General features: G+C 65.9%; 44 protein-coding genes, 1 tRNA gene, 1 other RNA gene and 3 pseudogenes (2 of these 49 only partly in view). 27 read left to right on the top strand and 22 right to left on the bottom strand.

What is annotated here, in order from left to right:
• Both F8O09_RS09850 and F8O09_RS09845 read left to right on the top strand, forming a co-directional pair.
• Positions 1 to 672, top strand: a pseudogene (locus F8O09_RS09850) (ABC transporter ATP-binding protein) (it extends 80 nt beyond the left edge of the window).
• A complete protein-coding gene (locus tag F8O09_RS09845; RefSeq protein ID WP_225732987.1) occupies positions 669 to 2,051 on the top strand; it encodes a permease in 1,383 nt (460 codons plus the stop codon). Before F8O09_RS09850 ends, F8O09_RS09845 begins: the two are co-directional and overlap by 4 nt.
• A gap of 49 nt (positions 2,052 to 2,100) precedes the next feature.
• On the opposite strand, the gene F8O09_RS09840 is transcribed toward F8O09_RS09845, so the two are convergent.
• Positions 2,101 to 2,182: transfer RNA gene (locus F8O09_RS09840), tRNA-Leu, on the bottom strand.
• A gap of 208 nt (positions 2,183 to 2,390) precedes the next feature.
• Here F8O09_RS09840 and F8O09_RS09835 point away from each other — a divergent pair.
• The 6 genes from F8O09_RS09835 to ssrA all read left to right on the top strand — a co-directional run bounded on the left by F8O09_RS09835 (position 2,391) and on the right by ssrA (position 8,461).
• Positions 2,391 to 3,746: a DUF2252 domain-containing protein gene (locus F8O09_RS09835; RefSeq protein WP_192497650.1), complete on the top strand. Its 1,356-nt coding sequence runs from the start codon at positions 2,391 to 2,393 to the stop codon at positions 3,744 to 3,746.
• A gap of 76 nt (positions 3,747 to 3,822) precedes the next feature.
• The gene (gene prfB, locus F8O09_RS09830; RefSeq protein ID WP_158032040.1) at positions 3,823 to 4,938 is read left to right on the top strand and encodes a peptide chain release factor 2; all 1,116 of its coding nucleotides are present in this window, start codon (positions 3,823 to 3,825) and stop codon (positions 4,936 to 4,938) included.
• Positions 4,935 to 6,311 carry a cell division ATP-binding protein FtsE gene (ftsE, locus tag F8O09_RS09825; protein ID WP_225732986.1) on the top strand — a complete coding sequence of 459 codons (1,377 nt, stop codon included), beginning with the start codon at positions 4,935 to 4,937 and terminating at the stop codon, positions 6,309 to 6,311. Before prfB ends, ftsE begins: the two co-directional genes overlap by 4 nt.
• Positions 6,308 to 7,222, top strand: a complete 915-nt coding sequence (gene ftsX / locus F8O09_RS09820; RefSeq protein WP_225732985.1) for a permease-like cell division protein FtsX — start codon at positions 6,308 to 6,310, stop codon at positions 7,220 to 7,222. Before ftsE ends, ftsX begins: the two co-directional genes overlap by 4 nt.
• A 4-nt stretch (positions 7,223 to 7,226) precedes the next feature.
• Positions 7,227 to 7,709: an SsrA-binding protein SmpB gene (smpB, locus tag F8O09_RS09815; protein ID WP_158032039.1), complete on the top strand. Its 483-nt coding sequence runs from the start codon at positions 7,227 to 7,229 to the stop codon at positions 7,707 to 7,709.
• A gap of 380 nt (positions 7,710 to 8,089) precedes the next feature.
• Positions 8,090 to 8,461, top strand: a transfer-messenger RNA (tmRNA) gene (ssrA, locus tag F8O09_RS09810).
• Between the two features lie 742 nt (positions 8,462 to 9,203).
• On the opposite strand, the gene F8O09_RS09805 is transcribed toward ssrA, so the two are convergent.
• The 5 genes from F8O09_RS09805 to F8O09_RS09785 form a co-directional block, all read right to left on the bottom strand.
• A complete protein-coding gene (locus F8O09_RS09805) occupies positions 9,204 to 10,013 on the bottom strand; it encodes a potassium channel family protein (protein WP_158055163.1) in 810 nt (269 codons plus the stop codon).
• A 106-nt stretch (positions 10,014 to 10,119) separates the two neighbouring features.
• Entirely contained in the window at positions 10,120 to 10,521 is a 402-nt protein-coding gene (locus F8O09_RS09800) for an SHOCT domain-containing protein (protein WP_158055162.1), read from the bottom strand.
• 109 nt (positions 10,522 to 10,630) lie between these two features.
• Positions 10,631 to 11,275, bottom strand: coding sequence for a DedA family protein (locus F8O09_RS09795; protein ID WP_158055161.1), 645 nt, complete (start codon positions 11,273 to 11,275; stop codon positions 10,631 to 10,633).
• Between the two features lie 171 nt (positions 11,276 to 11,446).
• Positions 11,447 to 12,148 (bottom strand): iron transporter, encoded by a 702-nt coding sequence (locus F8O09_RS09790; RefSeq protein WP_192497649.1) that lies wholly within the window; start codon positions 12,146 to 12,148, stop codon positions 11,447 to 11,449.
• A 157-nt stretch (positions 12,149 to 12,305) separates the two neighbouring features.
• On the bottom strand, positions 12,306 to 13,649 hold the full coding sequence (locus F8O09_RS09785) for an FTR1 family iron permease (RefSeq protein ID WP_158055159.1): 1,344 nt from the start codon (positions 13,647 to 13,649) through the stop codon (positions 12,306 to 12,308).
• Between the two features lie 362 nt (positions 13,650 to 14,011).
• Between F8O09_RS09785 and F8O09_RS09780 the strand changes: the two genes are divergently transcribed.
• The 3 genes and pseudogenes from F8O09_RS09780 to F8O09_RS09770 all read left to right on the top strand — a co-directional run.
• Positions 14,012 to 14,416, top strand: a complete 405-nt coding sequence (locus tag F8O09_RS09780) for a fluoride efflux transporter FluC (RefSeq protein WP_158055158.1) — start codon at positions 14,012 to 14,014, stop codon at positions 14,414 to 14,416.
• A complete protein-coding gene (locus tag F8O09_RS09775; RefSeq protein WP_158055157.1) occupies positions 14,413 to 14,838 on the top strand; it encodes a fluoride efflux transporter FluC in 426 nt (141 codons plus the stop codon). The genes F8O09_RS09780 and F8O09_RS09775 overlap by 4 nt, the downstream gene beginning before the upstream one ends.
• A gap of 114 nt (positions 14,839 to 14,952) precedes the next feature.
• Positions 14,953 to 17,142, top strand: a pseudogene (locus F8O09_RS09770) (heavy metal translocating P-type ATPase); the annotation flags it as partial.
• 21 nt (positions 17,143 to 17,163) lie between these two features.
• On the opposite strand, the gene F8O09_RS10575 reads toward F8O09_RS09770, so the two are convergent.
• Positions 17,164 to 17,892, bottom strand: a complete 729-nt coding sequence (locus F8O09_RS10575) for a VIT family protein (protein WP_225732984.1) — start codon at positions 17,890 to 17,892, stop codon at positions 17,164 to 17,166.
• A gap of 205 nt (positions 17,893 to 18,097) precedes the next feature.
• Between F8O09_RS10575 and F8O09_RS09765 the strand changes: the two genes are divergently transcribed.
• From F8O09_RS09765 to F8O09_RS09715, 11 genes are all read left to right on the top strand, one after another.
• Positions 18,098 to 18,493: an ArsR/SmtB family transcription factor gene (locus F8O09_RS09765; protein ID WP_158055156.1), complete on the top strand. Its 396-nt coding sequence runs from the start codon at positions 18,098 to 18,100 to the stop codon at positions 18,491 to 18,493.
• The gene (locus F8O09_RS09760; protein ID WP_158032027.1) at positions 18,493 to 19,419 is read left to right on the top strand and encodes a cation diffusion facilitator family transporter; all 927 of its coding nucleotides are present in this window, start codon (positions 18,493 to 18,495) and stop codon (positions 19,417 to 19,419) included. Before F8O09_RS09765 ends, F8O09_RS09760 begins: the two co-directional genes overlap by 1 nt.
• 543 nt (positions 19,420 to 19,962) lie before the next feature.
• Entirely contained in the window at positions 19,963 to 20,934 is a 972-nt protein-coding gene (locus tag F8O09_RS09755) for an ATP-binding cassette domain-containing protein (RefSeq protein WP_158055155.1), read from the top strand.
• Positions 20,931 to 23,138 carry a YhgE/Pip domain-containing protein gene (locus F8O09_RS09750; protein ID WP_158055154.1) on the top strand — a complete coding sequence of 736 codons (2,208 nt, stop codon included), beginning with the start codon at positions 20,931 to 20,933 and terminating at the stop codon, positions 23,136 to 23,138. Before F8O09_RS09755 ends, F8O09_RS09750 begins: the two co-directional genes overlap by 4 nt.
• Positions 23,138 to 23,791 carry a TetR/AcrR family transcriptional regulator gene (locus tag F8O09_RS09745; protein ID WP_158055153.1) on the top strand — a complete coding sequence of 218 codons (654 nt, stop codon included), beginning with the start codon at positions 23,138 to 23,140 and terminating at the stop codon, positions 23,789 to 23,791. The genes F8O09_RS09750 and F8O09_RS09745 overlap by 1 nt, the downstream gene beginning before the upstream one ends.
• Before the next feature lie 10 nt (positions 23,792 to 23,801).
• On the top strand, positions 23,802 to 26,315 hold the full coding sequence (locus F8O09_RS09740) for an ATP-dependent helicase (protein WP_225732983.1): 2,514 nt from the start codon (positions 23,802 to 23,804) through the stop codon (positions 26,313 to 26,315).
• A gap of 37 nt (positions 26,316 to 26,352) precedes the next feature.
• Entirely contained in the window at positions 26,353 to 27,588 is a 1,236-nt protein-coding gene (locus F8O09_RS09735) for a DUF6350 family protein (protein WP_158055151.1), read from the top strand.
• Between the two features lie 9 nt (positions 27,589 to 27,597).
• Positions 27,598 to 28,227, top strand: coding sequence for a phosphoribosylglycinamide formyltransferase (purN, locus tag F8O09_RS09730; protein ID WP_158055150.1), 630 nt, complete (start codon positions 27,598 to 27,600; stop codon positions 28,225 to 28,227).
• Between the two features lie 13 nt (positions 28,228 to 28,240).
• Positions 28,241 to 29,833, top strand: coding sequence for a bifunctional phosphoribosylaminoimidazolecarboxamide formyltransferase/IMP cyclohydrolase (gene purH, locus F8O09_RS09725; protein ID WP_158055149.1), 1,593 nt, complete (start codon positions 28,241 to 28,243; stop codon positions 29,831 to 29,833).
• Between the two features lie 129 nt (positions 29,834 to 29,962).
• Positions 29,963 to 31,771, top strand: a complete 1,809-nt coding sequence (locus F8O09_RS09720; RefSeq protein WP_158055148.1) for an ABC transporter ATP-binding protein — start codon at positions 29,963 to 29,965, stop codon at positions 31,769 to 31,771.
• Entirely contained in the window at positions 31,768 to 33,615 is a 1,848-nt protein-coding gene (locus F8O09_RS09715; protein ID WP_158055147.1) for an ABC transporter ATP-binding protein, read from the top strand. The genes F8O09_RS09720 and F8O09_RS09715 overlap by 4 nt, the downstream gene beginning before the upstream one ends.
• Here the strand turns inward: F8O09_RS09715 and F8O09_RS09710 are convergent.
• Positions 33,584 to 34,882 (bottom strand): MFS transporter, encoded by a 1,299-nt coding sequence (locus F8O09_RS09710; protein ID WP_225732982.1) that lies wholly within the window; start codon positions 34,880 to 34,882, stop codon positions 33,584 to 33,586. The two genes, F8O09_RS09715 and F8O09_RS09710, sit on opposite strands and share 32 nt — an antisense overlap.
• 145 nt (positions 34,883 to 35,027) lie before the next feature.
• On the opposite strand from F8O09_RS09710, the gene F8O09_RS09705 reads away from it, so the two are divergent.
• Positions 35,028 to 35,549 (top strand): hypothetical protein, encoded by a 522-nt coding sequence (locus tag F8O09_RS09705; protein WP_158032017.1) that lies wholly within the window; start codon positions 35,028 to 35,030, stop codon positions 35,547 to 35,549.
• 30 nt (positions 35,550 to 35,579) lie between these two features.
• On the opposite strand, the gene purU is transcribed toward F8O09_RS09705, so the two are convergent.
• Positions 35,580 to 36,452 (bottom strand): formyltetrahydrofolate deformylase, encoded by an 873-nt coding sequence (purU, locus tag F8O09_RS09700; RefSeq protein WP_158055146.1) that lies wholly within the window; start codon positions 36,450 to 36,452, stop codon positions 35,580 to 35,582.
• A 284-nt stretch (positions 36,453 to 36,736) separates the two neighbouring features.
• Here purU and glyA point away from each other — a divergent pair, with 284 nt between their 5' ends.
• Complete coding sequence (gene glyA / locus F8O09_RS09695; RefSeq protein WP_158032015.1) at positions 36,737 to 38,017, top strand: serine hydroxymethyltransferase; 1,281 nt, start codon at positions 36,737 to 36,739, stop codon at positions 38,015 to 38,017.
• Between the two features lie 4 nt (positions 38,018 to 38,021).
• A complete protein-coding gene (locus tag F8O09_RS09690; RefSeq protein ID WP_158032014.1) occupies positions 38,022 to 38,906 on the top strand; it encodes a bifunctional methylenetetrahydrofolate dehydrogenase/methenyltetrahydrofolate cyclohydrolase in 885 nt (294 codons plus the stop codon).
• 136 nt (positions 38,907 to 39,042) lie between these two features.
• Here F8O09_RS09690 and F8O09_RS09685 read toward each other — a convergent pair whose 3' ends face one another.
• From F8O09_RS09685 to sdhC, 11 genes and pseudogenes are all read right to left on the bottom strand, one after another.
• On the bottom strand, positions 39,043 to 41,031 hold the full coding sequence (locus tag F8O09_RS09685) for an ABC transporter ATP-binding protein (protein ID WP_158055145.1): 1,989 nt from the start codon (positions 41,029 to 41,031) through the stop codon (positions 39,043 to 39,045).
• A 194-nt stretch (positions 41,032 to 41,225) separates the two neighbouring features.
• Complete coding sequence (locus F8O09_RS09680; RefSeq protein ID WP_158032012.1) at positions 41,226 to 42,671, bottom strand: MFS transporter; 1,446 nt, start codon at positions 42,669 to 42,671, stop codon at positions 41,226 to 41,228.
• Positions 42,672 to 42,895: 224 nt separating this feature from the next.
• Positions 42,896 to 43,486, bottom strand: a pseudogene (ribA, locus tag F8O09_RS09675) (GTP cyclohydrolase II); the annotation flags it as partial.
• A 10-nt stretch (positions 43,487 to 43,496) separates the two neighbouring features.
• Positions 43,497 to 44,585 (bottom strand): bifunctional diaminohydroxyphosphoribosylaminopyrimidine deaminase/5-amino-6-(5-phosphoribosylamino)uracil reductase RibD, encoded by a 1,089-nt coding sequence (gene ribD, locus F8O09_RS09670; RefSeq protein WP_225732981.1) that lies wholly within the window; start codon positions 44,583 to 44,585, stop codon positions 43,497 to 43,499.
• A 177-nt stretch (positions 44,586 to 44,762) separates the two neighbouring features.
• A complete protein-coding gene (gene trpS, locus F8O09_RS09665) occupies positions 44,763 to 45,764 on the bottom strand; it encodes a tryptophan--tRNA ligase (RefSeq protein ID WP_158055143.1) in 1,002 nt (333 codons plus the stop codon).
• A gap of 57 nt (positions 45,765 to 45,821) precedes the next feature.
• The gene (locus F8O09_RS09660; RefSeq protein WP_158055142.1) at positions 45,822 to 46,808 is read right to left on the bottom strand and encodes an exodeoxyribonuclease III; all 987 of its coding nucleotides are present in this window, start codon (positions 46,806 to 46,808) and stop codon (positions 45,822 to 45,824) included.
• Positions 46,809 to 46,883: 75 nt separating this feature from the next.
• The gene (locus tag F8O09_RS09655; RefSeq protein WP_158032007.1) at positions 46,884 to 47,924 is read right to left on the bottom strand and encodes a YihY/virulence factor BrkB family protein; all 1,041 of its coding nucleotides are present in this window, start codon (positions 47,922 to 47,924) and stop codon (positions 46,884 to 46,886) included.
• 509 nt (positions 47,925 to 48,433) lie between these two features.
• Positions 48,434 to 49,264 (bottom strand): succinate dehydrogenase iron-sulfur subunit, encoded by an 831-nt coding sequence (locus tag F8O09_RS09650; protein WP_158032006.1) that lies wholly within the window; start codon positions 49,262 to 49,264, stop codon positions 48,434 to 48,436.
• 2 nt (positions 49,265 to 49,266) lie between these two features.
• Positions 49,267 to 51,069 carry a succinate dehydrogenase flavoprotein subunit gene (gene sdhA / locus F8O09_RS09645; RefSeq protein ID WP_158032005.1) on the bottom strand — a complete coding sequence of 601 codons (1,803 nt, stop codon included), beginning with the start codon at positions 51,067 to 51,069 and terminating at the stop codon, positions 49,267 to 49,269.
• Between the two features lie 39 nt (positions 51,070 to 51,108).
• Entirely contained in the window at positions 51,109 to 51,543 is a 435-nt protein-coding gene (locus tag F8O09_RS09640) for a succinate dehydrogenase hydrophobic membrane anchor subunit (RefSeq protein ID WP_158032004.1), read from the bottom strand.
• Between the two features lie 17 nt (positions 51,544 to 51,560).
• The gene (gene sdhC / locus F8O09_RS09635) at positions 51,561 to 51,938 is read right to left on the bottom strand and encodes a succinate dehydrogenase, cytochrome b556 subunit (protein WP_225732980.1); all 378 of its coding nucleotides are present in this window, start codon (positions 51,936 to 51,938) and stop codon (positions 51,561 to 51,563) included.
• A gap of 212 nt (positions 51,939 to 52,150) precedes the next feature.
• Here sdhC and F8O09_RS09630 point away from each other — a divergent pair, with 212 nt between their 5' ends.
• Positions 52,151 to 53,275 (top strand): mannose-1-phosphate guanylyltransferase, encoded by a 1,125-nt coding sequence (locus tag F8O09_RS09630; RefSeq protein WP_158055141.1) that lies wholly within the window; start codon positions 52,151 to 52,153, stop codon positions 53,273 to 53,275.
• Between the two features lie 46 nt (positions 53,276 to 53,321).
• A complete protein-coding gene (locus tag F8O09_RS09625; protein ID WP_158055140.1) occupies positions 53,322 to 54,473 on the top strand; it encodes an adenosine deaminase in 1,152 nt (383 codons plus the stop codon).
• A 6-nt stretch (positions 54,474 to 54,479) separates the two neighbouring features.
• Here the strand turns inward: F8O09_RS09625 and hrpB are convergent, their stop codons facing one another.
• Both hrpB and F8O09_RS09615 read right to left on the bottom strand, forming a co-directional pair.
• On the bottom strand, positions 54,480 to 57,200 hold the full coding sequence (gene hrpB, locus F8O09_RS09620; protein ID WP_158055139.1) for an ATP-dependent helicase HrpB: 2,721 nt from the start codon (positions 57,198 to 57,200) through the stop codon (positions 54,480 to 54,482).
• Positions 57,197 to 57,671: the end of a phospho-sugar mutase gene (locus tag F8O09_RS09615; RefSeq protein ID WP_158055138.1), read on the bottom strand. 1,301 nt of this gene lie beyond the right edge of the window; only the last 475 of its 1,776 coding nucleotides appear in the window; the start codon falls outside the window, past its right edge; it ends in the stop codon at positions 57,197 to 57,199. The genes hrpB and F8O09_RS09615 overlap by 4 nt, the downstream gene beginning before the upstream one ends.

The following is a 57,671-nucleotide window of genomic DNA, read 5'->3' as shown; positions in this document are numbered from 1 at the left end:
GCACCCGGAGACACAGACCCCAGCACTCAACGGTGTGTCTCTGGTCGTGCGGCCAGGGGAGTCTCTGGCGATCATGGGGGCCTCGGGGTCGGGCAAGACGACTCTGCTGCATGTGCTCGCCGGCATTCTGACGCCGGACAGCGGGCAGGTGCTGCTGCATCTGCCGCAGACCGACGCATTGATCGAGGTCAGCGGACTGAACGGGCGAGACCGCACGCGGCTGCGACGCGAGCGCTTCGGCTTCGTCTTTCAGCAGGGGCTGCTGCTGCCCGAGCTCACTGCGGTCGAGAACGTGGCGATGCCGCTGATGCTTGACGGGGTCGGTCGACGCGAGGCTGAGTCGCTCGCAGCCCAGTGGCTCGTCTACCTAGGCCTCGCCGGCATGGAGCAGCGGCGCATCGGGCAGCTCAGCGGCGGCCAGGCCCAGCGCGTCGCCATCGCCCGTGCACAGGTCACCGGTGCCGCCGTGATCTTCGCGGACGAGCCGACCGGCGCGCTCGACTCAGAGACCTCGGCCGAGGTGCTCGCCGCATTGCTCGACTCGACAGTGGCACAGTGGCACAGGGGCGCACGCTCGTCATGGTGACGCACGATGCCGCTGTTGCGAGCAGATGCTCGCGCACCGTGCACATGCGCGACGGTCGGCTGGTCAGCGAGCAGGTGGCGTCATGAGCGGGACGGACGTCGTACCGGCTTCGGCCTCTCTGCTGTCTGCGCGCCGTCGTCGCGCCCGACTCTTCACCATCTGCTGGGTGCTGTGCCGGCCTGCTCGCAGCGACTGGGCCTCGCTGCTGCTTCCGGCGGTCGCGTTCGCAGTGACCACGGCGCTGGGGCTGACCGTGCTGGGCGGCACGCTGATGTTCTGGAACTGGCAGACCGAGATCGCGCCGGTGTATCAGATGCTCAGTCTGCTGGCCGTGGTGCTGCTCGCCGTGCCGCTGGTGAGCCTGGGCGCTGCGGCCGCACGACTCTCGGCTCGGCGACGCGACGAGCGGCTCTCATCGCTGCGACTGATCGGGGCGCCTGGCTCGACCGTCACGCTGCTGACCGTGCTGGAGTCGACGGTGATCGCCATGGTGGGCGCACTGGCGGGCTGCGTGCTCTCGACGGCGTGGCTGCCTCTGGTGGGGCTGCTGCGCTTCGGCGGTGCGCCCATTGGGGCCGCCTCGCTGTGGGTCGGGCCCGGACGGCTGGTGATGGCAGTCGGCGTGGTGGGCGCGATCGCGGCGATCAGCGCCGTGGTCGGCCTGCGTCGAGTGATCATCTCACCGCTTGGCGTGCGGATGCGACAGACCGCTCCGAGAATGCGCACCCGCCGGCTGGTGATCAGTCTGATCGTGCTGGCCGCCGCCGCGCTGGCCGCAAAGCTGGCCGGTGCGGCGACAAGCGTCGCGATCGTCGTCGCCGTGGCGCTCGGCTCGTTGATGATCGGGCTCATGATCCTCAACCTGCTCGGCCCATGGGTGCTGTCGGCCACCGCTCGACGCGGTGTGCGGCGCGCCACGACGGCCGACCGGCTGATCGCGGCGCGAGACACCCTGGAGTCTCCGGCGGCGGCCTGGCGGCAGGTCGGTGGTCTTGCGTCGATCACGTTCGTGGCGGTCATCGCCGGGGCAGGGCTGGCGATGGCAGGTGCTGCCAGCGGCGATGCCGGTGCAGAGGATGCCATGCTCATCACCGACATGCGCACCGGCGTGCTGCTGACGCTCGCGATCGCCTTCATGATGGTGGCCTGCTCGGTCGGTGTAAACCAGGCTGCTGCCGTGCTGGACCGCCGTGACCTGTACCAGGCGATGTCTGCGATGGGCATGGATCAGTCGACGATGGAGGCTGCCCGCCACCGCGCGGTGTTCTCTCCGCTGACGACCGTGGTGGTCGTCTCAGCCCTCTGTGCTGTCGTGGTCGCGGGGCCGATCGTCGGCGTCGGCCTGTTCCTGCAGCCTTTGGCGGTGCTCACCGTCGCACTGACCTTCGGGCTTGGGTTTGCGATCGTGTGGCTCGCGCTCGCGGCCACCCGGCCGCTGCTGCGGCAGGTGCTCGTTCGCGAATAGAGGTGCGTCAGCTGCGCCAGAGTGTGCCAGCGGGCTCTGATGTCATGAGTGCGGAAGGCGGGACTTGAACCCGCACGCTCGAAAGCACAGGAACCTAAATCCTGCGTGTCTGCCAATTTCACCACTCCCGCGTGGCAGCGGGTGTGGTGAAGCAGAGAACTGAGCCGCCACTCCCGCGATGCAGCGGTTTCGGGCCGCTGAGACGAGGTGATTCTAGCAAAGCATCGTGGCCGCTGCCGCTGGGAGCACCGGACGTCTGGAGGTATTGACTGCCTGGTCAGCGTACTATCGAGAGCAGGTCAGCCTGCCGCCGATCGGCCGGCAGAGATGGGGTCACAGATGGTGTCGCGCAGAATCTACGCAGATCGAACCGAGCAGTCGTTCGAGAGCGCCGAGGAACGTCGAGCTCAGGGCAAGGCGTATCGAAAAGAACTGCCGATCGAAGAGCTGGGGCGGTACGTTCGCAGCGATCGAGACCCCGTCGCCATTCTGAAGAAGCAGGACGAAACGCGACTGCCCGATCTGGTGCCGCTTCGACATGAGCGCATGTCGGCATCCCCGTTCACCTTCTATCGCGGTTCGGCGCGTCTGATGGCCTTCGACCTGGCCCAGCAGCCGAACACCGGTCAGCAGGTGGTGGCCTGCGGTGATGCGCACATCAGCAACTTCGGCTTCTTCGCGTCGCCCGAGCGACGTCTCGTCTTCGATCTCAACGACTTCGACGAGGCCGCGCCAGGCCCGTGGGAGTGGGATGTGCGGCGCATGGTGGCGAGCGTGGTGCTCGGCGCGAAGGATGCCAACTACAGCGACGAAGACGTGCAGCATCTTGCCCAGCAGACTGCGCATGCCTATCGCATCGCCATTCGCGGTCTCTCTCAGCAGTCGGCGCTGGAGCGCTACTACCAGTCGATCGACGAACAGCTGATCGTCGACCGTCTCGATGCCTCGTCGCTGCCTGCCTTTCAGAAGGTGGCTGCGAAGGCACGGCGGCGCACCTCGGTGCAGGCTGTGACCAAGATGACCGAGCTCGACGAGAACGGTCGACTGCAGTTTCGAGAGGATGCGCCGGTGCTCACGCACCTCATCGATGCGCCTGCCCGCGATCTGCGCAAGCTCTATCGGGAGTATCTCGCCTCGGCCTCTCCCGACATCCGACTGCTGCTCGAGAAGTATCGACTCATCGACGGGGCCAGGCGCGTGGTCGGCGTCGGCAGCGTTGGCACTCGCTGCTACGTCGTGCTGCTGCAGGACGCCGTGGGCCAGCCGCTCGTGCTGCAGATCAAAGAGGCGGTCACCTCGGTCGTCACGGAGTTCAACAAGCCGAACGCGTCGACTCCCGACACGCTGCAGCGCCGAGAGCACAACGGCAAGCGCGTCGTCGACCATCAGCGCATCCTGCAGGCGGTGTCCGATCCGTTCCTCGGCTGGGGATCGGCAGGCGGGCATGACTTCTATATTCGTCAGTTCCGCGACATGAAAGGGTCGATCGACCTGTCGAAGCTCAACGCCCGCGGATTCGAAGAGTACGTCACAGGCTGTGGTCTGCTGCTGGCCCGCGCGCACTCGCAGAGCCCGGCCCTGCACTGGATCGCCGGATACCTGACGAAGGGCGCCAAATTTGACAAAGCGATGACTCGATGGTCGATGGCGTACGCCGAGCAGGTGGACGAGGACTACAAGCGGTTCGTGGCCTGAGCATTGCCTGAGCAAGCCGCTCGCAGAGGGGATCAATCGCACAGGAGTGAGTCGACCCCGGTAGAGTAGTGGGGATATGGCTGACCTCGAAATCTCTGAACGCATTGACGCACTCCGTTCCACGTACGGCGACATTCGCCAGGTGGTCGACCCCGAATCGCTGTCCCAGCGCATCGAGGAACTCAATGAGCAGGCTGCTGCGCCTGGGCTCTGGGACGACTCCGAACGCGCCCAGAAGGTGACGAGTCAGCTGTCGCACGCGAAGTCGCAGCTGCACAAAGTCGAGTCGGTCGGCCAGCGCATCGACGATCTGGAGGTCTTGGTCGAGCTCGCCAACGAAGAGAACGACGAGGCTTCGAAGCGCGAGGCGGAGCATGAGCTCGAGCAGCTGCAGAAGTCGGTCGACGACCTCGAGGTGCAGACGCTGCTGAACGGCGAGTACGACGAGCGTGGTGCCGTCGTGACGATTCGCGCCGGTGCCGGGGGTGTGGATGCGGCAGACTTCGCCGAGATGCTGCTGCGGCAGTACACGCGGTGGGCTGAGCATCACGGCCTCAAGCCCACGATTCTCGACACGTCGTATGCCGAAGAGGCGGGCATTAAGTCGGCCACCTTCGAGATCGACGATCCATACCTGTTCGGCAAGCTCTCAGTCGAAGCCGGTACGCACCGGCTGGTGCGTATGAGCCCGTTCAACTCGGCGGGCAAGAGGCAGACCTCGTTCGCCGCCGTCGAGGTGGTGCCTCTCGTCGCACCGACCGAGCACATCGACATTCCCGACGCCGACATCCGCGTCGACGTCTTCCGTTCGTCCGGTCCAGGCGGTCAATCGGTCAACACGACCGACTCGGCTGTGCGCATCACGCACCTGCCCACCGGCATCGTGGTGAGCTGTCAGAACGAGAAGAGCCAGATTCAGAACCGCGCTGCCGCGCTGCGTGTGCTGCAGTCGCGCCTGCTCGAGATCCGTCGACAGGAAGAAGAGGCCACGAAGAAGGGCCTCGCCGGTGACATCAAGGCCAGCTGGGGCGACCAGATGCGCTCCTATGTGCTGGCTCCGTACCAGATGGTCAAAGACCTGCGAACCGGCTATGAGGTGAACAACCCCGACGACGTCTTCGACGGCGATCTCGACGGGTTCATCTCGGCTGGTATCCGCTGGCGCAAGGGAAGTGCACGGCAAGACTCATGATGATCAGTTTCGAGAACGTCTCCAAACGGTACAAGAAAGCCGACCGACCGGCTCTCGAAGACATCACCCTCGACATCGACAAGGGCGATTTCGTCTTCATCGTGGGTGCGAGCGGTTCGGGCAAGTCGACGATGATTCGACTCATTCTGAAAGAGGAGAAAGTCAGCGCCGGCGACATTCACGTGCTCGGCTACGATCTGCGTGCGATCTCGTCGCGGCGAATCCCGTTCTACCGCCGCAACCTCGGCGTCGTCTTCCAGGACTTCCGTCTGCTGCCGAGCAAGACGGCCTACGAGAACATCTCGTTCGCGCTGGAGGTGACCGGCAAATCGGCCGGCTACATCCAAGAGGCCGTGCCAGACGTGCTGCGTCTGGTCGGGCTCGACGACAAAGGCAATGCCATGCCGCACGAGCTCTCCGGTGGCGAGCAGCAGCGTGTCGCGATCGCTCGCGCAGTGGTGACCAAGCCTGCGATTCTGCTGGCGGACGAGCCGACCGGCAACCTCGACCCCGACACCAGCGCAGGCATCATGAGCGTGCTCGAACGCATCAACGCCGGCGGAACGACCGTGCTGATGGCCACCCACGACACGACGATCGTCAACCGCATGCGCCGCCGCGTCATCCAGCTTGAGAACGGGCACCTTGTGCGCGACGAGCGGGACGCAGGCTACCTCGAAGAGAGCCCGGTCGTGGCTGCGGCCCAGGCGTCTGCTGCGGCTCGGGCCGCACATCCAGAGACACCTGCCGCCGAACCGCAGCGCCGACAGCCGGCAGCGCCGACGTTCACCGCCGCATCGCTGCAGAGCGAGACGAAGCCCGCCGCCCGCGGCCAGCAGCCGGCCGACGGAGGCGCCGAAGCATCCTCAGAGCGTGCCCCGCAGCCGCCGAAGACTCAGACGAGCAGCCCGGTGCCCGCCCAGTCGCGCAACCCGGTCGAAGAGGTGCGGCAGTTCACGACCGAACGCATCGTCATCGAGACCGAACCCGTACTCGACGGGTCGGCACCCCCGCAGCAGGTCGACCACCTGCCGCCGCGCGTGCGGATGCCTCATCAGCCCACGTCGAACGGCACGACGGCGACTCCGCAGACGGATCGGCCGGCCACGCAGCCGCCGACCGCGCCACGAGCTGCAGAGCCAGCACAGCCTGAGACCGGGCGCCTCGAGCTCGACGCCGAGGAGGACATCCAGGTGATCGCCTACGAATCGCAGCCGCTGACCGAGCGTCTGGGGCTTGTGGGCGGCAGCCAGCCCGCACCGGCACCTGTCGAGCGTGGGGCGCAGCAGGCGAACGATGCGCGATCAGCAGACGGGCGCGTCGGTGACCAGCCCCGTGGCGCGCAGGGTGATGAGAGCGAGGAGCGTCGGTGAACTTCCGTCGAATTCTGGCTGAGACGCGAACCGGACTCAGCCGCAACATGTCGATGGTCGTCTCGATCATCCTCGTCACCTTCATCTCGCTGACCTTCGTCGGCGCGGCCGTGGTGCTGCAGCAGCAGATCAACTCGATGAAGACGTTTTGGTACGACAAGGCTCAGGTGGCGATCTACCTGTGCTCTGACACCTCGTCGGTCGATCGCTGCCCGCAGGGTGCAGTGACCGACGACCAGAAGCAGGCCATCGAGCAGAAGCTCGACTCGCCGCTGTTCTCGGAGTACGTCGACCGACACTACTTCGAAGACCAGCACCAGGCCTATGAGAACTTCAAGCAGCAGTTCTCGGACAACCAGGCGCTGAGCTTCGTCACCGAAGATCAGCTGTGGAGCACGTATTGGGTCAACCTGAAAGATCCCACCCAGTCGCAGGTGATCATCGACGCATTCACGCAGGAGCCCGGCGTCGACCAGGTGCAGGATCAGAAGGCCTATCTCGACCAGATCTTCTCGGTGCTGAACGTCGGGTCGCTGACTGCGCTCGTGATCGCCGGCCTGATGCTCGTCGCCGCCATTCTGCTGATCACCACAACGATTCGTCTGTCGGCGTTCTCGAGACGAAGAGAACTCGGCATCATGCGACTGGTGGGCGCCTCGAACTTCTTCATACAGACGCCGTTCGTGCTCGAAGGTGTGGTCTCTGCTCTGATCGGCTCGGTGCTCGCCAGCGGCGCGCTGGCGGCCATTGTGAAGTTCTTCGTGCAGGGGTATCTCGCCAACGCGATGCCGTACACGGCGTTCGTATCGCTGCACACCATCTGGCCGGTGTTCCCGATCGTCATCGGGGTCGGCGTGGTGCTCGCCGCACTTGCCTCGGGCTTCGCGATCAGACGCTATCTGCGAGTGTGACCTGATGCCGAGAGATCAGGGCGAGCAGCTCATCGCCAGTAACAAGAAGGCCCGGCACGACTACACGATTCTCGACACCTATGAGGCGGGGATGGTACTGACGGGCAGCGAGGTGAAGTCGCTTCGCGAGGGGCGCGCGACCCTCGCTGACGGCTACGCGTACATCGATCGCGGCGAGATGTGGATCGACAACGTGCACATTCCGCAGTATCTGAACGGCACCTGGACGAATCATGCGCCCAAACGCAAACGAAAGCTGCTGCTGCATCGTCAGGAGATCATCCGCATCGGGCGCGGGCTTGACTCGGCTGGCACGACGCTGGTGCCGCTCAAGCTCTACTTCAAAGACGGTCGGGTCAAGGTCGAGATCGCTCTCGCGAAGGGCAAGCGAGAGTACGACAAACGCCAGACGCTGCGCGAGCGCCAGGACCAGATGGATGCCAAGCGTGCGATGGCGAGGATCAACCGGCGGAACGATCCCCGCTGAGCCGCGTGTTGTCGGTGTCCTTCGCGTGAGCTCGGTGCTCTCGCGTGAGCTTGACGGTGAGTGAAAAAGTCACCTCAACTGCTTGATTGTCTGCCTTAGGTGAGGGTAGCCTTATTCGTGGTAGTGACGAAGTCTTCGAGCAGATCGCCTCACGCTTTGATCTGGCTCGGTGGCCAACTCTCATGATCGGCGCGGTTCTTCAGATGCGCTGCCGATCTCACAATTGAATACTGGACGCACGTGAGGCCCCGCGAGAGCGGGGCCTCGCCATTTAACGGCGGTGCTGACGGTAGGGAATGCAACGGCCGATCTGGCGTTGTAAGATGATGAGTCCACCGTTCGGAAGCGATTTCGCACGGCGGCCAGTTGAAAACTGAAGAGGGGCCGATCGGTTTCGACACTGTCTTGATGATTGTGAGAAGCGGGCCGAGAAGGCGTGGATGATCTCGTAAACCAAGTCACGCAACCCAATAGGTGCCAACAACAAACGCACCGATTTCGCCCTCGCTGCGTAAAGCGAGCTAGAAATCCGTTCAACTGAGCATGCCTTCGCCTCAGACCTGAACGTCATTTAGAAGGCTTGCCGCCGCACCAAGTGGGAGGGTGCGTCGGGACTTTTCAGACCCACTGGGCTCGTCAGCCAGGCGTCTGTCACGACGGCTGGGGCCAAGTAGAACGCTAGACAGACTACGCCCGTAGAAGTCGCATGAAATGAGCAGTGGACCCGGGTTCGATTCCCGGCGGCTCCACTATGAAACACTGAACAGTAGCCTCTGCTGTCGACACGACCAGTCGTGTTGACGCGGAGGCTGCTGCCGTTTCCGGGCGTCACCTACACGCGGCGCGCTCTCAGTCGAGCAAGTATCATGACCGAAGCGCGCTGTCCACATAGGCCAGCCCGGAGTCGCACAAGCGCCCGACAATCGATCGCATCCCCAAGGAGCTGCTCTCGACATCCGCGTGAGCGCCTTGGCAGCCTCTGGGCAGGGCACATCACCACGGAGCGGAGTGCTGCCGTTGATGAGAGGGCCAGTGAAGAGACCACCGCTTAAGAGACAGACGCTGCTGCGAGCCGCCGTCGGCGCTGCCCTTCTGCTGGCGACTGGAGCGGGAGCCGCTGGGTGCGGTGACACCGTCGGTTGCGACGACAACGAACCTAATAGCGTCCCGGCGGCGACGGTCAGCGTGGCACCAGCTGTGGTGTCACCGTGGAAGACTCGTGGAGGCCACGGCCACGGGCACGGGCACGATCAAGGCCGAGATCATGACACCCACACCGAGGGGTGGTGGCCCCCATTCGGCGGGCGCTCCCATAGCCACCCATGTCACACAGCCACACCTGACGGGGGAAGCGATCGCACGCCCTGACCGGGCGCGTCGATCGTGTGCCCCGCTGTTCGAGCAAGATTGAGGTCACACAGCGCTCGTCGACGCACAACGTCTGTCGCTGCCAGACACAGCCGTGCAGCGGCCTCGAGCGCGGCGAACTCCGAATCACGTCTGGTCGGAGGATGCGGGCGCGACCGCGGAGTCCGTCGACGCATCTGTTTGCGAGGCAGGCTGATGCGGAGTCGCGTGGCCTTTCTGCGCCGCGAGCAGCCGATCGATCTTGCGTTCGAGTTCGCGAAACTGTGCTCGGGTCGCGGCCTGGTTGTCTTCGTCGACCTGGTGGATGCGTTCGACGATCCACGATGCGAGCGTGCCGGTCACGGTGCTGATCAGCGTGATACCGCCGGCCATAAGCGCGACGGCTACCAGTCGGCCGGTGAGTGTCGCCGTGGTGAGATCGCCGTAGCCAACGGTGGTGATGGTGACGATGCTCCACCAGATCGCGTCGCCGTAGGTCTCGATGCTTGACCCCGGCTGGCCGCGTTCGGCATCGAGAATGGCGAGCGAACCGACCAGCACGAGTAGGCCGACGGTGCCGATCACATAGACGAGGATCTTGCCTCGCAGCGCGGCGCCAGCGGTGCGCTGCAGCACGCGCAGCAGGGTGATCAGACGCAGCAGCCTGAGGGGACGGGCCATCGGCAGCAGCACCATTGCCAGATCCAGCAGGTGTGTGTAGAACCAGCGCCAACGGGGGTGCGCGAGCAGAATCGAGACCACGTAGTCGACCAAGAAGATCGCCCAGGTGACGTTCATCGTCCATTCGGTGACGGTGCGCAGACGACCGTCGGGGTCGCCGATCACCTGCCAGGCGTATGCGAAGAGGAAGATCAGCGCGGCGATGGCCAACGGCCAATCGGTGACGCGCTTCCAGCGTTGGAGGTCAGCCCCGAACGTGTGATGAGAGCCGAACACAGTCAGCAGATTAGAGTGCGGAGAGCTGCACAGGTGCGTGACCGATCGGCGTGCTCGAGCGTAGGCTCAGGCGACGCCGACCGGATCGAACGCAGAGGGGCAGGAATCAGTTGCGGCCTGAGAGTGCGGCAGCTTTGAGACTGTTGAACTCGTCGGGAGTGATGACTCCCTGGTCGAGCAGCTGCTTGGCCTGGGCGATCTCTGCGGCAGGGCTGGTGCCTGCGACCGAACGCACGTACGCCTCAGCGGCGTCTTCGACCTGTTTCTGCTCTTTGGCTGCACGCTCGGACATGCCAGAGCCGCGCGCGATCAGGTAGACGATTGCGGTCACGAACGGCAGGAAGATGAGGAAGACGAACCAGATGGCCTTGGCCCACCCATTGAGCTTCTTGTCACGGAAGAGATCGGAGATGATGCTGAACAGCGCCATCAGGTAGGCGATGAAGACGAAGATCGTGATGAACCACCAGATGGTGTTCCAAATGGTGGACCAGAAATCAGCAAACATGTGAGTCTCTCTCGTGATCGTCGGCTGCGGGGACTGAGTCGGTCTCGGCCCCTGCCGAATCCATGTGAATTGCGCTTCTCATTCTAGTGAGAACAGAGTGTGCTGAACCCTACGCGGCAGGGCGTCGACTCTGCAGCCATCCGACCGCGAGTCTGATGGCCACGGGCAGAACCGAAAGCACGACGATGAGAACGAGAATGACGTCGACATGGTCGGCTATCCACGGGATGCCGCCGAGCAGATGTCCGGCCACCGGCAGACCGATGCCCCAGATCAGGGCACCGACGCCGTTCCAGAACAGGAACCTGGTGCGTCCGTAGCCGGCGACGCCTGCTGCGAAGGGGACGAATGTGCGAATGATCGGAATGAACCGAGCCAGGAGAATTGCCGGCCCACCGAAACGCGCGAAGAAATGACTGGCCTTCGCCGAATGAGGGGCGAGGCGGCCCTGCACAGAGCGAGCGATGCGCTCACTGCGCAGTGAGAGGCGTCCGATGCTGTAGCCCGTCTGATCGCCTGCGAACGCCATCACGGCGATCACAAAGCACACCAGCCACAGCGGCAGCGCCGAGAGCGCCTCGTTCTGCGACTGAGCGGCACCGGTCAGCATGCCGAGCAGAAAGACCAGCGAGTCTCCCGGCAGAAAGAAGCCGATCAGCAGACCCGTCTCGGCGAAGACGATGACCGCGCAGACGACCAGCGCCCATGGGCCGGTGGCAGCGAGAATGACGTGGGGATCGAGCCAAGGAAACACCTGCTCACTCTACTCGCCGGATGGCCCGGTCACGCCCGTCTCACAGCCGCGTCTGCTGTGCTGAAATGACGGCGGTCGCCTGTCGTCTGCCGGAAGGGCACCCCATCAGTGACAGAGACAGGCGACCGTGCGGGTGGAGATCCCGGCGTCGCCGTCAGCGCCAGCCGCTGATCAGGCGCGAGGATCGTCGACGATGCACTTCTTCTGCTCAGCGGTGTAGAGCCAGTCCATGCTCACGTCGAACGGAGCGAACCACTCGGTGGCCTCGACGCCGGTGCGCTTGTCCTGGTGCAGGCCGTAGTTCTTCGGAGGCGCGATGTGGAACGTCACCGTGTACTCTCCGGGGTTCTCCAGCGATCCAACGAGCCCGGCGGCCTCTGCCGACTTCGGGATGTTCGTGCCGTAGTGCGACCCGTCGGCGGCGTTCATCTCCATGAACATGCCTTTGACGATCTCTTTGCCTGACTTGTCGGTGACCGTGTAGTCGATATTGAGGTCTGCGGGGGTCTCATCGACTGACCAGCCGTACTTGGTGCCCTCTTCGTTGACCTTGACGTCGAGCTCGATGTGCGCGATCGAATCGGCATAGGCCGGCATCATGCCGCCGTCAAACGCCATATCGCCGGGCTGAAAGTAGTTGGCCTCCATATGGAACGGGCCCTCATCGGCGTCTCCGACGGGAATCTCATGGTTCTGACCGTCGTCTTCAGGCGTACCGCACACCGAAGGGGCCAGGCGGGCGTCTTCGGCGGACGAATCGCTGCTCGCGGCCGTACTGCTCTGGGTGCTGCCGTTGTCGCTTGATGAGCAGCCGGTCAGCGCCAGCGTGCTGGCGGATGCGACCAGGCAGATGCCCAGTGCGGTGCGGGTCATGCGGTTCATTGTCATTCTTTGCTCCTTTAGTCTCTGGGCGACCGGACGTCGCCCCGAATGGGGGAAAACTGCGGGGAAGGGTGGTGGCCGGTGCCCAGAACACATGCTGCAGCCGGTCAGCGGTGGGCTGATTTCGGTCGGGTCTGTGCGGTCGCGCTCAGTCGTCGCTCTTCGCCGAGCTCAGTGCTGCCTCGGCGAGTTCACGTTTCTCGCGGCGCAGCTGTCTGTTCTGTGCCACGGTCAGCCAGACGGCGGCGACGACCAGAATGAGCTGCGGCAGCAGCGTTTCGGCACGTGGGTAGAGCCCGAGTACGGGCACTGTCAGCCAGCTGAGTGAGGGAATGCTGGTCTGCCCCAGGATGAAGCCGGCCTCACCGAGCTCCACCACTCCGTTGCCCACGAAGACGATCGCGAGCAGGAAGAGCAGAGCCGAGGTCGCCTTGAACACGATGCCGATCGGCAGCTTCACCGCGAAGTAGCGGAAGACGACGAAGACGCCGACGAGCAGTGCGGCGGCTGCGGCGATGCCGATGCCGACCCAGAGCGAGTCGGCCATGCCCCCTTGGAACGCGGCGGCATAGAACAGCACGAGTTCGGCGCCCTCTCGGCTGACGGCCAGGAAGGCTGCGAACGAGAGCAGCCACATGCTGCCTGTGGTGATCGACTGGTCGACCTTTCCGCGCACATACCGCTCCCAGGCCTGTTCGTCGGATTTGCTGAGCATCCAGTTCGAGATGTAGAAGAGCACGAGCACAGCGAGGAACATCGTGCCGCCTTCGAGCATCTCCTGCCCCGCACCCGCGTTCTGGAACACCGCGCTCAACAGCACGGCCAGCAGAATGGAGACGCCGATGCCGGCGAGCACGCCCCAGTAGACGTACTTCGTCAGCTGTCTGTTGCCTGACCGAACCAGGTACAGCACGATCGCTGCGACGACGAGCAAGGCCTCAAGGCCTTCGCGGAGCAGAATCGTGAAGGCTGTGACGAACGAGTAGACGCGCCGTGCCTCGGGCGTGACCGCCGTCGTCGAACGCTGGTCGAGCAGTTTCTGTGCGGCGGCCTCTTTCTGATCCTCAGGCAGGTCGTCTGCGATCACGCCGTCGAGCTCGAGCGCATCGCGTGCTGCGTTCAGTTTGATGCTCTCGATGGTGCTGCGCGCGGCAGCGGAGTCTTTGGCCTTGGCCTGGGACTTGGCCTTGCCGAACAGGCCTTCCATCATGGGCTTGCGGTTGCCGCTCAGTGACATCGACGGCCCCTCAAGCAGTGGGTCGTAGTACTTGAAGTAGGCGTTCTGCACCTCGCGGTAGGCCGACTCGTAGTCGGAGCCGTCCAGAGCGTCGATGGCGCTGTCGAGGGTGTCGGCGATCTTCAGCGCGACGTCTTGGTTGCTGGTCTCTGAGGTGTCGGCTGCAGCGTGCGCGGGAGTCGGGGCGAGAGCGACCCCGATGAGCGCCATCAGCGCCAGCGTGAGGCAGACGATGACGCGACCGATCCCGGCCAAACGGGGGTTGAGAGCTGCGACCGTAGATCGCGTCGGCTGCGAGACTGGGCGCCGCACCGCCGATACGGATGTGGTCCGGGAGTGCGACGCGACGACGCGCGGCGCCTGATTCTGCAGAGATTGGCTGTGTGCCACGACTTCCCCTAAAGGTCTGATGATGCCTTAGTGAGGTTAGACCTTCCTTATTTATTCGGCAACCCGAACATTCTACGAAGGCTACCCTGACAATGCTGCTGTGAGATGGGGCGCATCTCGGCCTGTTCGCAGCGGGGGCCCGCGGATCTGCCCAGAACAGATCTGCCCAGAGCGGCGCTGCCCGGTCGTGCAGGTCGCCGCATCGTGGGGGAGCGCATAATGGCTGCATGGTGAAAGCGCGCGGCTGGTTCCAGAACGTGTGGCCGGTGGCCGTCGGCGGCATGTTCGGCACGGCAGCGAGGGCCTCGATCGAGAGCGCCCTGCCGGTGGTATCCGGATGGCCCTGGCCGACATTCCTGATCAACCTCGGCGGATCTCTCATGCTCGGCCTGCTCACGGGGCTGCTCGCTCGCGGTGCGAGCGTCGGGTGGCGACGCCTGCTGCGTCTCGGCGTCGGCACCGGGGTCATCGGCGGGTTCACCACCTACAGCACGTTCGTGATGGAGGTCGATATGCGACTTGCGGGAGGCAGCACGACGCTGGCGCTGCTCTACGCGTTCGCCAGCATCCTCATGGGCGTCGCCGCTGCGGTCGCAGGTCTGGTCATCGGGCGAAAGGCGGTGCGGGCATGACCTTCGCACTGCTTGCACTGACGTCGATCGCGGGCGGCGTCGGCTCTGGCCTGCGCTACGTCGTCGACACGCTGGTGACCGGCCGGCGGCTCGAATCGTCGCCGAACGGCATGCCGATGGGCACGATGGTCGTCAACCTGAGCGCCTGCCTGCTGCTGGGGCTGCTGACCGGATGGGCGGCAGCCGAGGCTGCGCCGACGGTGGGGGCAGGGTCAGCCGGCGCGGATGTCTCGACCGGAGTGACCGTGCTCGGCGTCGGTCTGCTGGGCGGGTATTCGACGTTCAGCACAGCCTGCGTCGAGACCGGTCGTCTGCTGCTTCGGGGCAGGGTGCGGCAGGCGGTGACCCATGGGCTCGGCATGATCGTCGGATGCCTCATCACCGGCATGATCGGCATCGCTTTGGGCGGGCTGCTCGGCTAGCGTCGCCGCCGTTCTGCGGCGAACTGGCGCCGTGTTCGGCTCGGTCGTCGAGCGGACGAGCGCCGCTCGCAGCGAGGGTTCTCAGTGTCGGCGGGTCGGGCTATGGTGTCTGACATGAACGGGACCCCAGACGACCGCAGCGAGATGTCTCACGATGAGATGTCGCACAGGGGAATGAGCCACGACGCCGTGACCCATGAGACGTCGCACATGCAGATGAGCCACAGCGGCTCGAACCACGACGGCATGGCTCATGACGGCTCGAACCATGACGGCATGACGGGCATGGGCCCGAAGGCGCACATGCATCATGCAGGGCACGTTCTGCGCTTTCGGCGGCTCTTCGGGATCATGCTCGTGTTAGCGATCCCGACCGTGATGCTCAGCCCGATGTTTGCCGGCATCTTCGGATATCGTCTGCCCGACGTCGGGTGGGTCACCTGGGTGAGCCCTGCGCTGGGAACCGTCATCTACGGGTGGGGTGGGCGGCCCTTCCTCTCCGGGGCAGCCGACGAGATCCGATCTCGCAGGCCGGGAATGATGCTGCTGATCGCGCTGGCGATCACCGTCGCCTTTCTGAGCTCATGGGGTGCATCGCTGCATCTGCTGAGTCATGAGCTCGACTTCTGGTGGGAACTCGCCCTGCTCGTGGTCATCATGCTGCTCGGCCACTGGATCGAGATGCGCTCTCTGGCTCGCAGCGGGTCTGCGCTCGACTCGCTGGCCGCTCTGCTGCCAGACACGGCCGAGCGCGTGGTCTCGCATGGTGCTGACGGTGCCGAGCAGATCGAAGAGATGGCGCCGGCAGAGCTGCACGAGGGAGATGTCGTACTGGTGCGGCCGGGTGGCTCGGTACCGGCAGACGGTGTCGTCATCGACGGCACGGCGAGCCTCGATGAATCGATGATCACCGGCGAGTCCCGCCCAGTGCGGCGCTCGCTTGGAGACCACGTCGTCGCCGGCACCGTTGCGACGGATTCCGGCCTGCGCATCCGTGTGACGGCAGTGGGGCAGGGCACGGCGCTCGCGGGCATCCAGCGTCTGATCTCCAAGGCGCAGCAGTCCACGTCGCACACGCAGCGTCTGGCCGACCGTGCTGCCGGGTGGCTGTTCTGGTTCACGATCGCCGCGGCCGCGATCACGGCGATCGTCTGGGTCGTCGGCGGGCGGCCTGATCAGGCGGTCGTCCGAGCGATCAGCGTGCTGGTGATCGCGTGCCCGCACGCCCTCGGGCTGGCGATCCCGCTGGTGGTCTCGATCGCCACCGAGATCGCGGCGCGTTCCGGCGTTCTGGTCAGCGATCGGCTCGCGCTTGAGCGGATGCGCACCGTCGACACGGTGATCTTCGACAAGACCGGAACCCTGACGCTGGGAAGGCCAGAGGTTACTGGGGTGCTGCCTTCCGGTCAGGCTGTGTCGAGCCGCCATGATTCGACCGCGGCTGAGAACGCCGTGCTGCTGACTGCGGCATCGGTCGAGCAGAGCTCGGAGCATCCCCTCGCGACCGCGATCGTCGGAGCGGCGCAGCAGCGAGATCTCACGCTGCTTTCGGTCGACGACTTTGTGTCGGCGCCGGCCACTGGGGTCTCTGGCAGGGTGAACGGCCACCGCGTTCGGGTCGGCGGCCCGGGCATGTTGGCCGAGGCCGGGCTCTCCGAGCTCGATGGGGTCGACGGCTGGCGTTCCCAGGGCGCGATCATTCTGCATGTGGTGGTCGACGACAGCGTGGTGGGCGCGCTGCGGCTCGCCGATGCGCTGAGACCTGAGTCATCGCAGGCGGTCGCCGCGCTGCATCAGCGCGGCTGCCAGGTGATGATGCTGACCGGCGATGCACAGGCCGTCGCTGATCATGTGGCCGAAGCCGTGGGCATCGATCGCGTCTATGCTCAGGTGCGCCCGGAAGACAAAGCGGCTCACGTTCGAGACCTGCAGGGCGATGGTCGTGTCGTGGCGATGGTCGGCGACGGGGTCAACGACGCGCCCGCGCTTGCGCAGGCAGATGTCGGGCTGGCGATCGGCGCAGGAACGGATGTGGCTCGCGGAGCTGCTGACATCGTGCTGGCCGGCTCCGATCCTCGCACGGTGGTCTCGGTCATGGAGCTCTCCAGACACGCGTATCGCAAGATGCGGCAGAATCTGTGGTGGGCCGTCGGGTACAACCTGATCGCTGTTCCTCTCGCTGCCGGGGTGCTCGCTCCGTTCGGTTTCACTCTGCCCATGAGCATCGGCGCGCTGCTGATGTCGGCTTCGACTGTCGTTGTGGCGATCAACGCCCAGCTGCTGCGTGAGCTCGACCTCAGCCCGACGCACCTGTGCGGTCAGACGTCAGGCCCCCACAGCGGTGCCGAAGAGCAGACCGACGGCATAGGTGACGACCATAGTCAGCAATCCCATACCGACGTTGCGCACGACAGCCCGGCCTCGCCTCGCACCACCGAGCGTGGCGCTGACGAACCCGGTGAGCAGCAGCGCAATCGCCACCGCGACAATGGTGACACCGATGCGCACCGACTGATCGAGGGGCAGCATCATCGCGATGAGCGGAATGAGCGCACCAAGGGTGAACGACACGAATGAAGACCCGGCGGCCGCCCAAGGGTTGGTCAGTGCATCGGGATCGATTCCGAGCTCCGCATCGGCGTGGGCACGCAGCGCATCGTGTTCGGTCAGGTCGCGTGCGACCAGCTTGGCCACTTCGGGGGTGACACCACGATCGACGTAGATGGCGACCAGTTCGTCGAACTCTTCGCGCGGCATGGTTTTCAGCTCGTGTCGCTCTTTGGCGAGCATCGCACGCTCTGTGTCACGCTGGGTGCTCACTGAGACGTATTCGCCGCCCGCCATTGAGAAGGCCCCGGCGACCAGCGCCGCGATACCGGAAGCGGCGATCGCCACCGTGTTTGTCGTCGCGCCGGCGACGCCGATGATCGTGCCTGCGACCGAGACGATGCCGTCGTTCGCGCCGAGCACGCCGGCGCGCAGCCAGTTGAGCTTCTCTCCGACCTCTTCGACGTGCTCTTCGCCCTTGTGAAGGGCATGGGCCGATTTCGCCATGGCGGTTCCTCTCGCCGGTGGATTCTGCAGGTGATGACTCTCATGGGATTGTACTGACCGCCGCGGGCCGGCCTGGTGCGTGGCGCTGATCACCGCCGCGCAGATCTGACGGTCGGTATGTCATCGCCATTCATCGTTGCGGAGCCGAACCGCACGTTCTCGATTGGCACTTACAACTATCGTTGAGCATCGATATCATCGTCTTATGGCGATCAAACTCACAGAGCAGGGGCCGATCCGCAGTGCCGACTATGCGCAGCTGTTCCATGCCGTGGCCGATCCCGCTCGGCTGCGCATTCTGCGACACCTGATGCTCGGCGAACACAATGTGAGTCAGCTCGTCGACCATCTCGGGCTGGCTCAGTCGACTGTGAGCGCACATCTTGCCTGTCTGCGCGACTGCGGGCTCGTTCGGCCTCGTGTGTCAGGACGGTCGACCTACCACTCGATTGTCGCCGAGGGAGAGGTGCGGCGACTGCTCTCGGCCGCCGAGTCGCTGATCGCTGCCGCCGGAGTCTCAGGGCGGCATCCGCATGATCATTCACGCATCGAGCGCAGCGTCGGTGCGATGCCTGCGGCGTCGGCGCGAGAGGAGAACTGATGCACGACACGCACACTGCCCCAGACGGCGGAGTCGGCGGTCGTGCCCAGCGTCGCCGTCTCGCTTTTGCCTTCGGCATCACGGCCACGATATTGGTGGCTCAGGCGATTGGCGCGGTCGTCACCGGCAGCCTCGCGCTCACCACCGACACAGTGCATATGCTGGTCGATTCGTCCGGCCTGCTGCTCGCACTGGTCACGGCGCATCTGGTGCTGCGGCCGGCGTCGCCGGAGCGAACGTGGGGGTTCCGCAGACTCGAGGTCGTCGCTGCACTGGTGCAGGCGGGGGTGCTGCTGGCTGTTGGGGTCTATGCGCTCGTCTCGGGGGTGCTGCGGCTCTTTCGGCCGCCTGAGGTGCCGCCTGTCGAGCTGCTCGTCTTCGGTGTCATCGGGCTGCTGTGCAACATGCTCTCGATCATGGTGTTGGCCGGTGGTCGCGAATCCAGCTTCAACATGCGCGGCGCGTTTCTCGAAGTGCTCAACGACGCACTGGGTTCGGTCGGTGTGATCGCAGCAGCCGTCGTCATTTGGGCGACCGGCTGGCAGCAGGCGGATGCGGTGGCGGGGCTGTTCATCGCGGTGCTGATCGTTCCGCGTGCGGTTGTTCTGCTGCGCGACACTGTGCAGGTGCTGATGGAGTTCACGCCGAAGGGCCTCGACCTCGCCGATGTGCGGCGGCATATTCTGTCTGTCGACCACGTGCGCGAAGTGCACGATCTGCATGCGTCGACGATCGCGACCGGCCTGCCGGTGCTCTCGGCGCACGTCGTCGTCGACGACCAGTGCTTTCGCGATGGGCATGCGCCGCTGATTCTCGAAGAGCTGCGCGACTGTCTGTCGCGGCACTTCGACATCTCGATCGAGCATTCGACGCTGCAGATCGAGACCGCCGGGGTGAAGGCAGGCGAGACGTTGCATCACGAGTAGGGGGGCTGAGTAGTGGAAAGCTGACCGGGGTGTCTGCTCTCCACGGATCGCGCGAAGATGCGGCGTTCTGGCGTGCTCTGTGCCTGCGCTGATTGTCTCAGTGTCTGTGTCGGTTGCCCGGTGCCTGCGCTGAATTGCCCAGTACCTCCGTCAGTTGCCAGGTGCCTGCACCGATTGCTCGGCACCGCCACGGATTGGACGAAAACACCGTGTTTTGGTGCGAACGGGGTCTGCCCCGGCCAATCGACGCAGGTGCCTGCCTGTCTGGCGGTGGCGCGAGCCGGCAGGCTGAGCTGCAGCGGTGTGGCGCAGGCCCCAAGATGGTGCAGCAGCGTGAGGTGTGCCGGCGGGCGGTCCGGCGGCGCGGCGCGAGCCAGCAGGCGGATGCTGCGGTCGTGTGAAGCATCCTGACGCGCAGACTTCACAGCGATTGCATAAAACTGACCGGTCAGTATAAAATCGCAACCAGCACAACGACGTCGGCTCCTGGCGCCGTAGGCGCCATCTGATCGACACCATGAGACAGAGACGAAGGTGGCATACGTGCAGCACGCAGACGTGAGCGAAGACTCCCGCGCAGAGCATAGGCGGGATCTGTCGCGCGACGCTGACGGCAGTGCCGGCTCTGTCGACCTGGCCACGCGGCCCATTCGGTCTCTGGCGAACTCTGACGGCGCCCCACTGGTCGAATACCGAGCTGCAGAACTGCGCACGAAGCGCGGGCAGGTCTACGGCCCCTTGAACTTCGTGTCGAGCACTCGCTTCGTCGTGCTGCTCGGCAACAGGGGCGACGGCCGCACTGCGCTGCAGCTCTGCGCCGCCGGGCGCATGCATCCCAGCGCCGGTGAGATTCTCACCGAGGGCATTGACATCGTGAAAGAGGGCCGTCGCGTGCGTCGGCTGACCGGCATCGTGGCTTTTCGCAGCATCGACGACCTGGAACCGCGGGCGAGCATCAGCGATCTGCTGCGTGAACGCACCCGGTGGGCGACGCCGTGGTGGAAGTATGTTCCGCGTTTCACCGAGGAACGCACCGCTGAAGCGCTTCGCCTCGTCTTCGGAGAGATTCCCCTGCCCAGTCACAAACAGCTGGCCGGTGGTCTCACCGAGACGCAGGAGTTTCTCTTCAAAGTGGTTCTCGCGCTGATCGAGCATCCGGAGGTGCTGGTCATCGACGACCTCGATCAGGTTCATGACACCGAGGCGCGCGCACAGATCATCCGTCGGCTCGAGACGCTCAACCGTGGCGGAGTCGGCGTGCTGATGGTTTCGTCCGACGAGCGGGACTTCGAGCTCACCCCGCCCCTGCAGGTCGACCACGAGCTCGTTCGCATCGCCGACATCACCGGTGATCGCGGCCCCCGCGGGCTACGCGAGCGCATCGAGCGTCGCGTTGCCGAGCGAAGGGCGTCGGATGCGGTGGCCGGCGAGCAGACCGCCGCAGCCACGAGTCCCGTCGGCACCGATTCCCCCAGCACGTCTGCGACACAGCCAGATCAGGAGCCTCACGCATGAACATCTTCGCCACTCTGAGCACCGAGCTCAAAAGGTTCTGGCGCGGCAGCCTCACCAAAGTCGCCGTGCTCATCATCGTGCTGTTCCCCCTGATCTACGGGGCGCTCTATCTGTGGGCCTACTGGTCGCCGACCACAAACATGGGGTCGATGCCGGTCGCCCTCGTCAACGAGGATCAGCCCGCTACTACGAGCCAGGGCGAGCAGATCGACGTCGGCAAGCAGCTGGTCGACAACCTGCAGGAGGACGGCAGCCTCGGCTGGCGCGTCGTCGACGCGAAGACCGCTGCAGACGGGGTCTCCGACGGCGACTACTACTTCTCGCTGGTGATCCCCAGCGACTTCTCCAGCACGATCGCAGCCGCTGGAACCGATGCGGCGGCGCCTGCGAAACTGCAGGTGACCTACAACGACGCCAACAGCTACCTGGCCACCACGCTGGGCAAGTCTGCGATGACGAAGGTGCGCGACTCACTCGCACAGCAGACCAGCGAGCAGACCGCGAACGGCCTCCTGGTCGGCATCAACACGCTCTCCGACGGCATCCACCAGGCGTCTGACGGCTCGGCTCAGCTGGCCGACGGGTCGACGCAGCTGGTCGACGGCTCGGGGCAGCTGGTGGTCGGCATGAACGCCCTCGCCTCCGGCGCGGTGACGCTGAACACGGGAGCGGCCCAACTGGCCACAGGAGCCGACAGACTGGCCGCTGGCACGCAGCAGGCGAAAACCGGCTCGGCTCAGCTGGCCGCGGGCGCTCAGACCTTGGCACAGGGCACGCAGAAGACCGATTCCGGCGCACAACAGCTGTCTGCAGGCGTACAGAGTCTGTCCCAGAAGTACGACGGGCTCGTGAACGAAGTCAGTGCGGCGAACTCCCAGGTGCAGGCTCACCGCGACACGATTCAACGAGTCGGGCAGGACGCTCAGACGCTCTCAGACCAACTGGCCACGCTGAACGGCGGGCCGAACACCGCCGAGACACAGGCGGCCCTGGATCAGGCGATCGCAGGGCTCAAGGCGATCCAGCCTCAGACCGACCAGACGGCGCAGGCGATCGCACGGCTGGAGGCGTTGAAGACTCTGCTCAATTCCAGCGGAAGCTGGCAGCAGATCAGTGGTGATCTCTCGGCTGGGGCCAAGACGCTGGAGGGCCTTCCTGACCGTCTGAACGATGCGCAACAGCAGGTGGTGAACGGGCAGGACGCCATTCACAAAGAGCTGGTGCCCGGTGCCCAGCAGCTTGCCGCAGGCACACAGCAGGTCAACGAGGGCGCGCAGACCCTTGCGCAGAAGGCCGGAGAGCTCTCCGCAGGCGTTGGGCAGCTGAACGACGGCGCCCAGCAGCTCTCAGACGGCGCGACCAAGCTCGCGGGGGGCACCGGCGATCTGGTGACCGGCACGAACAGTGCGAGCAGCGGCGCCAGCCAGCTGAACGACGGCACCCAACAGCTCAACGACGGTGCCCAAGAGCTGTCCGGCAAGCTGTCAGACGGCGCCGCGAAGGCCCCCAGCTTCTCTGACGAGTCTCGTGAGTCAAACGCAAAGGCCACAGCCGACCCGGTGCAGGTCGATGCGAACGAGCACAACCTCGCCTCGGCGCTGGGGCAGGGGTTCGCCCCGATGTTCACCATGCTCGCGCTCTTCGTGGGCGGCGTGATCAACTGGTTGGTGCTGCGCCCGTTCCCGAAGCGTCCGATGGCCAGCAACGCCAGTGGGTTCCGCACGGTGATGGCAGGCTTCGCTCCGGCGATCATCATGGGCATCGCGCAGGCGGTCATCCTCTTCGTGGTGCTGCAGCAGGTTTTGGGGCTCGATGCACAGCATCCGGTCTGGCTGGCGTTGTTCATGGTGCTCGTCTCGCTCAGCTTCCTCGCCCTGCAGCAGATGCTCATCATCGTGTTCGGCAGCGCTCCGGGCCGTGTCGTGAGCATCATCCTGCTGATGCTGCAGCTGACCTCGGCTGGCGGTACCTACCCGATCGAGACCACGCCGGCGTTCTTCCAGGCGCTGCATCCGTACATGCCCGGAACGTATGCCATTGAGGGCATGCGCCAGCTGACCGTCGGCGGCATCGACGGCCGGATGACCGGCTGCATCGGGTTCCTGCTCGGCATGCTGATCGTCGCGCTCACGATCAGCTCGATTACTGCGGCCAGGCAGAAGGTCTGGAACATGACCCGGCTGCACCCTGAGATTGAGGTCTGATGCATCACTCGAAGACCCGAGACGCCATCCTGCGCGCAGCCGTCGAGCTCGCGGCGAGCCAAGGCATCAGCGGCACCTCGATGGATGCCATCGCCGAGACGGCCGGAGTCGCCAAGGGCAGCCTGTATTACAACTTCAAGTCGAAGGATGCGATCTTCGAAGAGCTCGTCCACACCGGGCTCAACGACTTGGCGGAGTACCTGGAGCGCTCGCGCGCGCAGCTTCGCGGGGGCGCCGCGCTGGCCGCCATGATCCACGAGATGTTCGGCATTCTGCAGCGGCGTCCGCAGATGGCGAAGATCCTAGCCGCAGAGCTGTTCCGCACCGATCGCTCCTGGGCAGACAGCCTGATGCTGCTGCAGCGCGGCATCGTCGAGCAGTTCCATGAGTGTCTGGTCGAGGCCTGGGGCGACGAGGCGTCGGCGGATGCTCCGCTCACCTCGATCTCGGCATCCGGCGTCTTCGGCATGGTGCTGTTCGCCGGCATCGGCTGGCTGAGGTTCTTTCCGGAGCGCACGCTCGACGAGGCGACCCAGGCCACGCTGCTCACCCTTGCCGTTCCAGGCATCGACCAGTGGCATCCTGATGCCGTCAGCGGGGCTCAGCGAGGCCAGAGTCACGGCTGCTCACACGATGTCGCACCCCGACCGTAGAATCGAGCAGATGCCACTCACGTCAGAAGACCCCAGCTCCGACCACTCGTCGAACCGTCGCCCGCGGCCAGCGAAGGGCGCAGCCGACACCCCTGACGCCGATCAGCAGCTCGTGCGCGGGCTGAACCCGCAGCAGCGTGAGGCCGTGCTCTACTCGGGGCAGTCACTGCTGATCGTGGCTGGTGCGGGGTCGGGCAAGACACGTGTGCTCACCCACCGCATCGCGCACCTCATCGCCACACACCGAGCCTGGCCCAGCCAGATTCTGGCGATCACGTTCACGAACAAGGCCGCCAACGAGATGCGCGAGCGCGTGGGGCAGCTGCTGGGCGGGGCCGCCGAGGGCATGTGGATCAGCACGTTTCATTCGGCGTGCGTGCGCATCCTCAGACGCGAGATCTCAGAGCTGGGGTACAATTCCAGCTTCACCATCTACGACACACACGACTCGCGCGTGCTGCTCAAACGGCTGATCAAAGAGCGACATGCCGACACCGACGGTCTGACTCCGGCTGCGGCACAGCACCGCATCTCACAGCTGAAGAACGAACTGCGCGACGCTGACGATCTCTCCCGCGACTCAGGCAGCCGCAGCCCGGTCGACGAAGCGCTGATCGACGTCTTCCGTGCCTACGATCAGGCGCTGCTGCGCGCGAACGCACTGGACTTCGACGACATTCTCGTGCAGACGGTGCACCTGTTCGAGGCATTTCCCGAGGTGCGGCGACGCTACCAGCACAAGTTTCGACACGTGCTCGTCGACGAGTACCAAGACACCAACAAGGCACAGTACGAGCTCATCCGCCTGCTGACGACCTCAGCCGACGGCAGCGGTCCGGCGACCGCTCCCCGCCGAACCGAGCCGCGCATCCTCACGGTCGACGGCTCGACTGCGACCGAGCAGACGGGCGTGCGGCAGAGCAGCGAGGCGGCGGCCAGCTTCGGCGGCCCGCAGCACGTCGAAGCACCGACCCTGACGGTCGTCGGCGACTCCGATCAGTCGATCTATGCGTTCCGCGGCGCCGATATGCGCAACATCGTCGACTTCGAGAAAGACTTTCCCGGCACGCACGTCGTGCTGCTCGAGCAGAACTACCGATCGACCCAGCGCATCCTGAGCGCCGCCAATGCGGTCATCGGCAACAACTTCGACCGTGCTGAGAAGAATCTCTGGAGTGCCCTGGGCGAGGGCGAGAAGATCACCGCCTACGCGGGCTACACGGCTCACGACGAAGCCCAGTTCGTCGCCGACCGCATCGACGATCTGCACCTGGACGGGCTCGACTACCGAGACATCGCGGTCTTCTACCGCACCAACGCGCAGACTCGAGCGCTCGAAGAGATCTTCGTGCGTGCCGGTATCCCGTATCGCCTCATCGGCGGAACCAAGTTCTACGATCGCGCCGAGGTGAAAGACGCGCTCGCCTATCTCGTGGCGATCGCCAACCCGGTCGACGAGCTCTCGGTCAGGCGCATCCTGAACGTGCCCAAACGCGGCATCGGCCCCACCACCGAGCAGCGGCTGATGACGTTCGCCGAGCAGCAGCGCATCGACCTGCCCACAGCGCTCACGCGTGCCGAAGAGATCGGGCTGGGCCCCAAAGTGACGCAGGCGATGAGCGCGCTCGGCGGTGCCATCGTCGAGGCCCGCACCGCTCTCACAGAGGATCGTCTCGACGAGGTGGTCGGCCGGTTCTTCGAGCACATCGGCATCATCGAGGTGCTGCGCAGCTCGCTTGACGCTCAGGATCAGGCCCGTGCCGAGAATCTCGAGGAGTTCCTCGCCCAGCTGACCGACTACGTCGACAAGCATCCCGACGCGAGCATGGTCGACTTTCTCACCGAGGTGCAGCTCACCGCAGCGGCCGACGACCTCGACGACGAGTCGGGCACCGTGTCGCTGATGACTCTGCACACCGCCAAAGGGCTGGAGTACCCGGCCGTGTTCATCACCGGGCTCGAAGAGGGGCTGCTGCCGCATCAGATGTCGATCGACGAGATCGGCGGCCTCGCCGAAGAGCGGCGACTGTTTTACGTGGGCATCACGCGAGCCCGCCGTCGGCTCTTCCTCAGCCTGGCTATCAACCGCACCGTGTTCGGTCAGACCCGCGACCAGCTGCCGAGTCGCTTTCTCGACGAGATTCCGAGCGAACTCATCGACTGGCGGCAGCATCCCGACGAGATCGGGGCGAACCGTCGGGGCATCAGCTGGGGAGGCAGCCAGCGCGCCAGCGACGACGATGACTTCGAGACCGGCGGGGGATGGGGCGAAGCCCGCAGTCGCGACAGACGACCGAAGCGCAGCGGCGCCACACACGCCTGGGCCAATGAGATCGGTGTCGGCTCGACGCCGAAGACCGAGCTGCACCTGGCCGCAGGCGACCGCATCAGGCACAAGAGCTTCGGCGAGGGCACCGTCGAAGAGCTCACCGGAAGAGGTGCGAAGCAGGTGGCTGCAGTGCGCTTCGACTCAGGGCAGCGCAAGAAGCTCGTGGTCGCCCTTGCCCCGATCGAGGCACTGTGAGACGGTGCGCACGCGGCGAGACGGGTAACCTGTTCTGGTGCTGAGACGTCGACTTCGCGAGATCGCCCCGGTGAGCGTCGAGCCGCTCACCCTGCTGCTGGTCACGTTCCTGCCGCTGCTGGTCGTCACCACCGCCATGTGGATCTTCGACGACGGTCTGCGCACCTCCTGGGGCGATGCCTGGTCGCTGGCTGTGCGCGTGTGGCTGCTCGGCTTCGGCGTGCCCAGCGAGGTGACCGCAGGCGCGCTCGCCGCACCTGGCACGATCGGCTCGTATTCTTTCACGCTGATGCCGCTGGGCGTGCTCATCGGCGCCGTGTGGGCGAGCTGGCGCAGCGGAAGTCGCACCGCTCAGGCAGGGCCGCTGCCCACCGTGTGGATCGGCTACGCGCTCGTTCTGGCCGTCGCCGTGGGGCTGCTGGCGACCACGGCATCGAACGCGTCGGCGCGCGTCTCTCTGCTGCCTGCCCTGCTGCTGCCCTGGCTGCTCAACCTCATCGTGTTCGTTGCGGCCACTCTGGTGCATGCGCCTGACTCACGGCCGGGCGCAGGCGTGCGCGTGCTGCGGAGTCGGCTGCGCGCATGGACGCACATCGACGAGGTCGTCGCCGGGCCGTTCGTCTGGGCGGCTCTGCGCGGCGCAGCTGTCACGATGGTCGCGCTCGTCGGCGCCGCGACGATCGGTCTGACCGTCTCGGTGCTGGGCAACTGGATGAGCATCGTCGCCGTCTACGAGTCGTTGCACGGCGGATGGACCGGTGTGATCATCATGAGTCTCACCCAGCTGCTCTACCTGCCGAACCTCGTGATCTGGGCGATCGGCTGGGTCGGCGGTGCGGGCATCGCTGTGGGCACGGGCTCGCTGGCATCACCGCTCGGCACCCTGGTCGCCCCGATGCCGGCTATTCCGGTGCTCGGCGCGATTCCCACTGGTGGCTCTTGGCAGATCGTGCTGTTGCTGCTGCCGGTTCTGGCAGGGTTCGTCGGGGCCTGGTTCGCGCTGCGACCTCTGGCCGCAGAGCTGGTCGGCGGATGGCATGGCTGGCTTGTCGTCGCGGCCAGCGCAGTCGGTCAGGCCGTCGTGACCTGGCTGGTGCTGACGGTGCTGGCTGTGCTGGCGTCAGGCGCTCTCGGCCCGGGACGGCTGCAGGAGGTCGGCGTGCCGATCTGGCGCATGATCATTCCGGCCGGCTTCGTGGCGCTCGGTGCGGTCATCGCAGCCACAGTTCTGCTGCTCAGGCGACCGGCGCTCGACGAGACTGCGAACCGGTAGGCTGGACAGGTGCTCAGACTCGTCGTGCTCATTTCGGGAGCGGGAACCAACCTTCGTGCGCTCATCGCGGCGCAGTCCCAGCCTGACAGCGGTTTCGAGATCGTGGCCGTCGGAGCCGACCGAGCTGCCGCCGGGCTCGACTATGCCGACGACGCAGGCATCCCAACATTTCGGGTCGACTATCGAAACCATCCCGATCGTGGCTCATGGGGGCGCGCCCTTGCGGCTGCAGCAGACGACTTCCGGCCCGATCTGATCGTGCTCTCCGGCCTGATGCGCATTCTGCCCGCCGACCTCGTCGACCACTGGACGCACCGCATCGTGAACACGCATCCGGCGCTGCTGCCGAGCTTTCCCGGCGCTCACGCCGTGCGTGATGCACTCGCCGCCGGGGTCGACGAGACCGGCGCGACCGTGCACCTCGTCGACAGCGGGGTCGACACAGGGCCGGTGCTGGCCCAGCAGAGCGTGGCGATCGTCGCCGGCGACGACGAGACGACTCTGCACGATCGCATCAAGGTCGCCGAACGGCAGCTGCTCGCGCAGACGCTCACCCGCATCGCACACGGCGACATCGACTGCGATGCGGTCGCCGTGGCGGCGCAGCCACCGACCTCACAACTTCGAACCCACGATTGAAGGAGACAATCTGATGAGTGCTGGACACAGCGCAGGCGAATACCGCGAACGCGATGTCGTGCCGATCAAGCGCGCGCTGATCTCGGTGTCGGACAAGACCGATCTCGACCGACTCGGTCGTGCGCTGGCCGAGGCAGGCGTCGAAGTGATCTCGACCGGATCGACCGCCAAAGCGGTCGCCGCCACCGGTGCCAAGGTCACCGAAGTCAGCGAGCTGACCGGGTTTCCCGAGTCGCTCGACGGTCGCGTCAAGACTCTGCATCCCAAGGTGCACGCGGGCATCCTCGCCGACCTGCGCCTGAGCGACCACGAGAAGCAGCTCGACGAGCTCGGCATCGAGCCGTTCGACCTCGTCGTGGTGAACCTGTACCCGTTCGTGCAGACCGTCGCCTCGGGCGCACAGGGCGACGACGTGGTCGAGCAGATCGACATCGGCGGGCCCACGCTCGTGCGCGCTGCGGCCAAGAACCACGCCAATGTGGCGATTGTCGTCGACCCGGCCGACTACTCGGCGATCATTGCGTCGCTGCAGGGCGGCACCTCGCTGGCGCAGCGTCGCAATCTGGCCGCGAAGGCCTTCGCACATACCGCAGAGTACGATCGTGCCGTTGCCGACTGGTTCCAGAGCAACCTGGTCAGCCATCCCGAGGCTGAGGGCCGCGTCTGGCCTGAGAGCGTCGGCGTGGCCGGCGAGCTCGGCCACGTGCTGCGCTACGGCGAGAACCCGCATCAGCAGGCTGCGCTCTACCGCGAGCCCCTGGGACACGGCATCGCTCAGGCCGAGCAGCTGCACGGCAAAGAGATGAGCTACAACAACTACGTCGACGCCGATGCCGCGCTGCGCGCTGCATTCGACTTCGAGGCTCCGGCCGTCGCGATCATCAAGCACGCGAACCCCTGCGGCATCGCGGTCGGTGAGACCATCGAAGAGGCGCACCAGAAGGCGCACGCCTGCGACCCGCTCTCGGCCTACGGCGGCGTGATCGCGGCCAACCGCACCATCACTCTGGCCATGGCCGAGACGGTGAAGGGCATCTTCACCGAGGTCGTGGTCGCTCCGGACTTCGAGCCTGCGGCGCTTGAACTGCTCGAGACCAAGAAGAACATTCGCCTGCTGCGTCTGCCCGACGACTTCTCGCGCGACGAGACGATCTTCAAGCAGATCTCTGGCGGCCTGCTGGTCAGCGACGCCGACAACTTTCCGGGGCATGTCGACAGCTCGAAGTGGCAGCTGGTCACCGGCGACGAGGTCGACGAGGCCACCCGTCGCGATCTCGAGTTCGCCTGGGCCGCCGTGCGTTCGGTCAAGTCGAACGCCATTCTGCTCGCTCACGACGGTGCGTCGGTCGGCGTCGGCATGGGCCAGGTCAACCGTGTCGACTCGGCACACCTCGCGGTGAACCGTGCCGGTGATCGGGCTAAAGGCTCGGTTGCCGCGTCAGACGCCTTCTTCCCGTTCGCCGACGGTCTCGAAGTGCTGCTCGCAGCCGGTGTGCGCGCCGTCGTCGAGCCCGGCGGCTCGATTCGCGACGACGAGGTCATCGCTGCGGCGAAGCAGGCGGGTGTTCCGCTCTACTTCACCGGTGAGCGTCACTTCTTCCACTGATCATCGTCGTCATCTGACTGCACTCCTGTGACCGAGTCCCGCCCAGCATACAAGCCCACCCGGGCTTCGTCTGGGCGGGGCTCGTCGGCGTCCGAGCGGAGCTCATCAGCGTCTCAGCAGGGCTCGTCCATGTCTGGTGGCGCTGCCCGAACCGGCAGCCTGCCGCACGACATTGTGCGTTCGACGCCGCAGGGGGCCAGCATGTCGACGCTGCTGAGGCTGCTGCCCGCGCTGAAACCGGTGATCTGGCGCTACGTGGCCGGGCTGTCCGTCGGCTTCGCCGCCACCGGACTCGGTCTGGCCATCCCACAGGTGATCCGCGCGCTCGTCGACGGGCCGATCAGCGCCGGGCGAGACTCGGGCAGCTCCCGCGGCGTCTGGGTGGCTGCCGGCATCGTGCTCGCGCTCGGCGTGCTGCAGGCCGCCATGTGGTACTCCAGACGCATGCTGCTGATGGGCCCGATGGTCGGTGTCGAGCACCGGCTGCGCACATCGCTCTTCGATCATCTGCTCGATCTGTCGGTATCGTTTCACGATCACTGGGAGTCAGGACAGCTGCTCTCTCGGGCGAGCACCGATCTCAGCCGCATCAGACGCTGGCTGTCGTTCGGTTCGATCCTGCTCGTCGTCAACGTCACGACGGCCGTCGTCGGCATCGTGATCCTCATCGCGCTCAGCCCGCCGCTCGGCGGCATCTTCGCATTGTTCGCCATACCGACAGCCTGGCTCTCGCTGCGCTTCCAGCTGCGCTATCGGGTGCTGACCCGACGCGGCCTCGACCAGGCCGGTGCGCTCGCCACCGAAGTCGAAGAGAGCGTGCAGGGCATTCGAGTCATCACGGCATTCGGGCGCAGCGGCGAGTTCGCCGACCAGTTCATGGACGCCGCACGTCGGCAGCGCGACACCGAGATCGACAAGGCACGGTCGTTGTCGGGCATCCGCATGTGGCTGTCGCTGCTGCCGCAGCTCGCCTTCGCGGTCTGTCTCGCCGCCGGCGTCTGGCTGGTGCGTGACGGCGCTCTCTCACTGGGCGACGTCGTGGCGTTCTTCGGCACCGCGGCCTTTCTGCTCTGGCCGGTGCGGTCGTTGGGCTTCGCCTTCGCCGACGTCATGGACGCCACTGCTGCCACCGCGCGGGTCTTCGAAGTGCTCGACACGGCACCAGACGTCACCGACCCGGTCGATCCCGTCGAGGACGACCCCGACCCGAGTCGCATCGGCGAGCTCCTCTTCGACGACGTGCATGTCGGCTACGGCGACCGCGAGGTGCTCGCCGGTGTCGATCTTCGGATCGCCCCGGGTGAGACAGTGGCTCTGGTCGGTGCCACCGGATCGGGCAAGACGGTCATGGTCGAGCTGGTGCCCCGGTTCATGGACGTCACGGGCGGTGCCGTGCGCGTCGGCGGGGTCGACGTGCGCGACATGACCAGACAGCGGCTGCGTGGGCAGCTCGGCATGGCCTTCGAAGCCCCGCAGCTCTTCTCAGGCACGGTTCGCGAGAACGTACTCGTGGGGTGCCCGGATGCCGATGCCGATCAGCTCGACGAGGCGCTGGCGATCGCTCAGGCGGGATTCGTCTATGATCTGCCCGACGGCGTCGACACCGTCATCGGCGAAGAGGGGCAGAGCCTCAGCGGCGGTCAGCGTCAGCGGCTGGCACTGGCGCGTGCCATCGCGGCCGAACCGCGCATCCTCGTGCTCGACGACCCGCTCTCGGCGCTCGACGTCAACACTGAAGCACTGGTGGAGGCCAGCCTGCGCCGTGTGCTGCAGGGCGTCACCGCGCTGATCGTGGCCCACCGCCCGTCGACCGTCGCGCTGGCCGACCGCGTCGCTGTGCTGCGCGACGGGCGAATCGTCGCCACAGGAAGACACGACGAACTGCTGCGCAGCGACCCGTACTACCGTCAGCTGATGTCGTTGGAGGTGACCTCATGAGCGCAGCCGACGACCAGAATGCGCCGCTCGGCGTCTCGCTCGAGCACCGTACGGCGGTGGACGCGCAGCAGTCACGTCGCCTGCGCCGGCGATCGCTGCGTCTGCTCGCAGAACTCGTGCGACCCGTGCGCGGCCGAGCCATCCTGCTCTCGCTGTGCGTCGTCGTGGCACAGGCCGCAGGCTCGCTCGGACCGCTGCTGATCGCCACTGCGCTCGATCACGCCCTGCCCGCCGCCATCGACGGCAGCCTCGACGAGCTGACTCTGGTGATCTGCGCCTACCTGGCCGCGGCGGTGTGCGAAGCCGGACTGATGCGCATCTTCGTCGTGCAGACTTCGTCGCTCACGCAAGGAGTGCTGCTCAGTCTGCGACGCCGCCTCTTCGTGCACACACAGCGGCTCGGCGTGAGCTTTCACGAGGGCTACACCTCTGGACGCGTGATCAGCCGACAGACGAACGACATCGACAGCATCCGCACTGCGCTCGACTCAGGGCTCAACGACCTCGTCACCGCAGTGATGCGCATGCTCTTCATCGCGGTGGCGCTCTTCCTGCTCGACCCGATCAGCGGTCTGGTCGCGGTCGTCGCACTGATCCCGGCGGCGCTGCTCACCCGCTGGTTCCAGGGTGTCTCGACGAAGCTGTATCGCGAGTCGAGCGAGCGCTCGGCCCGACTCATCGTGCGCTTCGTCGAGGTGCTGCACGGCATCCGAGCGGTGCTGTCGTTCCGCACAGAGCGGCGTGATGCGGCACGCTACAGCAGACTGAGCGCACAGTACGCCGAGGCGAGCCGTCGCCAGATCACCACCATGGGCATCTTCTTCACGCTGCTCGCCCTGATCTCGAACGTCGCGATCGCCGCGCTGGTGGCAGTCAACGGGCTGCGCGTGATGGACGGCGCGATCGGCGTCGGGGTGCTGATCGGGTCGGTGCTCTACCTCACCCAGTTCTTCCAGCCGATGGAGGAGATCGGCATGTTCGCGAACACCTTCCAGTCGGCCGCCGCCGCTCTTGAGAAAGTCTCGGGAGTGCTCGAAGAGCAGCCTGCTGTGCGGCCTGCCACCGGCCTGGTCGCCGAAGACCGGGCGCAGGGGCGCATCGACTTCGATGACGTGACGTTCGCGTACACGGGTCTCGGGCCGAGGCGTGGTGCGACCGAACCGGTGCTCTCCGGGCTCGACCTGCACATCCCCGCAGGGCAGACCGTCGCCCTCGTCGGCGCGACTGGCGCCGGAAAATCGACCATCGTCAAGCTGCTCGCCCGGTTCTACGATCCCAGTGCGGGCATGGTGCGCCTCGACGGGCACGACCTGCGCGAGATCCCTGATGCCCAGCTGCGTCGTGATGTGGTGATGGTGACGCAGGAGGCCTTTCTGTTCAGCGGCACGATCGCCTCGAACATCGCGCTGGGGCGGCCTGGTGCCAGCCGCGAACAGATCGCTGCGGCGGCGGATGCCGTGGGCGCCGATGCCTTCATCCGTGCGCTGCCTGCAGGGTACGACACCCCGATCAGTCATCGCGGCATTCGACTGTCAGCGGGACAGCAGCAGCTGGTCTCGTTCGCTCGCGCTCTGATCGCCGACCCGCGCGTGCTGGTGCTCGACGAGGCGACCAGCTCGCTCGACATCCCGGGCGAGCGCGAGATACAGCTGGGGCTGCGCCGCCTGCTCGCCGACCGTACGGCGGTGATCATCGCGCACCGGCTGTCGACCGTTCGAGATGCCGATCGGGTGATCGTGCTCGACCACGGCGCCGTCATCGAAGACGACGCCCCTGGCCGTCTGATCGCAGCGGGCGGTGCCTACGCCGATCTCAATCGTCGCTGGCAGGAGTCGCTGCAGTAGCACTTGGGCCGTCGTTCCGGGTCGCATCGCGTCCCAGCACGCGGTACGAGACGATCAGCGCGATGCCCAGCGCAGCCGCCGCGACCAGTGCGACTCCCGGCCACCACATCCATCGCAGGGCCAGGCCTGCGAACCAGCCGAGCAGACTCGACCCGGCGTAGTAGAAGAGGTTGTAGAGCGAGCCCGCCTGCGCACGCCCCTGCAGCGCGATCGCGCCCACCCAGCCCGATGCGATCGCGTGAGCGGCGAAGAACCCGGCGGTGAACAGGAGCAGTCCGGCGAGAATCGCCCAGATGCTCGAGAACAGGGTGATCAGGGCCCCGGCGAGCATCATCGCGGTCGACGCGGCGAGCACATGGTGCCGCCCCCAGCGGCCGACGAACGAGCCGGCCATCGACGACGAGAGCGTGCCGACCAAGTAGGCGAGAAAGAGCAGGCTGACGATGGTCTGAGGCAGGTCGTAGGGAGGCTGGGTGAGGCGGAACCCCAGATAGTTGTACACGGCGACGAACGAACCCATCAGCAGAAAGCCGTTGAGAAAGAGCACGAGCGTGCGGGGGTTGCGCAGGTGGCGTCTCACCTGGACGAAGACCCGCGCGTCGGGCAGCAGGTTCGTCGGGCGTCGCCGCAGCGGTACGAAGCCGCGGGAGCGGGGAATGACCGACACGAACACGATCGCGGCGGTGACGCACACCAAGACGACGGCGAGCACGCCGAGCTTCCAGCTGCCCGTGAGCTCGGTGACCGGGCCCGAGATGATGCGGCCCGAGAGCCCGCCGATCGACGTGCCGGCGACGTAGATCGCGCTGGCCTTTGCGGCGGCTCGGCGCGAGACTTCTTCGTTCAGGTAGGCGATCGCGATGGCAGGCACCCCGCCCAACGCACAGCCTTCAAGCAGCCGGAACACGACGATCGGGCCGATCGAGTCGAAGGCGATCGCGCTCAGGGCGAGCACGGATGCGGCGCTGATCGAGCAGACCATGGCAGGCACACGGCCGATGTGGTCGGCGAACGACGACCACGGGATGACGCTGATCGCGATGCCCAGGGTGACCGCCGAGACGGTCAGAGCAGTGCTCGCCTCGTCTGTGCCGAGGGCGTGACTCACCTCGGGCAGAATCGCCTGAAACGAATAGAGCTGGGCGAAGGTCGCAACGCCGGCGCAGAAGAGACCGAGCAGAATGCGGCGGTAGGCACGTGACCCGGGCTCATGACCTGACCACGGCTGGTCGTCGGCGGCAGACTGCGCGTGCGAGCGATCGGACACGGGTGACGTCGCCTCCTTCGGATGCCGGGAGCGGCCGGTGAGCGCAGCCGGCACGGTCACCAGCGTAGACCATGCGCCTGCTAGCATTCCGACCGGGGGAGTCGTCTTGTGATCCCTCGATCGTGCCGATGAAAGGATCCCTGCCATGTCCACTCTGCCTCCGCCGCCTCCTGGCTCGAACCACCCGGGCAGCACCCCTCCCGCGCCGCCGGCTCCTCCTGCAGGCTTCGGCGCGCAGCCCCAGCTCGGCGGCCAGCCCGCGCAGCCACAGTTCGGCGGTCTGCAGCCTCCTCAGCAGCCTGGCTACGGGCAGCAGATGCCGCAGCAGCGTCCGGGTGGCTCGGCGATGGGCGATATGTTCAATCTCGACTTCGGCAACTCGGCGGCCGGCCGCAAGGCGCGCGGAGGCTACCTCATCGTGCTGATCTCGGCGCTGGCAGCTGCGGCGAACACCATCGTGCTGGGCATCATCTACTCGATTCAGCTGTTCAAGACGAGCTCGTCGATCGCTGCCTCGTTCACCGGAGCGAACACGACCGGCGGTATGCTCTTCGGCGTCTACCTGCTGCTTGCCAGCATCATCGGCAGCCTGCTGACCGCAGCCGCCGTGCTGGTGGTCGCTCGAACGATCTTCAGCAACTACGTGCGTCTCAACGAGCGCGGCTGACCAACGAGGTCATGCCGTCTGCGTACTTGGTCACTGAAAGATGATGGTGCGCTGGCCGTCGCGCAGGATGCGCCGCTCGGCGAACCAGGTCACTGCCTGCCGCAGTGTGCGGCTCTCGACGTCTTGGCCGATCGCCCGCAGCTGGGCGGGCGATTTCGAATGATCGACGCGCACCACGTTCTGCTCGATGATCGGGCCCTCGTCGAGGTCAGCGGTCACGAAGTGCGCGGTGGCGCCGATCAGCTTCACGCCGCGCTGGTGGGCCTGCAGATACGGATTCGCACCCTTGAACCCGGGCAGGAACGAATGATGGATGTTGATCGCACGCCCTGAGAGAAAGTCGCAGAGCTCTGGTGAGAGGATCTGCATGTAGCGGGCGAGAACGACCAGCTCGATGTCGTTCTCTTCGACGTACTTCATGATGCGTTGTTCGAACGCATGCTTGTCTTCAGCGCTCTTGATCGGCAGCGAGGTGAACGGCACCCCGTAGAACCCGGCGAGATCGGCCAGATCGGGGTGGTTGCCGAACACGCGGGGAATCTCGATGTTGGTCTGGCCCGAGTTCTGTCGAAAGAGCAGATCCTGCAGGCAGTGCGCGGCCTTCGACACGAGCACGAGCGTCTTGGTCGGGCGGTCCGACTCGCGCAGCGTCAGATCCAGATGATACTGCTCCACGACCGGAGTCAGCGCTGCGCGCAGCTGGTGCTCGCTCGCCGGCGTGCTGATGCGCAGCCGCATGAAGAAGCGACCCGTGTCGGTGCTGTGGAACTGCTGCGACTCTTCGATGTTGCCGTGAGCGTCGACGATGCCGCCCGTGATGGCGTGGACCAGTCCCGGCTGATCGTCACACGTGATGGTGATGATCCAGTCGTTGTTCGGGGTGCTGTCTGTGTGCTGGGTCACGATGAAAGATCTCCGCTCGATGCTTGACGACAGAGACCAATCGTAGTCGACAGCTGCAGGGGAGAGATCCCTGTATAGAATGGACGCTGTCGCGACTGGCGTTTTTGCAGTCTGACTGCCGAATGCGAATCAGGCGGGTGATCTGTCCGATGAGCATTCTGTGGCGGACTGCGAAATGAGATGGACACCATCGGGGAGCGACACACGGATTGGGCCGCACGCCTGGGCCTCGACAGTCTGCTTGACACGCAACCGCAGTTTGCAACCATGACAAGGAGATCCGCGTGACTGGAACAAACCCCACGCTCAACACCCCGATCGAGCAGCTCGATCCTGAGATCGCTCAGGTGCTCGAAAACGAGCTCAATCGTCAGCGCAACACCCTCGAGATGATCGCCTCAGAGAACTTCGTGCCACGTGCCGTTCTCGAGGCGCAGGGGTCGGTGCTGACGAACAAGTACGCCGAGGGCTACCCCGGACGCCGTTATTACGGCGGCTGCGAGTTCGTCGATGTGGCTGAGACGCTCGCTCAGCAGCGTGCGCTCGCGGTGTTCGGCGGCGACCATGTCAACGTGCAGCCGCACTCGGGCGCACAGGCCAACGCCGCAGTGCTGCACGCGCTCGCCAAGCCCGGCGACACGATTCTCGGTCTCGAGCTTGCCCATGGCGGGCACCTCAGCCACGGCATGAAGATCAACTTCTCGGGCAAGTTCTACAACGCCCGCGCCTATGGCGTCGATCCTGAGACCTTCCGCATCGACATGGACAAAGTCCGTGAGATCGCGCTCGCTGAGAAGCCCAGTGTGATCATCGCTGGATGGTCGGCCTACCCGCGCATCGTCGACTTTCAGGCGTTCCGCGAGATCGCCGACGAGGTGGGCGCACGTCTTTGGGTCGACATGGCGCACTTCGCCGGTCTCGTCGCCGCAGGACTGCATCCGAACCCGGTGCCGATCGCAGACGTCACGTCGACGACGGTGCACAAAACTCTCGGCGGGCCGCGCTCAGGCACGATCTTCTCGAAGCAGGAGTTCGCCAAGAAGATCGACTCGGCCGTGTTCCCCGGTCAGCAGGGCGGGCCGCTCATGCACGTGGTCGCCGCCAAAGCGGTCGCGTTCAAGATCGCCGCGACCGATGAGTTCAAAGCGCGTCAGGAGCGCACACTCGAGGGTGCCCAGATCATCGCCGAGCGCCTGACCGCACCTGACGCCAAGGCGAACGGCATCGACGTGCTCACCGGCGGAACCGACGTGCACTTGGTGCTCGCCGACCTGCGCACCTCGCAGCTCGACGGCCAGCAGGCCGAAGACATCCTGCACGAGGTCGGCATCACGGTCAACCGCAACGCCGTGCCGTTCGATCCGCGCCCGCCGCGCGTCACCAGCGGTCTGCGCATCGGCACGCCGGCACTCGCCACCCGCGGGTTCGGCGCCTCCGAGTTCACCGAGGTCGCCGACGTCATCGCCGAGGCGCTCAAGCCGACGCCCGACGTCGAGGCGCTGAAGGCCCGCGTCGCCAAGCTCGCCGACGACTTCCCGCTGTACCCCGGCCTCGAGCAGTGGTGATCGCATGACCGCGATCAAGATCGACGGCAAAGCGACAGCGAAAGCCATCAAGGCCGAGCTCGCCGAGCGAGTCGACGCCCTTCGCCAGCACGGCGTGACACCCGGCCTCGGCACGCTGCTGGTGGGAGAAGACGCCGGCTCGCAGATCTACGTGGCGGGCAAACACCGTGACTGCGCCGAAGTGGGCATCGCATCCGTCAGAGAAGACCTGCCGGCCACCGCGACCGCTGCCGAGGTGCACGCAGCGATCGAGCGGCTGAACAGCTCGGACGAGGTCACCGGCTACATCGTGCAGCTGCCGCTGCCGAAAGGGCTTGACGAGCTGGCCGCGCTGGAACTGATCGACCCGGAGAAAGACGCCGACGGGCTGCACCCGACCAACCTCGGGCGCTTGGTGCTCAACGTCGGAGGCGAGATCTCGACGCCGCTCCCGTGCACGCCTGCGGGCATCCTCGAACTGCTGCGCCGCTATGAGGTGCCGCTTGAGGGGCGCAAGGTGGCCATCATCGGCCGTGGCGTGACGGTGGGGCGCCCCTTGGGGCTGCTCCTCGGGCGTCGCGGTGTCGATGCGACCGTGACGACGCTGCATTCGCACACGCCGAACCTGGCCGACGAGGTGCGCCAGGCGGACGTCGTGGTGGCGGCACTGGGCAGGCAGCACTTCGTGCAGCCCGACTGGGTGAAGCCGGGTGCTGCGGTCATCGACGTGGGCGTCAGCCGTGTGGTCGACCCCGAGACCGGCAAGGGGCGCCCCGTCGGTGACGTGCACCCGGACGTCGCCGAGGTCGCCGGCTGGCTGACGCCGAACCCAGGAGGGGTCGGGCCGATGACCCGCGCTGAGCTGCTGGTCAATGTGGTTCGACTGGCCGAGCAGCGTCTCGCGAAGTAGCCGATCACCGAGCCCGGCTCGGCAGGCAGTGAACGACCGCAGGCCTCTCTGAGACAGAGAGCCTGCGGTCGTTCTGTCTTGCGTGACCGGAACAGGAGCCTGGGCCGTCTGCCAAGAGCAGACGAGGCCGAACGGCTCAGGCCAACAGCTGCTGCTCTGCGAGCTCTCGATACAGGGGGCTCATGGCGAGCAGCTGCTCGTGAGTGCCTGTGGCGACTGCCTTGCCGTTCTGCATGACCACGATCTGGTCGGAGTCGATCACGGTCGACAGACGGTGTGCGATCACGACGAGAGTGCGCTCTGCGGCCACATGCGCGAGGGCCTGTTTGAGCAGCTCTTCGTTCAGGCCGTCGAGACTCGACGTGAGCTCGTCGAGCAGCAGGATCGGCGGCCCGGCCAGCAGCACGCGCGCCAGTGCCAGGCGCTGACGCTCGCCCCCCGAGAGCAGCGAACCGCCTTCTCCGACAGAGGCGTCGAGCCCGGCATCGTCGCGGGAGACGAGATGCTCGAGATTCACCTCGCGCAGCACGGTCAGACACTCCTCGTCTGTGGCATCGGGCGCTGCCAGCCGCAGGTTGTCGCCGAGAGACCCCGCCAGCACAGGGGAGTCCTGCTCGACGTAGCCGAACTGGGCGCGCAGCAGGTCGCGATCCCAGCTGCGCACATCGACACCTTCGACCTGCACCGATCCGCTCTGCACATCGTAGAAGCGCTCGAGCAGACCGAGCACAGTCGACTTGCCGGCTCCTGAGGGGCCGACCAGTGCGGTCTTGGTGCCCGGGGCCACCGAGAACGAGAGGCTCTGCAGCACGTCTTCGGCACTCGACGGGTAACGGAACGTCACCTGGTCGAGCGCGATTGCCGCGCCCGTGGGCACCGCTGCTGAGACTGAGGACGTGTAGGCGACAGTCGCAGTCGTGTCAGTGGGCTGGGCACCGTCAGACGACAGCTCACGTGAGCCTGGGCGCACGCGATCGTGGGCATCTTCGTCGGGCAGATCGAGCACCTCTTGAATGCGGGCCAGCGCACCCAGCGCGCTCTGCACCGAGGTGAAGGCGCCTGCGGCACTCGCCAGAGGCATGACCATCATGAACAGGAAGATCACGAAGCTGACCAGCTGCGCGATGGTGATCACCCCTGCTGCCACTCGCAGACCGCCGACGCCCAGCACAACGAGCACTGCTGCCTGGAGGGCCACCTGCACTGTGGGCCCGACCAGCGCCGACAGGCGCGCGATGCGCAGGCCGCGATCGTAGGCCTGGTGCGCGTCAGTGAGGATGCCGGCGGTCTCACGGGCGGTCGCTCCGTTCGCGCGGATGGTGCGCACCGCACGAACCGACCGTTCGACAGCTGCGGTGAGGGCGCCCACGCTCTTCTGCGCCTCGCGCGTCGCCGACTGCACCTGGCGTGCGACGAGAGAGACGGCGACGATCGCCACGACGAGCACCAGGGCGGTGAGCGCGAAGAGCAGCGGATCGAGCACGAGCATGCCGACGATCGCACCGACGAGAATGAAGACGCCGCCGACCGCATCGACCAGCCCTTGGGTGAGCACGGCCCGCAGCAGAGTGGTGTCCGAACTGACCCGGCTCACGAGGTCTCCGGTGCGACGCTGATCGATCTCACTGATCGGCAGCCGCAGAATCTTGTGCACCAGCCGCTGCCGGCTCGAGAGCACGACGCCCTCGCCCGTGCGACTCAGCACGTAGTACTGCACACCCGTGATGACGCCGGCCGCGATCAAGAGTGCCACGACGAGCCAGACGAGAGAACCGAGCACCTCGCCGTTCTGCACCCGGGTGATGAGCACATTGAGCAGCAGGGGCTGGCACAGCGTGAGCAGGGCCCCAATGACGGAGAGCACCGCGGCGGTGATCAGAATGCCTTTGCGCTCGATGAGATACGGCCAGAGCTGTGAGAATCGGGCCCGAGGCTCATCGGATCGTGCGCGGGCGAACGGCCCCCGACGCCTCGGCTGCTCCGTTCGGGCGGCATGGTCGGACGACGGGTGCGTCACGTGCCCGAGAGTCTGCTGCGGATGCTGCGCTGCGGGGGACGCCGCACCCTGCTGAACCGAGATGGCGGGGTCAGAGTGCTGCGGATGCGATGAGGCGTTGGCGGACATGCTGCTCCTTCGACTGCTCCATGCTATAGCCACCCGCTGACCGGGCATGACTCTTCTCGTGACGCTGCGGTGAGATCGATGCCTTGCCCTCCCATGCTCAGGCTCCAGACAGAGCAGGGGCCTCGGACGCAGCGTCCGAGGCCCCTGGGCGTGTGGCGCATCCTTCGATCTGCCACGCGGTCTGAATGCCGAGATCAGATCTCGTCGAGGTCGAGATCCTTCGTCTCAGGGCTGAAGAGCAGTGCGACGAACGTCAGCACTGCGCTCAGCGACAGATAGACACCGACCCACACCGGGTTGCCGTTGCCCTCGGCCCACAGCCACACGGCGATGATCGGAGCCACAGCGGCACCGAGGATCGAGCTGATGTTGTAGGCGATCGCCGAGCCCGTGTAGCGCGTCTCGGTGGGGTACAGCTCGGGCAGGAACGCACCCATCGGGCCGAACGTGATGCCCATCAGTGTGAAGCCGATGATCAGGAAGCCCTGTGCAAGCGCTCCGGTGAACTTCGGGTCGGCGCTGGGCAGAAGGAACAGCTGGAACAGCAGACCGAAGATCACGATGCCGCCGGTCACCCAGATCAGCAGTTTACGGCGGCCGACGCGGTCGGCGATCGGACCCGACAGCAGGGTGAAGACGCCGAAGAAGATCACGCCGATGATCATCATCATGACGAAGTTGTTGTATGAGAAGCCCAGCCCCGGGTAGAAGCTCGACGGGTCGAACGGCTTGCCCGCCTTCTCGGCCGCCTTCGCCGCTGCCTCTGCGCTGGCGGGTTTGGTGCCGTACGACAGTGTGAACGCGGTCATCAGGTAGAAGAGCACGTATGTGGCGAGCATCGCGAAGGTGCCCAAGATCAGCTGCCACCAGTTATTGCGCAGCACTTCTCCCAGCGGCAGTTTCTTGACCTTGCCCTGCTTCTTCGCCTTGGCGAAGCTGTCAGACTCGACCAAGTGCATGCGCACCCACAGGCCGACGAGCACCATCAGCGCGCTGAACAGGAAGGGAATGCGCCAGCCCCAGGCCTGGAACGCGGCGGACTGCAGCGAGGTGTCGCCGCTCTCATGCGGAAGCAGAGCGTTGATCGCGAGGAACAGGCCATTGGCGATGATGAAGCCGATCGGCGCGCCGACCTGCGGGAAGGTGCCGAACCAGGCGCGCTTGCCCTTGGGAGCGTTCTCGGTGGCGACCAGCGCCGCACCCGACCACTCGCCTCCCAGCGCGAACCCCTGTGCCAGACGCAGGATGAGCAGCAGCACGGCGGCGGTGATGCCGATGTCGTGATACGTGGGCAGCAGGCCGATCAGGAACGTCGCGATGCCCATGGTGAGCAGGCTCCAGATCAGCGTGGTCTTGCGACCGACTTTGTCTCCGAGGTGGCCGAAGACGAGCGCCCCGATGGGGCGTGCGATCATGGCCGCGCCGAAGACCGCGAACGAGGCGAGCAGGGCGACGGTGTCGTTGCCCGCGGGAAAGAAGAGGGCTGGGAAGACCAGCACCGCCGCGGTCGCGTAGACATAGAAGTCGTAGAACTCGATCGTGGTGCCGATGAGGCTGGCGAGCACCACGCGTGAGGGCGGATTCGCCGGCTTGTTCTGCTGACTGGCGTCGACGGTGGCCGTCGCTGTTTCTGTAGACATCGTGAAGAAGACTCCCAATGAGAATGAGTGGTCGCGTCGTGCGGCCTACCGGTGCGTGGTCAGGCCATGGACGCTGATATGAACACCCATGTTGGGGCGCGAGATGAACGCGGGAACGACGATGATCGCATACGCGTGTGCAGCGCTTGTGGCGCGCTGCACTATATTACGTCCTGGTTACGAGATTGACAAGAAGATCACAGTGCGAGGACGCCAGGCGGCGCTCAGAGATCAGCCGGCAGGATGTGACCCATGCGGTCGCGCTTGGTTTCGAGATACCCCTGATTGAACTCGGTCTCACCGACCACCAGCGGCACCTGGTCGGTGACCGTGATGCCATGCTGCTCGAGATCGGTGCGTTTGAGCGGGTTGTTCGTCAGCAGCCGCACGTGGTCGATGCCCAGGTCACCGAGGATCGCCACGGCCGCGCCGTACTCTCGTTCGTCGTCGGCGTGGCCGAGTGCGCGGTTCGCGTCGACCGTGTCGAGACCCTGCTCTTGCAGCCGGTAGGCGCGCAGCTTTTCGAGCAGACCGATGCCCCGGCCCTCGTGCCCGCGCAGGTAGATCACCACGCCGCCTCGGGCGTCGATCATGCGCAGCGCTGCGTGCAGCTGCGGGCCGCACTCGCACTTCTGCGAACCCAGCACCTCGCCGGTGAGGCACTCCGAGTGCACGCGCACCAGCGGCTCGCCGTCGAGCGGGTGCTCAGAGATGACGGCGAGATGGTCTGCCCCGGTCACGAGGTCACGATATCCGCGCACGCGAAAGATCCCGTAGTCAGTGGGAATGCGGGTTTCGACTACGAACTCGACGCGATCTGAACTGCTAACCAAGTGAACCATCGCCTTCTATTCTCGCACGCCACAGTATGTCGCAACCCAGCTGCGTCGTGGTGACATCGGTGAGACGCAGCGCGTCGCCGATGCTGCGCACATCGATCTGCTGCACGGCGAGCTTGGGCCCGCCGATCAGCACGGGGGCGCTGTAGACGTGCAGCTCGTCGACCAGCCCGGCGCGCAGAAACAGGGAGGCTGTGGTGGGCCCGCCTTCGACGATCACGCGGCGCATGGCGTCGTCGCCGTCGAACAGCCCGCCCAACATCTCGATCAGCTCGGAACGCACGCGAGCACCCGGCTGCTCGCGCAGGACTCGCAGGTCGAGCGGAACATCCACCACACGTTCATGGGCGACCCGCAGCTTTGCGCCGAGGTCCGAGCCCGGCTCGGTGCCCAGCAAGACGGGAACCGGCTGGTGCGGGCGCAGCGAGCCGTCGGCGAAGCGCGCCGTGAGGGTCGGATCGTCGGCGGCCACCGTACCGGCGCCGACGATGATGCCGTCGACCTCGCCGCGCACCGCGTGCGCATGGTCACGAGACTCGGGCGAGGTGATCCACTGTGACGAGCCGTCGGCTGCGGCGGCCCGGCCGTCGAGCGACATAGCGAGCTTGACGATGACCCAGGGGCGGCGACGGCGCATCGCGACGAACCAGTCGTGATTGACCTGCTCTGCCTCGTGGTGCAGCACGCCTGAGACCACCTCGATGCCATGAGCGGCCAGGCGCTCGGCGCCGTGCGCTGAGGCGTCACCGGGGTCGTCCACGGCATAGACCACGCGCCCGACACCCGCATCGATGAGCGCCTGGGCGCAGGGGCCGGTGCGTCCGATGTGGTTGCAGGGTTCGAGAGAGACGACGGCCGTCGCGCCGCAAGCCTGCTGTGCGGCCACCTGCGCCAGCGCATCGACCTCGGCGTGCGGTGTGCCTGCGCCATGGTGCCAGCCCTCGGCGAGAGTGGTGCCGTCGGCCGCCAGCAGCACACAGCCCACACGCGGGTTGCCGCCGGCCAGTGGGCCGCGCTGCGCGAGCTCGAGCGCACGGCGCATTGCCGCGCGTTCGGCGGGCAGCGGTTCAGGCATGGTCATCCTCATCTGCAACGACGACGATGTGCAGTCCATTCCGTCTGGCCTGCGGTCGTGTGCGTCACGTCAGAAGCGCGGTCTGCCCACGCTCTTCGGTCTGCTGCGGGCGCTTGCGCGCCGAAATCGTCGGGTGCATCAGGAGGCCGAACGGCCAAGTGACACCAGGCGTGCGTCTCAGCTGGCGGCCACGAACCCGATGCGGTCGTAGACCTCGGCAAGGGTCTTCGAGGCGATCTCGCCTGCGCGCTCGGCGCCGATGGCGAGGAGGCGATCGAGCTCGGCTGGGTCGTCGAGCAGTTCGAGCGCACGAGTGCGGATCGGCGACAGCGCCTCGACGACGATGTCGGCCAGATCCTTCTTGAGATCGCCGTAGCCGCGTCCTGCGTACTGCTCTTCGAGTTCGGGAATCGACGAGCCGGTGAAGACGGAGTTGATCGCGAGCAGGTTCGAGACACCGGGCTTGTGCTCGCGGTCGAAGCGAATCTCACGGCCGTCGTCGGTCACCGCCGAGCGGATCTTCTTAGCGGTCTTCTTCGGATCGTCGAGCAGACGGATCAGCCCGGCGTCGCTGGCCGCCGACTTCGACATCTTCGCCGTGGGGTTCTGCAGGTCGAAGACCTTCGCCGTCTCGTCTGGGATGTACCCCTCAGGCAGCGTGAACGTGTCGCCGAAGCGCGAGTTGAAGCGCTGCCCGAGCGTGCGCGTGAGCTCGAGGTGCTGCTTCTGATCGATGCCGACCGGCACCAGGTCCGCGTTGTAGAGCAGGATGTCAGCCGCCATCAGTACCGGGTAGGTGAACAGACCGACCGACGTGTGGTCAGAGCCCTGTTTCGCCGACTTGTCTTTGAACTGGGTCATGCGGCTGGCCTCGCCGAAGCCGGTGATGCACGCGAGCACCCAGCTGAGCTGGGCGTGCTCGGGCACGTGAGACTGCACGAAGAGCGTCGAGCGCTCAGGGTCGATGCCTGCGGCGATGTACTGAGCCGCCGTGCCCCGAGTGTTGCGGCGCAGCTGCTCAGGATCCTGGTCGACGGTGATCGCGTGCTGATCGACGACGCAGTAGATGGTGTCGTAGTCGTTCTGCAGGCTCACCCAATTGCGCAGGGCTCCCACATAATTGCCGAGATGTAGAGAGTCGCTGGAGGGCTGCATGCCCGAGAAGATGCGTTTCACCATGACTCCCAGTGTAGCCCCGAGAATCCGAAGGCAGCTTCGAGCTCGTACAGTGCCCGCTCAGAGCTGGTAGTCGACCACGACCGGCGAGTGATCGGTGAAGCGCTGGTCGTACGTCGCCGGGCGATCGACGAAGTAGTGTCTTGCCGCCGTCGCCACCTGAGGTGTCGCCGCCTGATAGTCGATGCGCCAGCCGGCGTCGTTGTCGAAGGCCTGTCCACGCCATGACCACCACGTGTATGGGCCGGGCTGATCACCAGCGGCTGACCGACCGAGGTCGATCCAGCCGAGCCCCTCGCCCAGATCGGTGCCGTCGAGCCGCTGATACCGCTCGTCGGGTCGGCCGAAGAACTGGTCGAAGTAGGCGCGCTCTTTGGGCAGGAACCCCGCACGCTTGAGGTTCGACCGCCAGTTGCGAATGTCGATCTGCTCGTGACACACATTGAGATCGCCCATGAAGACGGCCCGCTCATGCTCTTTCGGCAGTGCCGCAAGCCGTTCGCTCATCGCCTCGAGCATGCGATACTTCTCGACCTGCTTCGGGGTGTCGACCTCGCCCGAATGCGCATAGACGCTCACCAGTGTGAGCGGTGTGCCGTCGACGTCGAGGTCGACTTCGAGCCAGCGTCCCGAGGTATCGAAGTCGTCGTCGCCGATCTGAGTGCGCGTCTCACCGAGCGGCAGTCGTGACACGACGGCGACGCCGGCGCGACCCTTCTGCGAGCACACGTCGTCGGCGATGTGCCAGCCCGGCAACAGCTCGCGCAGCTGGTCACCGGACGCTCTCACCTCTTGCAGCGCGATGACGTCGGGCTGAGCCGCTTCGATCCACGATTCGATGCCCTTGCGGAACGCCGCGCGGATGCCGTTCACGTTGACGGTTGCGACGCGCAGCGCACCAGCGGGCTTCGGCGTCTCAGCGGATGCACGGGTGCGTGCCGCCTGCGTGTTGATGCCCGGTTTGGGCTTCGGCTGCTCGTCGACCGGCGGCGGCGCGATGATCGTCTCGTGCAGGGCGGGGGAGAGTGCAGGCTGCTTCGTGCTCATGACGCCGATTCTAGGCGATGCCTCTGACCTGCCTCGGCAGCGCACGGCGACTTCGCAGAGGGATCAGCGTGCGCGTCACCGGGCTTCGGTATCGGGCTCGTCGGTCTTGATGGCGGAGTCAGGCACCTCGACCGGCAGCGGACTCTCCACGGCGTTCGGGCCGCGCACGGCATCCTGCAGACGGCTCGCGCCCCAGAAATCGAGGTCGCCGTCATGCCGCTCGTTGACCTCGTGGTCTGAGGCGACGACGGCCAGCCAGGCGGCCGCGATGAGCACGGTCTGACTGAGCAGGTTGAACCAGAGCAGCAGACCGACGATGGTCAGAAAGCCGGCGAGCAACGGGTTCGACCCGCCGCCGATGAGCGACCCGCCGACGGCCTTCAGCAGGGTGGTCGCAACGGCGCCCCAGATGACCACCGGCAGCATGCGCCGCACGGGGATGATCACCTGTGCGAGCACGCGCATGATCACGATGAGGATGATGGCGTCCAGCACCAGAGAGAGCAGCAGTGAGCCGATGGTGACCAGCAGCCACGAGAGCATGCTCTGTTCGCCGAAGCCGAGCAGAGCGGAGATGCGGCGGCCGAGACCCGAACTGACGGTGGAGGCGAGAGCCGAGATGATGACGAGCAGGCCGAACCCCACCAGCAGGCCCAGATCGCGCAGTTGTGCCACGACCGGCTGCTGGGGCAGAGGCGAGCGGCCGAACTGGGCGCGCACGCCTGTGCGTACGGCGCCGAGCCAGCCGAAGAGGGTGAAAATCAGCGAGACGAGGGCGACGGCGCCGGTCCAGGACAGTGTGGAAGGCACGCCCTGCAGCGTCTCTGGGCTGATGGCGCCGCCCTCGCCGGTGTCGATGAGACCGGGCACTGACTTGGCCAGGTAGTCGACGAGAGCGTTCCAGACGGTCTCGGAGCGAGCGATGAAAAGGCCGATGACGCTGAAAAGCGTCCAGACGCCGGCGAACGCGGCGAACAGCGAGCTGTAGCTCATACCGCCGGCAAGGACAGGGCCGCCGCGCGAGGTGTAGTGCGCCATCACACGTGCTGGTCTGGTCTGCATCGCCCACGCGATGAGACCTTGGACCGTGCTGACCGGTTTCTGTTGGGCGCTCATGGGTCAATGGTATCGGCAGGCAGCGCGGGGCAGGCACCGTGGCGCGGGGCCGGCCTGGCGGTGTGGGCTCGATTCGTACCACGGCACATGCTGCTCTCCAGGATCGAGCCATGGCAGATGTCGTTCAGGCGCTTCGAAACATGGAACTTGACATGTCTGGATGTCTCTGGGCGTCATTTGCGCCGACTCGAGGCGCAGAAGTGGTGTGCCGGGGATGAGGGGGTGAGAAGCGTGTCGGGGGGGGAGAGAAGTGTGCCGGGCCGGGGGATGCGTTACGGGCCCATGCCGGGCCGAGGAATGCCACAAGGTCAATGCCGGACCGAGCGATGCCAGAGCCGCAGAGGTCAGGTTCGCCGAATGAACGAAGAACCGCCGCGCTCCGACTCAGCGAGTCAGAACCGGCGGTTCTCGTGTCGTAGCAACTGGGCGGCTGTCGAAACGCTGGACGCTGCCCTCAAACGACTGAAGCCGCGCGGTGCAGCGCGCGAGCCGTTCAGCCGATCACTGGATCAGCGGTGGCCGCGAATGGCCGCCTGCTTGACCTCTGCGATCGCCTTCGTGATCTGGATGCCACGCGGGCAGGCCTCGGTGCAGTTGAAGGTCGTGCGGCAGCGCCACACGCCCTCTTTGTCGTTGAGGATGTCCAGACGCACCTGCGACTCGTCGTCACGTGAGTCGAAGATGAATCGGTGCGCGTTCACGATGGCAGCGGGGCCGAAGTACTGACCGTCGGTCCAGAAGACCGGGCAGCTGGTGGTGCAGGCTGCGCAGAGGATGCATTTGGTCGTATCGTCGAAGATCTCGCGATCCTTGATCGTCTGCAGCCGCTCACGGCCTTCCGCGGGCTCCGAATGGGCCTGAAGGAAAGGCTGCACGTCACGGTAGGCCTTGAAGAAGGGCTCCATGTCGACGACGAGGTCTTTCTCAAGAGGCAGTCCCTTGATGGCCTCGACGTAGATCGGCTTGTCGATGTCCAGGTCTTTGATCAGCGTCTTGCAGGCCAGTCGGTTGCGGCCGTTGATGCGCATGGCGTCAGAGCCGCAGATGCCGTGTGCGCAGGAGCGACGGAACGTCAGCGAGCCGTCCTGCTCCCACTTGATCTTGTGCAGCGCATCGAGCACACGATCGGTCGAGTACATCTCGACGTCGAACGACTCCCAGCGGGGCTCGGTGTCGACATCGGGGTCGAAACGCCGGATGTTGAACGTGACAGTGAACGGCTTCACCGATGCGTCGTGTGCTGACGGAGCGTGCTTCGACCGGTCGGCAGCATCGGCGCTGTACGACTCGGCGTGTGCCTTCGAAGTGACGTTCTCAGTGGTCGCGGCAGCAGTCGCCATGATCAGTACTTCCTCTCCTTGGGCTCATACCGGGTGAGCACGACAGGCTTCCACCCCAGCGTGATGTGCGAGCCGGGCTCGCCTTCGTTGGGGTCACCTGTCAGGTAGGCCATCGTGTGCTTGAGGTATGTGGCGTCGTCGCGCTTGGGGTAGTCGTCGCGCATGTGGCCGCCGCGGCTCTCTTTGCGGTTCAGTGCGGCCGCGATCAGCACCTCGGCGAGATCGAGCAGGAACCCGAGCTCGACGCCTTCGAGCAGGTCGGTGTTGAAGCGGCGACCGTGGTCGTGGATGCTGATGTGCTGATAGCGCCTGCGCAGAGCTCTCACATCGTTGGCGGCCTGAGTCAGCGTCTCTTCGGTGCGGAACACCTGTGCGTTGGTGTCCATGGTCTCTTGCAGCTCTTTGCGGATCTGCGCGAGCGACTCGCCGCCGTCGTTGTTGCGGATGCCGTCGAGCAGCTCGATGACGCCCTGCTCGGGTGCCTCGGGCAGCGGAACGAACTCCGCCTCACGCGAGTACTTGACCGCCTGACGACCGGCACGTTTGCCGAACACGTTGATGTCGAGCAGCGAGTTGGTGCCCAGTCGGTTCGCACCGTGCACCGAGACGCACGCGCACTCGCCGGCCGCGTAGAGGCCGGGCACGATGTCTTTGATCGTGCGCAGCACCTCGCCGTTGTTGTTGGTGGGGATGCCGCCCATGGCATAGTGCGCTGTCGGATAGACCGGCACGGGCTCGACGACTGGGTCGACGCCGAGATAGGTGCGGGCGAACTCAGTGATGTCGGGAAGCTTGGTCTCAAGCACCTCGGCACCCAGATGGGTGCAGTCGAGCAGCACGTAGTCTTTGTTCGGGCCGACGCCGCGGCCCTCCTGAACCTCCTGCACCATGCATCGGGCGACGATGTCGCGAGGTGCGAGGTCTTTGATGGTCGGCGCGTACCGCTCCATGAATCGCTCACCATTCGCATTTCGCAGAATGGCGCCTTCGCCACGGGCACCCTCGGTGAGCAGGATGCCCAGACCGGCGAGACCGGTCGGATGGAACTGGAAGAACTCGATGTCTTCGAGGGGCAGGTGCTGACGCCAGATGATGCCGACGCCGTCGCCGGTGAGCGTGTGAGCGTTCGACGTCGTCTTGAACATCTTGCCGAAGCCGCCGGTCGCGAAGACGATCGACTTGCCCTGGAAGACGTGAATGTCGCCGGTGGCCAGCTCGTACGCGATGACCGCTGCAGGGCGGCGTTCGCCGTCGATCTCGGTGAAGACCAGATCGAGTGCGTAGTACTCGTTGTAGAACTGGATGCCGAGCTTGACGCAGTTCTGATAGAGGGTCTGCAGAATCATGTGGCCGGTGCGGTCCGCTGCGTAGCACGAGCGACGAACGGGCGCCTTGCCGTGCTCGCGGGTGTGGCCACCGAATCGGCGCTGAGCGATCTTGCCGTCGTCGGTGCGGTTGAACGGCAGACCCATGTTCTCAAGGTCGATGACCGCGTCGATGGCCTCTTTGGCCAGAATCTCGACGGCATCCTGATCAGCCAGGAAGTCGCCGCCCTTGACCGTGTCGTAGGTGTGCCACTCCCATGAGTCCTCTTCGAGGTTCGAGAGGGCCGCAGCCATGCCGCCCTGAGCCGCACCCGTGTGCGAACGCGTGGGGTAGAGCTTGGTGATCACGGCGGTGTCGGCATGGGGGCCGGCCTCGATCGCAGCGCGCATGCCGGCGCCGCCGGCACCGACGATGATCACATCATGCTGGTGGTAGTGAACGGTGTAGTCGCCGTTCTTGGTCGTTGAGGTCTCAGTCATCTCAGTCTTTCATCGCCTTTGACTCGGCGCCGTCAGGCGTCACTTCGTGCAGAACTGCTGCCAGTCTGCGTTCAGGTTGGGGTCGGCGCAGGGGTCGAAGCCGAAGACGACCCAGGTGCCGAGGATGATCAGCACGCCGGCTGCCGCGAAGATCGCGATGCGCAGGCCTTTGGCCACCCGCTGGTTCTCGACGTAGTCGTTGACGATCGTGCGCATGCCGTTCGCGCCGTGCAGCAGCGCGAGCCAGAGCATGAGGATGTCCCAGACCTGCCAGAACGGGTTGGCCAGCTTTCCGGCCACGAACCCCCAGTCGACCTGGTGAATGCCGTCGCCGGTGAGCAGGTTGAAGTACAGATGCCCGAAGATGAGCACGACGAGCAGAACACCCGAACCGCGCATGAAGAGCCAGGCGAACTTCTCGCGGTTCGAGCGCTTGTGAGGTGCGCGGGCGGGTTTCTCGATGGTGACGGTCATTGTCGTTCAGCCCTTCCCTAGAACCCGAACACGTGTGACAGGTGCTGCGGCACGAAGAAGATCATCAGCACAAGCCAGACGAGCATCACACCGTAGAAGAGTCCGCGCTGATGCTTCGTGCCCTGCGACCAGAAGTCGATGAGGATGACACGCAGGCCGTTGAGCGCGTGAAATGCGATCGCGGCGACGAGTGCGACCTCGCCCACGCCCATCAGAGGATTCTTGTAGGTGCCGATGACCGCGTTGTAGGCCTCGGGAGAGAGGCGAATGAGTGCGGTGTCGAGAATGTGCACCAGCAGGAAGAAGAAGATGGCCACGCCGGTGATGCGGTGGAAAACCCAGGACCACATGCCTTCTCGGCCACGGTACAGAGTACCGGCTGGTTTCGGTGACACGAACAACCCTCCTTGGTTGAGTACGCCCGGCAACAGAAACCTATCGGACGCTGACTGTGTTGTGGCAAGTCTAGACCCGGCGTGCATTCGCATATCAGTAAGGTCTGCCTAAGCAAGAGCCAGGAACATGGGCGCAAAGCTGATTTCTCCGACACATGTCGTCGGGGTGCAGGCCCACGTCGAGTCAGGGGGGCTCTGGTACGCTCGTGATCATGTCTGCATCTGCCGCTGACCACGTGTACGCGATCATCCCGGCGGGAGGTGTCGGTTCCCGTCTGTGGCCTCTGTCACGAGCGAAAGAGCCCAAATTCCTCCTCGACCTCACCGGATCAGGCCACTCTCTGCTGCGGTCGACTTGGGACCGGATCGTCCCGCTGATCGGCAGTGACCACATCATGGTGGTGACGGGTGCCGCACACCGGGCCTCGGTCGTCAGCCAGCTGCCCGACCTCGACGGCGACAACCTGGTGCTCGAGAGTGAGCCTCGTGACTCGACTGCAGCGATCTGCCTGGCGGCAGCCCTTATCGCACGTCGCGACCCAGACGCCATCGTGGCCTCGTTCCCCGCCGACCACTTCATCGGCGACGAGCGAGCCTTCCGCGAGGTCGTCACCGAGGCTGCGCAGGTCGCGGCGACCGGCCGGCTGGTGACGATCGGCATCACCCCGACCTCGCCCTCGACCGGTTTCGGGTACATTCGCACCGATGGCACTCTCGACCCGGACGGCTCGCTGGGGCTGCCGAAGAGCGCACGGGCGGTGACCAGCTTCGTCGAGAAGCCCAAGGCCAGCGTCGCGCGAGAGTACGTCGCCAGCGGCGAGTATCTCTGGAACGCGGGCATGTTCGTGGCGCGTGCGGTCGACCTGATGTGCTGGCTGCGCGAGAGCGAACCCGAGCTGGCCGCTGGCATCGACCGCATCGCCGACGCCTGGGGCACTCCCGCCGTCTACGAAGAGAAGGCCAAGACCTGGCCGAAGCTCAAGAAGATCGCAATCGACTACGCCATCGCCGAACCGGTCGCTGCAGCGGGTCAGGTGGCGGTGATCCCGGGCGACTTCGACTGGGATGACGTGGGCGACTTCTCTGCGGTGGCCCGGCAGGTGCGTAAGCGCAACCCCGGCAACCTTGCCATTCTCGGCGAGGCGAGCGTGCTCTCCGAGTCGAGTACCGGTGTGCTGGTCAGCGAGACCGACCGGCTGATCGCGATCATCGGGGTGCAGGATCTTGTCGTCGTCGACACCGAAGACGTGCTGATGATCACCACCAGCGATCATGCCCAGCGCGTGAAAGAGATGGTGAACATGGTGCGTCAGACGGGAAACGAGAATCTGCTCTGAGCGCTTCGGCGGCTGATGGCGTCGTCGGCTCCGCTAGAGTTGGCGCATGAGCGCTGAGCACGATTCCGCACAAGACCGAATCCTCGATGACGACACCCTCGATCTGACCCTCGAAGGGGTCGATCTGGTCGAGGTTCCAAAGATCAGTCTGCACGACCATCTCGATGGCGGCCTGCGCCCTGAGACCATCGTCGAACTGGCTGACCAGGCCGGTCTCGAGCTGCCGGTCGACGATCCCGAAGAGCTCGGCGACTGGTTCGCCGACAGCGCTGACTCCGGCGACCTCATCGCCTACCTCAAGACCTTCGACCAGACCGTCGGCGTCATGCAGACAGCTGACTCGCTGGCCCGGGTCGCTCGTGAGTTCGTCGAAGACTCGGTCGACGACGGAATCATCTACGTCGAGGCGCGCTGGGCTCCCGAACAGCATCTTGCTGGCGGTCTCACCCCCGAGGCAGCGGTCGAAGCGGTCGCCGCCGGCTTCGAAGAGGGCATGCGAGACGCCGCCGAGCGCGGCTTCCAGATCGAGGCAAACCAGATCGTGACTGCGCTGCGTCACAATGATCGCTCGCTCGAGATGGCCAAGCTCGCAGTGCGCTATCGAGATGCCGGCGTGGTCGGGTTCGACCTGGCCGGCCCCGAGAAGGGCTTTCTGCCGTCTCGTCATCAAGAGGCTCTCGACTACCTGGCGCGCAGCTTCTTTCCGACCACGGTGCATGCCGGCGAGGCTGACGGCCTTGACTCCATCGTGTCGGCCCTGATCGACGGCCGTGCGCTGCGTCTCGGTCATGGCACGCATCTGGTCGACGACATCCAGCTGATCGACGAAGGCGACGACTCCGACGAAGTGCTCGCCGTGCTCGGCGATGTCGCCGCATGGGTACGCGATCGCGGCATCGTGCTCGAGACGAACCCGTCGTCGAATCTGCAGACCGGCGCCTTCGCCGGCCCGTTCGACGAGCATCCGCTCGACCTGCTCTACCAGCTCGACTTCCGAGTGACCGTGAACGTCGACAACCGGCTGCAGTCGAACACCACGCTGACCGAGGAGTTCGCACGCGTGGCGCAGGCTTTCGACTATGGTCTGGACGATCTCGCCGTACTGACGCTCAACGCAGCCGAAGGCTCCTTCCTGCCTGCCACCGATCGTCAGGATCTTGCCGATCGCGTGATCGCGTTCTACGACGACCTCGACTGACCTCGGTCAGCGGCGCGGGGTTCGTTTGACGCTTCGCGTCGCCTTCGCGGTGGTCGGGTCTTCCGGCCACGGGTGCTTCGGGTATCGGCCGCGCATCTCGGCGCGCACCTGTCGATAGCCGTCGTGCCAGAACGACGCCAGATCCATCGTCACTGCGAGCGGGCGGCCGGCGGGTGAGAGCAGGTGCAGCTGCACGGGCACTCGGCCGTCGACCAGATGCGGAACCTGCTGCCAGCCGAAGCACTCCTGCAGCTTCACCGCGAGCACCGGCGGCGCATCGTCATCCGACGGGTAGTGCACTCGGACCCATGACCCAGACGGCACTTCGAGGCGTTCCGGTACCAGGGCATCCAGCCGCGACGCGTCAGGCCAGGGCAGCAGTCGGCGCAGCGCGGATGCCAGGTCGAGCCCGGCTGTCGTGGCTCCAGTCGCAAGCCGCTCGATCTCTGGAGCGAGCCAGTCATCAAGACGACCGCTGAGTGCAGCGTCGTCGACGGCCGGCCAGGGGTCGCCCAGCTCACGATGCAGCATGTGCAGGCGGTCGCGCAGATCGTTCGCTGCCTGAGACCAATGCAGCGAGGCCAAGCCGTCTGCGGTGGCGAGCAGGCTGCGCACCTGAGCACGCGCATCGGCCGCAGCCAGACGTGCGGGCGCCCGTGAGAGCTCGATCGCTCCCAGCCGGCGCACCCGCCGGGCGCTGAGCCGGCCGTCTCGCCACTCGCTCTCGACTGTGTCTTCGATGAGACCTGCGCCGACGACGAGAGCTGCGTCGACGGTCAGCGGTGCAGCGGCACGAATCATCGCCCCAGAGCCCTCGCCGGTTCGCGCGACGCTCACTTCGCTGACGGCCAACCACTGCGACCCGCGCAGTGCTGAGCCGCGGGGCAGCACGGCACCGGTGCCTGAGGCAAGCTGATAGCTCAGCCCGGAGTCGCTCGGCCCCGAGTCGCTGGGCCGCAGACGCGCCAGGCGTTCCGGGTATGCGAGTCCAGCGATCGCCGCGATCACCCCGTCGGCGTCGACCGACGAGTGGCTCCCCTCGCTTCTCGAGGCGCTGCTGTGATCGGGCATGAGCGTGACGAGGCGGCGCACATCCTGCTGCCACCGATGCACTGCCGCAGGCGAGACGGCGGCATCGGCCTGGCTGTGTGGGCCCTCGTCGCTGCCGTTACGTCGAGATCTGTATCCGCCGCGGTGCCCGCCGCGACGCAGCTCGTGCAGCAGCGCAGACAGGTCGCCTCCGGGAGCCCGTGCGTCCGATTCGATGGCCGCCACGGCCTCGGCTGCCAGCGTCACAGCTGACCGGCGATCACCGTCGATCAGTGCGGCGCCGTCGATCAGCGCGCGCGCCAGTCTCGGGTGCACCGGCATCCGAGCGATCAGCCGCCCGAGGTCGGTGACACGCCATCGCCTCGTCGTGCCGCTCTCAGGCGCGATCGCACCCAGCCGAACCAGCGTGCGCTGGGCGAGCTCGAGCGACGCCCGCGGCGGGGCATCAGGCAGCGCGAGTTCTCGAGCATCGGGGTCGCCCCAGAGCGTCAGCATGAGAGCCGCCTCGGTGAGGTCCGCAGTGGTGATCGCCGGGCGTGCCTGTGTGGGAGCCGACGCGAACTCGGCCTCGCTGTAGCAGCGCACGACTGTGCCGGGGCCCAGACGGGCGGCACGACCGGCGCGCTGCGTCGCCGCCGCGCTCGACACCGGAACGGTCACCAAGCCGGACATCTCGCGCATCGCATCGAGCCGGGGCTCGCGCGACAGGCCGGCGTCGACGACGGTGTGCACGCCGGGCACGGTCAGCGACGTCTCAGCGATCGAGGTCGACACGATCACTCGGCGTTCGTGCGTGCCCAAGGGAGCGAGCGCCGCTCGCTGCGCCGACGCGGGCAGCGAACCGTGCAGCGGCAGGGCAGTGACTCCGGAATCGCGCAGGCGGGCGACCACAGCGTCCACCTCACGGCGGCCCGGAAGAAAAGCCAGCACGGTGCCCTCAGCCTGCTCGCGCGACTTGGCGGCCACGACCGTGGCGACGTGTCGCAGAAAACCGGGAGTGACGCCGCGGGCGTCGAGTCGTTGGGTGCCGACGGGCGCCGGCCGCCATTCCACCGTGAGCGGGTGCAGGGGCACCTCTGCGGTGAGCACCGGCGCAGCGTCGGCGAGCAGCGAACTCCAGCGTTGTGTGTCGAGCGTCGCCGACATGACGATCAGAGCGAGATCGCCGCGCAGCAGGGCCACTTCGCGGAGCATGGCGAAGAGCAGATCGGCGTCGAGGTCGCGTTCGTGCACCTCGTCGAGCACCACGGCATCGACGCCTGCGAGCTCGGGGTCGGCGGTCAGCCGACGCAGCAGCAGACCTGTGGTGACGAACTCCACCTGCGTCTGCGGGCCGATGTGGTGTTCGCCGCGCACGGCATAGCCGACCGCGTCGCCGATACGAGTGCGGCTGAGGTCGGCGAGCCTTTCGGCTGCGGAGTGCGCGGCGAGTCGGCGTGGCTCGGTGACGATGACCCGCCCGGTGACCGCGTTCGCCACTGCGGGTGGTACGACCGTCGTCTTGCCTGATCCCGGTGGAGCCTGTACGACGGCGAACGCCGGACCACGAGTGGTCCGCGTGAGCACGTCGTGCAGTCGAGGAACCAAGGATGCCGCAGGAAGCCCGGCGCCGATGGCTGGCAGGTCGAAGACGGGCTGCTGCGCTTCGCCAGCGGCGGCCGCGGCAGAAGACGTCATCCCAGGTGCAGGCGCTTCTGCCACCAGTCGCGCAGCTCGGCGAGCTTCGTCGCGTTCTCAGCCGCTGCTGCGGCCGGATCGGGCAGACTGCTCGAGACGTCGAGATAGATCTTGAGCTTCGGCTCGGTGCCCGAGGGACGCACGATGACGCGTGAGCCGTCGGCGAGCGAGTAGCGCAGGATGTCTGCCGGGGGCAGCCCGTCGATGCCGTGCAGCAGGTCGTCGTGAGCGACGACGTCGAGACCGGCGATCGTGGTGAGCGGTTCGGCTCGCAGGGCGGCAGTCGCCTGAGCGATGAGCGAGCGGTCGGCGACGCGAATGGCCACCTGATCGCTCGCTGCCGAGCCATAGTCGGCAGCGATTCGCTGCAGAGCCTGAGCGACGGTGTGGCCCTCGCTCTTCAGCCGTGCGGCCAGCAGCAGAAACAGGGCAGCGGCGGAGACGCCGTCCTTGTCACGGACGAGCTCCGGG

The sequence above is a fragment of the Pseudoclavibacter sp. CFCC 11306 genome, from assembly GCF_008831235.1.
GTDB lineage: Bacteria > Actinomycetota > Actinomycetes > Actinomycetales > Microbacteriaceae > Pseudoclavibacter_A.
Note: the sequence above shows the minus strand (reverse complement) of the source record. Positions and strands in the feature narration are given on the sequence as shown.

What these genes read in the sequence shown, in the direction of transcription:
- F8O09_RS09720 (WP_158055148.1), top strand. Translation starts at nt 29,963, where the DNA reads ATGTCTGGTGGCGCTGCCCGAACCGGCAGCCTGCCGCACGACATTGTG.
- F8O09_RS09845 (WP_225732987.1), top strand. Translation starts at nt 669, where the DNA reads ATGAGCGGGACGGACGTCGTACCGGCTTCGGCCTCTCTGCTGTCTGCG.
- F8O09_RS09745 (WP_158055153.1), top strand. Translation starts at nt 23,138, where the DNA reads ATGCATCACTCGAAGACCCGAGACGCCATCCTGCGCGCAGCCGTCGAG.
- hrpB (WP_158055139.1), bottom strand. Translation starts at nt 57,200, where the DNA reads ATGACGTCTTCTGCCGCGGCCGCCGCTGGCGAAGCGCAGCAGCCCGTC.
- F8O09_RS09740 (WP_225732983.1), top strand. Translation starts at nt 23,802, where the DNA reads ATGCCACTCACGTCAGAAGACCCCAGCTCCGACCACTCGTCGAACCGT.
- F8O09_RS09715 (WP_158055147.1), top strand. Translation starts at nt 31,768, where the DNA reads ATGAGCGCAGCCGACGACCAGAATGCGCCGCTCGGCGTCTCGCTCGAG.
- F8O09_RS09655 (WP_158032007.1), bottom strand. Translation starts at nt 47,924, where the DNA reads ATGAGCGCCCAACAGAAACCGGTCAGCACGGTCCAAGGTCTCATCGCG.
- prfB (WP_158032040.1), top strand. Translation starts at nt 3,823, where the DNA reads ATGGCTGACCTCGAAATCTCTGAACGCATTGACGCACTCCGTTCCACG.
- F8O09_RS09750 (WP_158055154.1), top strand. Translation starts at nt 20,931, where the DNA reads ATGAACATCTTCGCCACTCTGAGCACCGAGCTCAAAAGGTTCTGGCGC.
- F8O09_RS09765 (WP_158055156.1), top strand. Translation starts at nt 18,098, where the DNA reads ATGGCGATCAAACTCACAGAGCAGGGGCCGATCCGCAGTGCCGACTAT.
- F8O09_RS09685 (WP_158055145.1), bottom strand. Translation starts at nt 41,031, where the DNA reads ATGTCCGCCAACGCCTCATCGCATCCGCAGCACTCTGACCCCGCCATC.
- F8O09_RS09630 (WP_158055141.1), top strand. Translation starts at nt 52,151, where the DNA reads ATGTCTGCATCTGCCGCTGACCACGTGTACGCGATCATCCCGGCGGGA.
- F8O09_RS09680 (WP_158032012.1), bottom strand. Translation starts at nt 42,671, where the DNA reads ATGTCTACAGAAACAGCGACGGCCACCGTCGACGCCAGTCAGCAGAAC.
- sdhA (WP_158032005.1), bottom strand. Translation starts at nt 51,069, where the DNA reads ATGACTGAGACCTCAACGACCAAGAACGGCGACTACACCGTTCACTAC.
- F8O09_RS09780 (WP_158055158.1), top strand. Translation starts at nt 14,012, where the DNA reads ATGGTGAAAGCGCGCGGCTGGTTCCAGAACGTGTGGCCGGTGGCCGTC.
- smpB (WP_158032039.1), top strand. Translation starts at nt 7,227, where the DNA reads ATGCCGAGAGATCAGGGCGAGCAGCTCATCGCCAGTAACAAGAAGGCC.
- F8O09_RS09835 (WP_192497650.1), top strand. Translation starts at nt 2,391, where the DNA reads ATGGTGTCGCGCAGAATCTACGCAGATCGAACCGAGCAGTCGTTCGAG.
- trpS (WP_158055143.1), bottom strand. Translation starts at nt 45,764, where the DNA reads ATGGTGAAACGCATCTTCTCGGGCATGCAGCCCTCCAGCGACTCTCTA.
- F8O09_RS10575 (WP_225732984.1), bottom strand. Translation starts at nt 17,892, where the DNA reads ATGGCGAAATCGGCCCATGCCCTTCACAAGGGCGAAGAGCACGTCGAA.
- F8O09_RS09760 (WP_158032027.1), top strand. Translation starts at nt 18,493, where the DNA reads ATGCACGACACGCACACTGCCCCAGACGGCGGAGTCGGCGGTCGTGCC.
- purH (WP_158055149.1), top strand. Translation starts at nt 28,241, where the DNA reads ATGAGTGCTGGACACAGCGCAGGCGAATACCGCGAACGCGATGTCGTG.
- F8O09_RS09705 (WP_158032017.1), top strand. Translation starts at nt 35,028, where the DNA reads ATGTCCACTCTGCCTCCGCCGCCTCCTGGCTCGAACCACCCGGGCAGC.
- F8O09_RS09640 (WP_158032004.1), bottom strand. Translation starts at nt 51,543, where the DNA reads ATGACCGTCACCATCGAGAAACCCGCCCGCGCACCTCACAAGCGCTCG.
- ribD (WP_225732981.1), bottom strand. Translation starts at nt 44,585, where the DNA reads ATGCCTGAACCGCTGCCCGCCGAACGCGCGGCAATGCGCCGTGCGCTC.
- F8O09_RS09790 (WP_192497649.1), bottom strand. Translation starts at nt 12,148, where the DNA reads ATGACCCGCACCGCACTGGGCATCTGCCTGGTCGCATCCGCCAGCACG.
- F8O09_RS09775 (WP_158055157.1), top strand. Translation starts at nt 14,413, where the DNA reads ATGACCTTCGCACTGCTTGCACTGACGTCGATCGCGGGCGGCGTCGGC.
- F8O09_RS09800 (WP_158055162.1), bottom strand. Translation starts at nt 10,521, where the DNA reads ATGTTTGCTGATTTCTGGTCCACCATTTGGAACACCATCTGGTGGTTC.
- F8O09_RS09625 (WP_158055140.1), top strand. Translation starts at nt 53,322, where the DNA reads ATGAGCGCTGAGCACGATTCCGCACAAGACCGAATCCTCGATGACGAC.
- F8O09_RS09660 (WP_158055142.1), bottom strand. Translation starts at nt 46,808, where the DNA reads ATGAGCACGAAGCAGCCTGCACTCTCCCCCGCCCTGCACGAGACGATC.
- F8O09_RS09650 (WP_158032006.1), bottom strand. Translation starts at nt 49,264, where the DNA reads ATGGCGACTGCTGCCGCGACCACTGAGAACGTCACTTCGAAGGCACAC.
- F8O09_RS09690 (WP_158032014.1), top strand. Translation starts at nt 38,022, where the DNA reads ATGACCGCGATCAAGATCGACGGCAAAGCGACAGCGAAAGCCATCAAG.
- ftsE (WP_225732986.1), top strand. Translation starts at nt 4,935, where the DNA reads ATGATGATCAGTTTCGAGAACGTCTCCAAACGGTACAAGAAAGCCGAC.